This is a genomic window from Leclercia sp. TB492 (genome assembly GCF_049974505.2).
Lineage (GTDB): Bacteria > Pseudomonadota > Gammaproteobacteria > Enterobacterales > Enterobacteriaceae > Enterobacter > Enterobacter adecarboxylatus_C.
Window position 1 is genome coordinate 567,087 of record NZ_CM127572.1, and the last position, 56,360, is coordinate 623,446.

General features: G+C 54.2%; 55 protein-coding genes and 3 tRNA genes (2 of these 58 cut by a window edge). 19 read left to right on the forward strand and 39 right to left on the reverse strand.

Features of this window, described 5'->3' with window-relative positions; all coding sequences use genetic code 11:
* From ACP4QI_RS02665 to hpaB, 15 genes are all read right to left on the reverse strand, one after another.
* Positions 1-20, reverse strand: the start of a protein-coding gene (locus tag ACP4QI_RS02665) for a capsule biosynthesis protein (RefSeq protein ID WP_191221282.1). 1,225 nt of this gene lie to the left of the window's left edge; only the first 20 of its 1,245 coding nucleotides appear in the window; the start codon lies at positions 18-20; its stop codon lies off the left edge, out of view.
* A gap of 89 nt (positions 21-109) precedes the next feature.
* Positions 110-2,113 carry a capsular polysaccharide biosynthesis protein gene (locus tag ACP4QI_RS02670; protein WP_426495501.1) on the reverse strand — a complete coding sequence of 668 codons (2,004 nt, stop codon included), beginning with the start codon at positions 2,111-2,113 and terminating at the stop codon, positions 110-112.
* Positions 2,114-2,139: 26 nt separating this feature from the next.
* On the reverse strand, positions 2,140-3,204 hold the full coding sequence (locus ACP4QI_RS02675; RefSeq protein WP_426495502.1) for a galactosyltransferase-related protein: 1,065 nt from the start codon (positions 3,202-3,204) through the stop codon (positions 2,140-2,142).
* 70 nt (positions 3,205-3,274) lie between these two features.
* Complete coding sequence (locus ACP4QI_RS02680) at positions 3,275-5,227, reverse strand: hypothetical protein (RefSeq protein ID WP_426495503.1); 1,953 nt, start codon at positions 5,225-5,227, stop codon at positions 3,275-3,277.
* Positions 5,228-5,241: 14 nt separating this feature from the next.
* Positions 5,242-8,004 (reverse strand): glycosyltransferase family protein, encoded by a 2,763-nt coding sequence (locus ACP4QI_RS02685; RefSeq protein ID WP_426495504.1) that lies wholly within the window; start codon positions 8,002-8,004, stop codon positions 5,242-5,244.
* A gap of 56 nt (positions 8,005-8,060) precedes the next feature.
* On the reverse strand, positions 8,061-9,317 hold the full coding sequence (gene wecC / locus ACP4QI_RS02690; RefSeq protein ID WP_426495505.1) for a UDP-N-acetyl-D-mannosamine dehydrogenase: 1,257 nt from the start codon (positions 9,315-9,317) through the stop codon (positions 8,061-8,063).
* 69 nt (positions 9,318-9,386) lie between these two features.
* Positions 9,387-10,562 (reverse strand): non-hydrolyzing UDP-N-acetylglucosamine 2-epimerase, encoded by a 1,176-nt coding sequence (gene wecB, locus ACP4QI_RS02695; protein WP_142488114.1) that lies wholly within the window; start codon positions 10,560-10,562, stop codon positions 9,387-9,389.
* A gap of 48 nt (positions 10,563-10,610) precedes the next feature.
* Complete coding sequence (locus tag ACP4QI_RS02700) at positions 10,611-11,603, reverse strand: CgeB family protein (RefSeq protein ID WP_426495506.1); 993 nt, start codon at positions 11,601-11,603, stop codon at positions 10,611-10,613.
* A gap of 144 nt (positions 11,604-11,747) precedes the next feature.
* Complete coding sequence (locus tag ACP4QI_RS02705; RefSeq protein WP_426495507.1) at positions 11,748-12,950, reverse strand: sugar transporter; 1,203 nt, start codon at positions 12,948-12,950, stop codon at positions 11,748-11,750.
* 13 nt (positions 12,951-12,963) lie between these two features.
* Positions 12,964-13,614, reverse strand: a complete 651-nt coding sequence (locus ACP4QI_RS02710; protein WP_426495508.1) for an ABC transporter ATP-binding protein — start codon at positions 13,612-13,614, stop codon at positions 12,964-12,966.
* Between the two features lie 12 nt (positions 13,615-13,626).
* Positions 13,627-14,427, reverse strand: a complete 801-nt coding sequence (locus ACP4QI_RS02715) for an ABC transporter permease (protein WP_426495509.1) — start codon at positions 14,425-14,427, stop codon at positions 13,627-13,629.
* A gap of 54 nt (positions 14,428-14,481) precedes the next feature.
* A complete protein-coding gene (locus ACP4QI_RS02720) occupies positions 14,482-16,245 on the reverse strand; it encodes a polysaccharide biosynthesis/export family protein (protein ID WP_103798363.1) in 1,764 nt (587 codons plus the stop codon).
* A 17-nt stretch (positions 16,246-16,262) separates the two neighbouring features.
* Positions 16,263-16,637, reverse strand: a complete 375-nt coding sequence (locus tag ACP4QI_RS02725; RefSeq protein ID WP_032174571.1) for a hypothetical protein — start codon at positions 16,635-16,637, stop codon at positions 16,263-16,265.
* 484 nt (positions 16,638-17,121) lie between these two features.
* The gene (locus ACP4QI_RS02730) at positions 17,122-17,634 is read right to left on the reverse strand and encodes a 4-hydroxyphenylacetate 3-monooxygenase reductase subunit (protein WP_426495510.1); all 513 of its coding nucleotides are present in this window, start codon (positions 17,632-17,634) and stop codon (positions 17,122-17,124) included.
* Positions 17,635-17,650: 16 nt separating this feature from the next.
* On the reverse strand, positions 17,651-19,213 hold the full coding sequence (hpaB, locus tag ACP4QI_RS02735) for a 4-hydroxyphenylacetate 3-monooxygenase, oxygenase component (RefSeq protein WP_142488119.1): 1,563 nt from the start codon (positions 19,211-19,213) through the stop codon (positions 17,651-17,653).
* Positions 19,214-19,589: 376 nt separating this feature from the next.
* Between hpaB and ACP4QI_RS02740 the strand changes: the two genes are divergently transcribed.
* Entirely contained in the window at positions 19,590-20,045 is a 456-nt protein-coding gene (locus ACP4QI_RS02740) for a hypothetical protein (protein WP_426495511.1), read from the forward strand.
* A 96-nt stretch (positions 20,046-20,141) separates the two neighbouring features.
* Here the strand turns inward: ACP4QI_RS02740 and hpaA are convergent, their stop codons facing one another.
* Genes hpaA through hpaH form a run of 4 tightly spaced genes read right to left on the reverse strand, consistent with a single transcriptional unit; the run spans position 20,142 to position 24,020 of the window.
* Positions 20,142-21,032 (reverse strand): 4-hydroxyphenylacetate catabolism regulatory protein HpaA, encoded by an 891-nt coding sequence (gene hpaA / locus ACP4QI_RS02745; protein WP_142488122.1) that lies wholly within the window; start codon positions 21,030-21,032, stop codon positions 20,142-20,144.
* A 9-nt stretch (positions 21,033-21,041) separates the two neighbouring features.
* Positions 21,042-22,388 carry a 4-hydroxyphenylacetate permease gene (gene hpaX, locus ACP4QI_RS02750; protein ID WP_426495512.1) on the reverse strand — a complete coding sequence of 449 codons (1,347 nt, stop codon included), beginning with the start codon at positions 22,386-22,388 and terminating at the stop codon, positions 21,042-21,044.
* 21 nt (positions 22,389-22,409) lie between these two features.
* Positions 22,410-23,207, reverse strand: a complete 798-nt coding sequence (gene hpaI, locus ACP4QI_RS02755; protein WP_231313126.1) for a 4-hydroxy-2-oxoheptanedioate aldolase — start codon at positions 23,205-23,207, stop codon at positions 22,410-22,412.
* A 9-nt stretch (positions 23,208-23,216) separates the two neighbouring features.
* Complete coding sequence (gene hpaH, locus ACP4QI_RS02760; RefSeq protein ID WP_159340101.1) at positions 23,217-24,020, reverse strand: 2-oxo-hept-4-ene-1,7-dioate hydratase; 804 nt, start codon at positions 24,018-24,020, stop codon at positions 23,217-23,219.
* On the opposite strand from hpaH, the gene ACP4QI_RS02765 reads away from it, so the two are divergent.
* The gene (locus tag ACP4QI_RS02765) at positions 24,000-24,500 is read left to right on the forward strand and encodes a hypothetical protein (RefSeq protein ID WP_445730303.1); all 501 of its coding nucleotides are present in this window, start codon (positions 24,000-24,002) and stop codon (positions 24,498-24,500) included. The two genes, hpaH and ACP4QI_RS02765, sit on opposite strands and share 21 nt — an antisense overlap.
* Positions 24,501-24,545: 45 nt before the next feature.
* Here the strand turns inward: ACP4QI_RS02765 and ACP4QI_RS02770 are convergent, their stop codons facing one another.
* From ACP4QI_RS02770 to hpaG, 4 genes are read right to left on the reverse strand one after another with little or no spacing between them, the layout of a single operon-like run.
* A complete protein-coding gene (locus ACP4QI_RS02770) occupies positions 24,546-24,926 on the reverse strand; it encodes a 5-carboxymethyl-2-hydroxymuconate Delta-isomerase (protein WP_285111101.1) in 381 nt (126 codons plus the stop codon).
* Between the two features lie 9 nt (positions 24,927-24,935).
* Entirely contained in the window at positions 24,936-25,787 is an 852-nt protein-coding gene (gene hpaD, locus ACP4QI_RS02775) for a 3,4-dihydroxyphenylacetate 2,3-dioxygenase (RefSeq protein ID WP_426495514.1), read from the reverse strand.
* A 1-nt stretch (position 25,788) separates the two neighbouring features.
* A complete protein-coding gene (gene hpaE / locus ACP4QI_RS02780; RefSeq protein ID WP_426495515.1) occupies positions 25,789-27,255 on the reverse strand; it encodes a 5-carboxymethyl-2-hydroxymuconate semialdehyde dehydrogenase in 1,467 nt (488 codons plus the stop codon).
* Entirely contained in the window at positions 27,255-28,541 is a 1,287-nt protein-coding gene (gene hpaG / locus ACP4QI_RS02785) for a 4-hydroxyphenylacetate degradation bifunctional isomerase/decarboxylase (RefSeq protein ID WP_426495516.1), read from the reverse strand. The genes hpaE and hpaG overlap by 1 nt, the downstream gene beginning before the upstream one ends.
* Positions 28,542-28,813: 272 nt before the next feature.
* On the opposite strand from hpaG, the gene hpaR reads away from it, so the two are divergent.
* Both hpaR and tsr read left to right on the forward strand, forming a co-directional pair.
* Positions 28,814-29,254, forward strand: coding sequence for a homoprotocatechuate degradation operon regulator HpaR (gene hpaR / locus ACP4QI_RS02790; protein WP_231313120.1), 441 nt, complete (start codon positions 28,814-28,816; stop codon positions 29,252-29,254).
* Between the two features lie 85 nt (positions 29,255-29,339).
* Complete coding sequence (tsr, locus tag ACP4QI_RS02795) at positions 29,340-31,004, forward strand: methyl-accepting chemotaxis protein (RefSeq protein ID WP_142488131.1); 1,665 nt, start codon at positions 29,340-29,342, stop codon at positions 31,002-31,004.
* 116 nt (positions 31,005-31,120) lie between these two features.
* On the opposite strand, the gene opgB is transcribed toward tsr, so the two are convergent.
* The 8 genes from opgB to ACP4QI_RS02835 all read right to left on the reverse strand — a co-directional run bounded on the left by opgB (position 31,121) and on the right by ACP4QI_RS02835 (position 38,009).
* A complete protein-coding gene (gene opgB / locus ACP4QI_RS02800) occupies positions 31,121-33,412 on the reverse strand; it encodes a phosphatidylglycerol--membrane-oligosaccharide glycerophosphotransferase (protein WP_426495517.1) in 2,292 nt (763 codons plus the stop codon).
* 211 nt (positions 33,413-33,623) lie between these two features.
* A complete protein-coding gene (locus ACP4QI_RS02805; RefSeq protein WP_426495518.1) occupies positions 33,624-34,130 on the reverse strand; it encodes a DUF2501 domain-containing protein in 507 nt (168 codons plus the stop codon).
* Positions 34,131-34,214: 84 nt separating this feature from the next.
* A complete protein-coding gene (gene dnaC / locus ACP4QI_RS02810; protein ID WP_039030489.1) occupies positions 34,215-34,952 on the reverse strand; it encodes a DNA replication protein DnaC in 738 nt (245 codons plus the stop codon).
* Positions 34,949-35,494: a primosomal protein DnaT gene (gene dnaT / locus ACP4QI_RS02815; RefSeq protein WP_142488134.1), complete on the reverse strand. Its 546-nt coding sequence runs from the start codon at positions 35,492-35,494 to the stop codon at positions 34,949-34,951. Before dnaT ends, dnaC begins: the two co-directional genes overlap by 4 nt.
* 105 nt (positions 35,495-35,599) lie before the next feature.
* Positions 35,600-36,028: an organic hydroperoxide resistance protein gene (locus tag ACP4QI_RS02820; RefSeq protein ID WP_142488135.1), complete on the reverse strand. Its 429-nt coding sequence runs from the start codon at positions 36,026-36,028 to the stop codon at positions 35,600-35,602.
* 32 nt (positions 36,029-36,060) lie between these two features.
* Entirely contained in the window at positions 36,061-36,702 is a 642-nt protein-coding gene (locus ACP4QI_RS02825; protein WP_142488136.1) for a TetR family transcriptional regulator, read from the reverse strand.
* Between the two features lie 66 nt (positions 36,703-36,768).
* Positions 36,769-37,242 (reverse strand): threonine/serine exporter, encoded by a 474-nt coding sequence (locus ACP4QI_RS02830; protein ID WP_156262865.1) that lies wholly within the window; start codon positions 37,240-37,242, stop codon positions 36,769-36,771.
* Complete coding sequence (locus ACP4QI_RS02835) at positions 37,233-38,009, reverse strand: threonine/serine exporter family protein (protein WP_142488138.1); 777 nt, start codon at positions 38,007-38,009, stop codon at positions 37,233-37,235. The genes ACP4QI_RS02830 and ACP4QI_RS02835 overlap by 10 nt, the downstream gene beginning before the upstream one ends.
* A gap of 436 nt (positions 38,010-38,445) precedes the next feature.
* Between ACP4QI_RS02835 and ACP4QI_RS02840 the strand changes: the two genes are divergently transcribed.
* Together ACP4QI_RS02840 and bglJ are read left to right on the forward strand one after the other, a co-directional pair.
* On the forward strand, positions 38,446-39,177 hold the full coding sequence (locus tag ACP4QI_RS02840; RefSeq protein ID WP_426495588.1) for a helix-turn-helix domain-containing protein: 732 nt from the start codon (positions 38,446-38,448) through the stop codon (positions 39,175-39,177).
* The gene (gene bglJ, locus ACP4QI_RS02845; RefSeq protein ID WP_426495589.1) at positions 39,177-39,812 is read left to right on the forward strand and encodes a DNA-binding transcriptional activator BglJ; all 636 of its coding nucleotides are present in this window, start codon (positions 39,177-39,179) and stop codon (positions 39,810-39,812) included. Before ACP4QI_RS02840 ends, bglJ begins: the two co-directional genes overlap by 1 nt.
* A gap of 44 nt (positions 39,813-39,856) precedes the next feature.
* On the opposite strand, the gene ACP4QI_RS02850 is transcribed toward bglJ, so the two are convergent.
* Positions 39,857-40,315, reverse strand: coding sequence for a YbaK/EbsC family protein (locus ACP4QI_RS02850; protein WP_142488139.1), 459 nt, complete (start codon positions 40,313-40,315; stop codon positions 39,857-39,859).
* A gap of 328 nt (positions 40,316-40,643) precedes the next feature.
* On the opposite strand from ACP4QI_RS02850, the gene ACP4QI_RS02855 reads away from it, so the two are divergent.
* Positions 40,644-41,987 (forward strand): PTS sugar transporter subunit IIC, encoded by a 1,344-nt coding sequence (locus tag ACP4QI_RS02855; protein WP_142488140.1) that lies wholly within the window; start codon positions 40,644-40,646, stop codon positions 41,985-41,987.
* 60 nt (positions 41,988-42,047) lie between these two features.
* On the opposite strand, the gene fhuF is transcribed toward ACP4QI_RS02855, so the two are convergent.
* The gene (gene fhuF, locus ACP4QI_RS02860) at positions 42,048-42,836 is read right to left on the reverse strand and encodes a siderophore-iron reductase FhuF (protein WP_142488141.1); all 789 of its coding nucleotides are present in this window, start codon (positions 42,834-42,836) and stop codon (positions 42,048-42,050) included.
* Positions 42,837-42,992: 156 nt separating this feature from the next.
* On the opposite strand from fhuF, the gene ACP4QI_RS02865 reads away from it, so the two are divergent.
* On the forward strand, positions 42,993-43,223 hold the full coding sequence (locus tag ACP4QI_RS02865; protein WP_156262866.1) for a DUF1435 domain-containing protein: 231 nt from the start codon (positions 42,993-42,995) through the stop codon (positions 43,221-43,223).
* A 39-nt stretch (positions 43,224-43,262) separates the two neighbouring features.
* On the opposite strand, the gene ACP4QI_RS02870 is transcribed toward ACP4QI_RS02865, so the two are convergent.
* The 4 genes from ACP4QI_RS02870 to rsmC form a co-directional block, all read right to left on the reverse strand.
* Positions 43,263-43,348, reverse strand: a tRNA-Leu gene (locus ACP4QI_RS02870).
* A 32-nt stretch (positions 43,349-43,380) separates the two neighbouring features.
* Positions 43,381-43,466 (reverse strand) — tRNA-Leu (locus ACP4QI_RS02875).
* Positions 43,467-43,495: 29 nt separating this feature from the next.
* Positions 43,496-43,581: transfer RNA gene (locus ACP4QI_RS02880), tRNA-Leu, on the reverse strand.
* 140 nt (positions 43,582-43,721) lie between these two features.
* On the reverse strand, positions 43,722-44,750 hold the full coding sequence (gene rsmC / locus ACP4QI_RS02885; protein WP_142488143.1) for a 16S rRNA (guanine(1207)-N(2))-methyltransferase RsmC: 1,029 nt from the start codon (positions 44,748-44,750) through the stop codon (positions 43,722-43,724).
* A gap of 102 nt (positions 44,751-44,852) precedes the next feature.
* Here rsmC and ACP4QI_RS02890 point away from each other — a divergent pair, with 102 nt between their 5' ends.
* From ACP4QI_RS02890 to ACP4QI_RS02925, 8 genes are all read left to right on the forward strand, one after another.
* Positions 44,853-45,266 (forward strand): DNA polymerase III subunit psi, encoded by a 414-nt coding sequence (locus ACP4QI_RS02890; protein WP_142488144.1) that lies wholly within the window; start codon positions 44,853-44,855, stop codon positions 45,264-45,266.
* Positions 45,235-45,678, forward strand: coding sequence for a ribosomal protein S18-alanine N-acetyltransferase (rimI, locus tag ACP4QI_RS02895; protein ID WP_156262867.1), 444 nt, complete (start codon positions 45,235-45,237; stop codon positions 45,676-45,678). The genes ACP4QI_RS02890 and rimI overlap by 32 nt, the downstream gene beginning before the upstream one ends.
* Before the next feature lie 17 nt (positions 45,679-45,695).
* Positions 45,696-46,373, forward strand: coding sequence for a pyrimidine 5'-nucleotidase (gene yjjG / locus ACP4QI_RS02900; protein ID WP_156262868.1), 678 nt, complete (start codon positions 45,696-45,698; stop codon positions 46,371-46,373).
* A gap of 90 nt (positions 46,374-46,463) precedes the next feature.
* Positions 46,464-48,053 carry a peptide chain release factor 3 gene (gene prfC, locus ACP4QI_RS02905; RefSeq protein WP_142488147.1) on the forward strand — a complete coding sequence of 530 codons (1,590 nt, stop codon included), beginning with the start codon at positions 46,464-46,466 and terminating at the stop codon, positions 48,051-48,053.
* Positions 48,054-48,357: 304 nt separating this feature from the next.
* Positions 48,358-48,975 carry a molecular chaperone OsmY gene (osmY, locus tag ACP4QI_RS02910; protein ID WP_426495519.1) on the forward strand — a complete coding sequence of 206 codons (618 nt, stop codon included), beginning with the start codon at positions 48,358-48,360 and terminating at the stop codon, positions 48,973-48,975.
* Positions 48,976-49,099: 124 nt separating this feature from the next.
* Positions 49,100-49,261 carry a DUF1328 domain-containing protein gene (locus ACP4QI_RS02915; protein ID WP_002887716.1) on the forward strand — a complete coding sequence of 54 codons (162 nt, stop codon included), beginning with the start codon at positions 49,100-49,102 and terminating at the stop codon, positions 49,259-49,261.
* A gap of 149 nt (positions 49,262-49,410) precedes the next feature.
* Entirely contained in the window at positions 49,411-50,481 is a 1,071-nt protein-coding gene (locus tag ACP4QI_RS02920) for a patatin-like phospholipase family protein (RefSeq protein ID WP_426495520.1), read from the forward strand.
* Complete coding sequence (locus tag ACP4QI_RS02925; protein WP_426495521.1) at positions 50,478-51,260, forward strand: TatD family hydrolase; 783 nt, start codon at positions 50,478-50,480, stop codon at positions 51,258-51,260. The genes ACP4QI_RS02920 and ACP4QI_RS02925 overlap by 4 nt, the downstream gene beginning before the upstream one ends.
* On the opposite strand, the gene ACP4QI_RS02930 is transcribed toward ACP4QI_RS02925, so the two are convergent.
* Together ACP4QI_RS02930 and ACP4QI_RS02935 are read right to left on the reverse strand one after the other, a co-directional pair.
* On the reverse strand, positions 51,255-52,115 hold the full coding sequence (locus ACP4QI_RS02930; RefSeq protein ID WP_285111109.1) for a YjjW family glycine radical enzyme activase: 861 nt from the start codon (positions 52,113-52,115) through the stop codon (positions 51,255-51,257). The two genes, ACP4QI_RS02925 and ACP4QI_RS02930, sit on opposite strands and share 6 nt — an antisense overlap.
* Positions 52,087-53,637, reverse strand: a complete 1,551-nt coding sequence (locus tag ACP4QI_RS02935) for a YjjI family glycine radical enzyme (protein ID WP_426495522.1) — start codon at positions 53,635-53,637, stop codon at positions 52,087-52,089. Before ACP4QI_RS02935 ends, ACP4QI_RS02930 begins: the two co-directional genes overlap by 29 nt.
* Before the next feature lie 261 nt (positions 53,638-53,898).
* Here ACP4QI_RS02935 and deoC point away from each other — a divergent pair, with 261 nt between their 5' ends.
* The 3 genes in view from deoC to deoB are tightly spaced (at most 55 nt apart) and all read left to right on the forward strand, a layout consistent with a single transcriptional unit that may run on beyond the window.
* Positions 53,899-54,678: a deoxyribose-phosphate aldolase gene (deoC, locus tag ACP4QI_RS02940; RefSeq protein ID WP_426495523.1), complete on the forward strand. Its 780-nt coding sequence runs from the start codon at positions 53,899-53,901 to the stop codon at positions 54,676-54,678.
* 55 nt (positions 54,679-54,733) lie between these two features.
* Positions 54,734-56,056 (forward strand): thymidine phosphorylase, encoded by a 1,323-nt coding sequence (gene deoA / locus ACP4QI_RS02945; protein WP_285127403.1) that lies wholly within the window; start codon positions 54,734-54,736, stop codon positions 56,054-56,056.
* Positions 56,057-56,107: 51 nt separating this feature from the next.
* A protein-coding gene (gene deoB / locus ACP4QI_RS02950; RefSeq protein ID WP_142488155.1) for a phosphopentomutase crosses the window boundary here: on the forward strand, positions 56,108-56,360 show its beginning. The gene runs 971 nt beyond the window's last position; 253 of the gene's 1,224 nt are visible here — the first part of the coding sequence; it begins with the start codon at positions 56,108-56,110; the stop codon falls past the right edge of the window.

The following is a 56,360-nucleotide window of genomic DNA, read 5'->3' on the forward strand; positions in this document are numbered from 1 at the left end:
CGGATAGCTTGCTCTTCCATTTTTTTTCCCAGATCGGTTCCGTTGATGAGACAGGTGAGTTAACGGCTTGATGACCGTTTTTCTTTAATAAATCGGGATAAATAGTGTGCTAACGAAATGTTTGTGCCAGATAGCTCAGCTTGATCTGCCAGCGTTGCCAGCGGCTGGCCTTCTGCGATGAGGAGTTTCCCTGCGCTGCCAGCTGGCGGATCAGTTGTTCCGGGCTCATCCACAGGCCGCTCTGCCAGTCGATATAGCGCGGATAGGCGACCAGCGTCAGGTAAACCAGTGCCGCCAGCGGCAGGGTGCGCTGACGGCGCTCCGCCGGATGAATATCTTCGGTCAGCCCCCAGCCGCTGTAGAACGGCTGGCCCCAGGTGGTGACCTTCACCCCCTGCACCAGCGCTTCGAACCCGCTGAGGGAGGTCATGGTATGCAGCTCATCCACATGGGGATAGAGGCTGGTGAGGCCGAGATCCAGCACCTGGCTGTCAACGCAGCGCGCCAGGCATTCGGCCGAGATGGCACCGGCCCGGTTTCCTGCCACCACGTCCGGATGCGGTTTAAACAGGATATGCGCTTCTGGCCGGGCGGCACGCACGGCCCACAGCAGCTGTTCATTGCTGCGAATGACCGGGCTGCCGGTGAGGATCGAGGCATCGCCATCGACCTGCCCCACCACCAGCACCAGCGTTCGCCCGTCGGCCGGCGGCGTGAACGGCTGCACGGTGCCGACGTTATACTTGCTGACCCCATGCTGGCGGAGCAGATCCACCAGCGCGGCGCCGCGTTCCAGCGCCTGTTCGCTGAGCTGCTGCTGGTTGAGCAACTGCTCCAGCCCGCTCGGACGGCGGCTGTCGAAGTAGATCCCCACCGGGTCGATGGAGAGCGAAGAAGGGCGGCACAGGTTCGAGCCCAGTCCCCGGGAACGGATAAAACCATCCTCCACCCGAATTGCGTTTGCCAGTTCGGGATAACGACTGCCCCACACCAGCACCTGCTCGTCAGCGGCCAGCCGTTTGGGCGGGGTGCGCACAAAGCGCAGCTCCTCAGCCAGCGGCTGACAGAAGGCGCGCATAAAGGCGCGTTTCCACAGCGAGAAGCCCACCATATACAGGCGGCGATAGCGTGGGGCAGGATTCAGCTGATCCGCAATGACCTCAAGCACCTGCTCCACTTCGCAGCGCTGGCCCAGCACCGGATCCAGATAGCGAGGATAGAGGATCAGCGCCGCTGCCACCAGCTGCGGCAGGCTGACCTGCGCCTGGCGACGCGGGCAGGATTTGCTGTCATGGGTCAATCCCCAGCCGGCGTAAAACGGCATGCCGAAGCACCAGACCGCTTTGCCCAGCAGCAGGGCTTCAAACCCCATCTGCGAGGAGACGGTATAGACCGCTTCCACCTCATTCAGCAGGGCATGGGGATGGCAGTGATCGGTGACCCTTTCCACGTCATCCAGCTGCATCTGTGCCAGCACGCCGTGCTTTTTGCCCAGCCGGGTATCCGGATGGGTACGCAGCAGCAGGCGGGCGCCGGGGTGGTTACGCCGCGCAGCGGCAACCATTTCAACAAAATCTGCCTCGCTGGCGAGCGCGCCGGGAATGGAGAGATCCCCCGCCACCTGGTCGATCAGCAGCACCTTAGGACGGGCGTCGCTGTGCAGGCGGGCGGCCAGCGCGTCGGGTAGAGCGCTGCCCGCGGCATAGCAATTGTACTTGGTGATGCCAAGACGCAGCAGTTCGCTGGTCAGCGCTTCAGCCCGCGCCAGCAGCATGGTATCGCACGGGGTGGCGATCAGCTGCTCAAGGCGGCTGGGCTGGCGAGCGTCGTAGTAAATGCCCACAGGATCGGCGATCAGGGAGACGGCCTTGCCCCCTCTGGCGGGATGGCCAATATAACCGATAAAGCCATCTTCCAGCTGCCAGTACGGCAGGCCGAGGTCCTGGGCTTTTTGTTTTATTTGGCGGGTATTGGCTTTTTGGCCCCAGCCGACCAGTACATCGCCGGACTGTACGGCGTCTGCATGAATAAAGCGGGCCAGAGGCTGGTTAAGGCAGGCGCTGATTTGCGCACTGCGGGCCAGGATGCCGCCTGATTGTGTCCATAGGGTCATGCAAATTGCTCAGAGTAAGATGTTTATCAGGATTTTGATTTGACCATGTCTTTAAAAAACGCTTTCGGGTTCAGGTATAACTTACGCATTTTTCGCCACAGCGGGCGTTTCACCGTTACGCCATCCTTCCAGCGCAGTAATCCCGGATATTCACTGACGGGATAACCGGCCTCTTCCTGCAGACGGATCATCCATTCCCGAAAATCTGGAAGCTCGCCATTCAGATCGTTGCAAGGGATGACAGGACCTTTTAAAGGGCCCGGATTTGCCAGCATTTGCTCAAGCAACGCGTCGTTGCCCGCTCTGCGCTTGTGATAAGGGTGAGTCAACGGGCGTGGATGCCACTGGTGAACCAGGAAACGCCCGGCGAACAGATGGGGCAGGGCGTAATAACTGAAGTAACGTCGGAATCCCTGATAGTCCCCCGGATGCTGGGCTTTGATATTCAGACCATAATCCGCAGGACGTGGGCCAATAGGATAGTGCTGGCACAACCGATCTATTAGCTCCAGGTCTTCGCCGCCATGACCGACGAACCGCTCATCAAAGCCACCCAGCTGTAAAAACCACTCGCGGTTGAGTAACAGACAACTGCTGGCAAGGGCAATGCCTTCTACTCTGTGGTTTTCGCCGCGCAGGAAGGATTCAAGACAGCCCTGGAAATCACCGTCGAACCGCTCTGTTTCTTCTTTTGTTAGGTAGAGACAAGGGTACATTTCGAAGGCATTAACGTTGGATTTGCCAATCTTTTCACTGCGAATAATTAATTGCTCAAATAATGTAGGAGAACATTGCAGATCCGCATCCATAAAAAAAATTGAGCGGGCGCTGCTAAATTGGATGGCATTGCTTCGGGCAATTCCTGGCGAGTAGACCGAAAAAGGCTGAATATCATTAATTAATTGAATATCAGTTTTATTCGATAGTAAGGATATTTTATTGGTTGGGATTGTTATAAAAAGACTATCATTTTTAGGAATAGACTGGAGGCAAGCCTCCAGTCTATTAATCGCGACGTCCTGTTTCCCTCTTCCATCCTGCTGAAAGTAAAATGGAGTGATGATGTTTAATTCGCGCGATGGAGTTTTCATAATTACAATTCATCACTTAATTAAGTTAAGTGTTGGTTTTTACAGGGCTCATATATTGACTATTTTTAAACTATTGAATATTATTATAAGTCCCTGCCGGATGAGTGCCTGAGAAATTGTAATTTTCAATGGGTGATGTTGTTGGTGTATACGAAATGTTATTTATTTTTAGAGCGGTAGAACGTCCCCAATTCCATGCCTCACAGTCTTTTGTAGCGACTACCGAAATAGTTAAGATAGTGTTTTTGGATTTTGGTATTTTTAACTCAAAACTTTCGCTCCCAGCCCAAATCGCTGCATCAGTTTCAAATATTACTGTGCCATTTAATTCAAAAACATAAGATATTCTATCTTTGTTGCTTGGGTTAAAATATTGATTTGTGATTTTAAATCCAAGTATAGCCTTGTTCTTTTGGGCTGGTATTTTAAAAGTTATTGTTGCTCTTGACTTGTCTAAAGGACCGCTATCCAAAATACCGAAAGTTATTTCATGATTATTATTTTCATAAGTTAGATTACATAATTCACATTCTGTTGATATTGTTAGGTCTGAGGGTATTTTCTTTGGTAATAGAATGTTTTCTATAAATTTAGAGATTTCTAATTGAGGTTGCTCTTCAATTATATTTTCATTATGAGTTGTGTCAATAGAGTATAGGTCATTGCCATATAATATATCTATCTTTTTTGAATCCGAAATTTTTCCGGTTTTCTTCAGTTCATTAATGTATAACTCTTTATTTGGGGGTGCTAATTGTTCGATCATCTCCAAATGAATATTTTCAATGTCATCATATTGGGTGCCACCATACGCGTCTTTTATCTTATTTAATAAAATAAAGCTATCGGCATTTAAAACAGACTTTGAAAACTGTAAGTCTATTTTATTAATTACGTGTTTGAATGATTGGTAATGTAGAACAAAAGATAAACCATTAAACCATTTATGAACAGTTGTGCTATCTATTTTATCAATGATGTTCTTTATATAAGGAGAGTTTTGAAAAAAGAAGTTGTAATCAAAATCTTTTGGGTTTTTATTTAATGATAAATTATATAAGGCATACTCAGCACATTTTGTACATGTCATACAGTATTTTTTGTCTGGCGCAGTAATAGCCTCGCACATAGTTAAGGCATTCATGGTATGAGTATAGGTTTCTGACACAGCTTTGAATGCGAAGTATTCAGAAATTGGATAGTTGAAATTATATAGTTGGAAGGGTCTGCCTAATATTTTTGATATTTTTTCTGAAATGTATTTATTGGGCTCGGTTCTGGAGCCATAAAAATATGGGCGGCAATTTCCATTGCTATCATGTGTATAATAATGGGTGTATTCATAACTAAAAGTTGCAAAACTAATTTCATGATAGATGCATGCTGGAAGCATAGTTCCTGAATACAAACCGATATGAAATGAATTGAGATATAATGTGCTTACAACTGAACGTATATTAGTCGATATTACTTGTTGTTTAATATCCCCTATCGATTCTTTCAATGGCTTTAGCATTAATGAATCACGACGCTTTTTCAGATCATTAATTTTGGACTCATCAGCAGGGAAAATATACGATAAAATCACAACATCATTAAAACCATACATGTTTGTTAGTGCATTTAAAGCGAAAAGCGAATCCTTTCCACCTCCATAAAGAACACCATGGCGATTGTTTTTTATTTTTTCATGCTCAATGGCGTTACTGCTATTATGCTTGTATATGGGAGTGAAATTTATATTTTTTGCTTTATGATAGGTTGCCCAGTAGGTTAGTAGATCATAATTAATCGGAGCCTTGAAAACAATATCGCTATCATCATGAGCATCTCTTAAAACAGGAATGAAGCATGATAGGAATATACTCCAAATCACATCTTCGCTCATTTCAGTAAGCGAAATGCCTGGATACTCAAAGTAGAAATTATTTTTCTTAAAGGCAATGCTTGGTTCTGATGTATACCAAGAAAAATTAACACGATCTTCGATAATTTCATATTTATCAACTAAATAAACTGTCATTTTTTTTCTCTTAATTATATTTCAGCTAGTTCTTTTTTAAGTTCGTGCTGGAGATTATGGCAATTTGATAAATATTCATCATCTGCAATAGTCCATGTATGGGCAGCAGTATTAGCATAGCGCATCTGGATAAAATTGTACTTGTCTGAAGAATAGATTATGAAATTGTTTTTCTTGCAATCGCTAAGAAAGTTCGTGTCTTCACCTCGATTACGGCTTTGGAATTTAACTTTGTCAAATACGCTTTTGCGAATAACAAGCGTGCCACCTGAAATAAAATCAGAATAACGGTTATCTTTTCCAGGCTGCTTTATAGCCATTACGTTTTGAGACTCAATATAGCAAAAATAAGAATCTTTACCAATAATGTCGGCACCGCTGAAATCGAATGCTAATAATGTATCGACTAGATAGTTTCTACCATAGATATCATCATCGTCCATCTTAGCTATATAATCACCAGTGGCATGAGTCACGCCATAATTAAGACAATCTCCTAAAGTTTTATCCTGAGAAAGTTGCAATATTTGTACGTTAGGTATTTCTTTGGTTTTTTCTTTAACAACACGAATATCGAAGGAGTCATTATTTAGGATTATAAGCAATTCTTTATTAGTATGAGCCTGACGTTGATAGTTACTAATCATAATATCAATATTTTTAGGGCGATTAGTGCACATTATGACTGAGACTTTTTTCCCTTCATTCTTGATACTTTCAATACCGAGTGTACTGAGTATTTGCTCTAAGCGCTGTTGATAAGAATGATTTTGCAGACAATGGCGTGCGGCTAAATGCCCTAATTGCTCTCGCTCAAATGGTGATTCCAATAATTGTTGGACAGCTTTCTTTGCTTCATTCTTATCATTAACAATACGAACATGTTCACCCAACATGGCTGCCATGCCATCAGAGTGAGTGGATATTACAGGAGTGCCGCATGCTAGAATCTCAAATACACGCCGTGAAAACATAGTTGGAGAATCTTGTACGGTGTTAATATTCAAGAATAACTTATATTGGCGATAAGCTGTAATCATTTGATCATAGTTTAATGAGCCAACTATAAATGGTTGATATTTCCCAGGGAAAATTCGTGATTCTCGATGTTGTTTTGCATAAAGCATGCGATCATAAACATGCAATTCACGGTGCATAGCTCCGTCCAGTACAATTTCAGTTTGTATGCGACGGGTATCATGACCATTGTTATACCAACTACCTGCGAAGCAAACTTCATAGGTCGGTAATTTTTTACTCTTGTCTCGGATAGGATTATGAATAGCAGGTTGAGCTGCGAATGCTAAAGGATAAACTCTGTTATGACCAACTCGGGTTTTGTATTTTTCTATAATCCCGCCATCAGTCGTAAAAATATAATCACAATCAGCCGCTACATCAATAAAAACATCATAATTTGTAGGGTCTTCTTTGTTCCAGAAGACTACTGGGATATTTTTTGATTTACAATATTGAATCGCTTCCCGTAGAGGGTCGCCTAAATGTTTTTTGTAGCTAGCCATAGTATAGGTCCATTCTCCATCATTGCCATTCCAAGCGGATTCGACAAAAAATAGAGACGGGTTAGCTGCGTCAATTTCCTCTTTCCAGTTTTTCTTAGTCAGTTGAACAAAGTTCGCCTCGTATCGGAAGCATTCATATGTAAACTTATCGCTGATAGATACAATATTTATATGCTGATTTCTCAATCGTGCTTTTGGTATAAAACTAGGCCACGAAATTTCATTTTTCAGGTTTGTATCATTGAAAACACCAGCCTGTTCAAGGAGGGTTTGCTTGATCATATTATTTAAAGGTGGATGTTCAAACTTCCCTTTACGCTTCGCTGCACGAATTTTTATTAATTTCTGAGGAAGCGACAATAAGCCAGCTAACTTATTTTGTTTAGCTTGTGAAATTGTTTTGCCAAGGCGATAGTATAATGATTTTTCAATCTTCTGCTTTTCATAGAGTGCTACCGCTAATTTACTTTTCAATTCTTCCAGATTATTTTTTTGTACAAGATTAGAGTCGGGAAGAGAACGAATACGCTTTTCAAATGAAGTTGTTAAGGCTTTAGCTTTAAGTTCAAAAATTCGAGAGACTTCTTCTTCATTTTGAGCGCCTTCAAATTTAATAGAGCTAATTGGAAGCATTTCCTCTGCAGTTATTTGCAAAGGTTTAATAGTTAGAGAACCTTTTCCTTTTAATCTGAATGCAATGCTAAAATAACAGGCCTTTTCGGGAGTTTCGAATTCAATTTTATTAAGCCCGTTGTATATCTGCTGAAATTTATGAGTGATGCGTTTATCTTCATCATACTGAATAATAAAAACTGCACAATCGGGGCGATTTTCACCGTATTCAGCGTTAAGATTTATACGATATTTATGGTTGCCATTAATACGCCATGCATTTCTGTCCAGCGGTATATTATCGATGTGCATACTGCCGGTCTGAAGATAGAAGGAATCACCGTCTGTTAGAGATATTGTTAGTGAGAGCACACCCGCGGTATCAACCGTGATGCTTTTATTCCGGTTATTATCAGCAGGTAATAACCAAGCATCGGCAACTTCTATATTGCTTATCTTATTAAACGAAAGGAGCGGATAATACTGCTCAACCCACTCGATTTGGTTAGTCTTGCGGGCTAATTGACGGTAAATTAAATCAAGGTGTTGATCATAAATTGAGAAAATAGTGTTTAGTTGATTTTCTTGCTGTGATGGTCGTTGGGTTTTTTGGGCGTTTTTTTTAGTAAGTCGATTTGACATAATAAAAGTTCTTATCACAAAATGGCCGGTGGCAACCGGCCGGAAATTAAAAGGGATTAATGAATGGCGTTAACGAAATCAAAGATCTTGCTATTAGGGATATCGCTTTTGCACAATCCTATGAATTCTTTGTGCTTTACAAGAACGACTACAACATCAGCCTCATTTAAAACATCTGATAGATTTTTCAACCTGACGTTACCATTATTCCCCAGCGTTCCAGGAAGTGATTCAATATTGGGTTCAACAGCCAGAATTTGGTAATTAGGATTGGCTGAAAGTTTTTTAGTAATATCCAAAGCCGGGCTTTCACGCAGGTCATCAATGTCTGGCTTAAATGCGAGACCCAGGCAGGCAATTTTCGGATTATTAATTCCAGCTACGGCTTTTTCAACTTGCTCTACTACATAACGGGGTTTGTAATCATTGACCAGGCGAGCCTGACGGATCATTTTTGCCTTCTCTGGATTCTGGTTAACGATAAACCATGGATCCACTGCGATGCAATGACCACCAACGCCACAACCCGGTTGCAAAATATTCACGCGTGGGTGGCGGTTAGCCAGAGAGATCAATTCCCACACATTGATACCCTGCTGATCGCAGATAAGAGATAATTCGTTGGCGAAAGCAATGTTAACGTCACGGAAAGCATTTTCGGTCAGCTTGCTCATTTCGGCAGTACGTGCGCTGGTCGCAATGCACTCACCTTTTTTAACGAACATCTTATAAACCTGCGTCGCCGCTGCGGTACTGGCTTCGTCCATACCGCCAATGATGCGATCGTTTTCGACCAGCTCGCGGATCACCTGGCCCGGCAATACGCGCTCTGGGCAGTGTGCAACAAAGATATCAGGGGTTTGGCCTTCAACTACCGTATGCGGGAAGGTCAAATCACTGCGTTCCTCGGCAAGCCATTTGGCCATCTGCTCCGTTGCACCTACCGGGGAGGTGGATTCCAGAACCACCAGATTGCCTTTTTCCAGCATTGGGGCCAGGGCACGGGAGGCACTTTCAATGTATTTCAGGTCCGGCTCGTGCTCTTCACCCTTAAATGGGGTCGGTACCGCAATCAGGAAGGCATCAGCTTTCTGCGGGCTGGTATGGGCAGTCAGATGACCATCATTGACGGCCCGTTTAACCAGGTCTTCCAGACCCGGCTCGACGATGTGAATCATGCCCTGATTGATGGTATCAACGGCGTGCTGATTAACATCCACGCCAACGACACGGATGCCGTTGCTGGCAATCACCGCTGCTGTTGGTAAACCAATATATCCCAGCCCAACAACAGAGATGGTTTCGAATTTCATTTTTATGCTCTCGACGGTTATAGAAAGGTATTTATCTTTGTCCCTAAAGACAATCGTGAAATGTGTAGATCAGGCAACCTGCAGGCTGCTATTGATCTGTTGTGCTAAAGCACCATCCAGACCCAGTACTGCCTCAACAATGCGTTGGCTGGTTTTGCCGTCCCCGTAAGGGTTATTCGCCTGGCTCATCATCTTATAGGCCAGCTCATCGTCCAGTAAGCGCACGGTTTCACTTACGATGGCCTCGTCACTGGTACCCACCAGACGCACAGTGCCAGCTTTTACCGCTGCTGGGCGTTCTGTTGTGTCGCGCATACACAGCACAGGTTTACCCAGCGTTGGTGCTTCTTCCTGGATGCCACCGGAATCGGTCAGGATCAGGTAGCTCTGTTTCATCAGATAGACAAACGGCAGATAATCCTGCGGCTCGATCAGATGCACATTGTTCAGACCCTTAAGGTTGCGATTAACCGGCTCCTGCACGTTAGGGTTAAGGTGAACCGGATACACAATCTGTACGTCATCACGCTGGGCCAGGGTTGCCAGGGCTTTACAGATACGCTCAAAACCGTCGCCATGGTTTTCACGGCGGTGGCCGGTTACCAGGATCAATTTTTTGCTTTGATCAAGGAACGGGAAGCGCCCGGCGAGATCGGCATTCATGTTTACGTTGCTGTCGATTCGCTGAGAAACCTCAAGCAGAGCATCGATGACCGAGTTGCCCGTCACGAAGATGGTTTCCGGAGCAATGTTTTCCATAATCAGGTTCTTCAACGAACTGATGGTCGGGGTGTAGTGCTGGTCAGCAATCCCGCCGGTCAGGCGACGCATTCCCTCCTCTGGCCATGGGGAGTAAATGTTGCCTGTGCGCAGGCCCGCTTCGACGTGACCGACAGCAATGCGATGATAGTAAGCTGCGAGGGTAGCGGCAAAAGAGGTTGCCGTGTCGCCATGCACCAGAATGCGATCGGGTTGGAAATCGGCAAATACCGGTTTCAGTCCTTGCAGGATGGCGGTAGTGACATCGGTCAGATCTTGGCCTGGTTTCATGATGTTGAGGTCATATTCTGGCGTGATTTCAAACAGATTAAGCACCTGATCCAGCATCTCTCTGTGTTGGCCGGTCACGCAGACTCTGACATCAATATCACGGGTAGCCTGGAAAGCCTTGACGATTGGCGCCATCTTAATCGCCTCTGGTCTGGTACCAAATACGATCAGCACCCGCTGCACTTTTATAGGCATAGAAATATTCCTTTATGAGTTAATTGGTTTTATTAATTGGCTGTGTTTTTAATTGAGGCCAATATCACTTTTTATTTGCTTCAACCGATGCTGCCATGTGTGCTGATCAAGCACGATATCTCTGGCCTGTTGGCCCAGTTGATTTCGTTGCTGGCTGTTGTTTTGTAAGTCATTACACCAGTCGCGTGCTTCGGTACCGTCTTTGACAGAGATAATACTGTCGCCGAACATATTATCCATCGCCATCGAGGGTGTGCTGATAATAGGGCAGCCTGCTGCCGCTAACTCAAAGACTCTGCGGGATAACATGGTTGGTGAATGGCTGATTGTATTAAAATTAAGGTAAATCTGATATTGCTGATAGGCCTTTGCTACCAATAATGGTGATATGGCGGGCTTGCAATAAGGCTGTAACTTATCAGGAAAACTACAGGCTTTGCTCTTTTGCCAGAACCTGTCAAAAATGATCAATCCATGGCTGCGGAGTGCGTATAGTATCTCTTCCTGCGCCTTGCTCCGTTCCACCAGTTCATTGCCGTAATAGCCTCCTAAAAAGACCACCCCTGATTTGCGTTCATCCCTGACGGGTTGATGGAACCAACGGGGTTGGGCAGCGAACATTAAGACCCCAACATGCTGGAATGAATGGTGGGGCAGGGCACGATAGCGATCTAAAGAATTTGCATCCGTGGTATACACCACATCGAACATGGCGGCTGCGTCTGCAAACCGATCAAAATGGAAAGGATCTTCTTTATTCCAGAATATGGTCGTTATTTTTCGTTTATGGCAAAAATCCAGTAACTTACTGAGTTCGGGTTTAGTGGGAGATGTATGCCCATAGCTGGCAATTTTACCTTGCCAGCTATTTTTATATCCTCGCCAGGCAGACTCTACAAGCAGAAAGTCGGGTTTGAAAAATCTCAGCTTCCATTGCCAGTCAGTCGGTGTTATCTGAATAAGATCTGCATCTGGTGACAAACTAAATGTTGTGAAAATATCCGCCACTATTGCGATGCGTGGCCGTTTTTTATTATTCAAAACAATTTACTCACAGTGAGATTCGATTGTAGTGGATATTCGATTCTGCATTGACACACCGTTATATTCCTTGAGCCAGGTGGGGGATAAACCCCACCTTTGTCAGCGCAGAAACCTTTGTTTTATTTCAACACAATCTTGCTATCAGTCCTGATGCTCACGCAGGGTCGCCAGGCCCATCACAATCAGGCCATAGAACAGGCAAAGCAGTACGCCAATGGTTGCGAGGTTATAGAGACGACGCGGGTATTCAGCATCCTGAGCCTGAGTAGGCTGTGTAATAACTAGCAGGTGTTTAAGTTTGCGATACGCCTCGACGCGAGCTTGTTCCAGACTGATAAGACCGGTTTTATAGATATCCGCTGCCAGGGTGGCCTGGGTCTGCACATCCATATAGCGTGCGGTGACTTCGTTCATTGCATCTTTATCTGTACCGGTCAGCCTTCTTTGTTCCTGAGCCAGTTGCTCCGTTAAGGCATCAACCCGGGTTTGCACAGAAATGACGGCGGGTGCTGTGGCTTTCATATAACTCTGCAGCTGTTTTAACTGCGCCTGTTGCTGTGCCAGTTCGCCTTCAATCTGGCTGACTACGCCCAACCGCGCTGTGCTGGTTGTTTCAGGGCTAATCAAATGATGGGTATTTTGAAAATCCAGCACCTTCGCCTTTTCATCCTGCACCCGCTGATAGGCACGATTCACCTCTTTTTCAACGAATGCCAGTTGTTCCAGTGCCACCTGGTGGCTCAGTTTGTTGATAAAGCTTTCAGATTCCTTCAGCATCACGCCAACCACGCGCTGACCGTAGGCAGGGTCAAAGGCTTGTAATTCTATTGTCAGCACGCCGGAAAGGTCGTCCAAGTGTATTGTCAGGTGATTCCGATAATATTGAATAAACTGTTCCTGACTGACGTTGTCTGGCAGACGGGAAAAATAATCCACGTCATGGCTTTGATAATGGGTTTTCAAGCCCAATTCTTTATCAAGTTTGCCAAGGAGATCAGGTGACTTAAGATAATCTTGGACTAATAATACATCCTGATGGTTGCTACCCCCAAGACCTAGCATCGACAATGCGTCGGGCAACATTTTGATCTGGTCGGCTTGTTTAATGACTATCTCCGCTCGGCTTACATAGCGGTCTGAAGCAATGAAACCAAAATAGACCACGGCAATAGCAAAACAACCTAACACCCACATAAAGCTACCCATTTTTAAGCTCTGTTTCCATGAGCGATGGGCTAGACGATATCCGCTGGAATCGATTATAAAATGTTTCGGCTTGGTTTTTAATTTATGGAGCTTACGCATCAAGCCAGAAGATTTGTTGGAACGAATTGGCTGGGTCATAATTTAGTGGCTTTTATAAATTTTCATAAATACGGATGGCGTCGTCAATGTTATCGAATAACTCAAGAGTGCCGTTGCGTAGCAAAATTCCCATATCGCATTGTTGACGTAAATTTTTCATATCGTGCGACACCATAATCAGGCTGGCGGTTTCACGTTTTTGATTGAAGGTATCAATGCATTTCTGCTTAAAACGGGCATCCCCCACCGACATAATTTCGTCTGTAAGGTAGATATCAAAATCGAAGGCCATACTGACGGCAAAGGAAAATTTCGATCTCATACCGCTGGAGTAGCCTTTAATCGGCAGTTCAAAATGCTGATCAATTTCCGAGAACTCTTTTACCCACTCTTCAATTGCTCTCGTGTCTCGCACGCCATGTATTCGGCAGACAAAACGGGTATTTTCCCTTCCGGTCATACTCCCTTGAAACCCCCCCCCCAGCGCCAAAGGCCAAGAGACGCGACAGTGACGGCTAACTTTGCCCTTGCTAGGCATATCCATTCCACCTAGCAGTCGCAGCAGTGTAGATTTACCCGCCCCGTTGGCACCCAAAATGCCAATATTACGATCGCGCGGCAGTGTGATACTCACATCGCGCAATACATAGTTGCGGCCAAATTTGGTTGGATAATATTTTGATACGTTATCGAGAATAATCATACGAATTCTGCTTTAGCTGGCAATCAGGCGACGATGGCTCAAGCGATAGCAACTCATGGCAAACGTCAGTAGCACTAATGTTACCCCGGATAAATAGCTCCAACTGGCATTAGGGCTAGCATAACCGCTTATCCATCCTGAACGAATCAACTCAAGGGCATGTACCAAGGGATTCCATAAAAACCAGTGCTGGTATTGTGCAGGTATGGTTGCAAGTGGAAACATGACACACGAAATAAACATCAGCGGCATCATTAACAGACCAAGAAATTTATCTGCTTCTGGAACCAAAGTACTCATCACGCAAAAGACAATACCAAGGGAAAAAGAAAATACCATGAGCAATACATAGCCGAAGATAACCCTTAAAGGATCTGCGGGGATGGCCTCGAATCCAAACCACAGCAGACCCAGTACCAAAATTCCACCCACCACCATCCCAACCATAGCCTCTAGCATGAATCGGGCAATAAAAGTGGAAAAGGGTGTTACTTGGCGATAACAAAACAAACCCATATTAGCTTTTACTGCGGACTTAAGCTGGTTTACAACTTTGTTAAAAAACAGAAAAGGAAGATAACCTGCTGTAATAAAAACCTGCGCAGGGACTCCACCAAAACCGCTGTGCCCGCGCATCCCGAAAATCGCACTAAACAGACCAATCATCAATAACGGATCCAACAGCGCCCAGGCATACCCCAGTCGGTAACTCCCAAATCGTGTTTTCAGTTCACGTATAAGCAGGCCAAACGTTACATCACGCAGCACCTGGAACGAGCTGCGGGGCGTTTGATTGAGAACAGGTTTAAGCATGAGAAGGCCGATATAACAGAACGGGCCCGCGATGAGGCGAGCCCGCTATAAGGGTTAATTCAGGACCACGTTGGCCGCCACGGCAACCTGATAGATGACCTGGGTAATATCTTTGATGGACTGCATCATTTTGCTGTCCACTTTCGGCATGACCAGAATCTGATCGCCTGCCATCACATCACCGCCGTCTTTAAACTCCATCAGCCCGTTGGCATGTACCACGGCAATACGCTGGTCGTTCGCACGATCGGTAAAGCCGCCCGCCCAGGCCACATAGTCTTCCAGGGTGGCGCTTTTGTTGTAGACCACTGCCTGCGGCATCATCACTTCGCCACCCACCTGAATCAGGTCGGTCTTGTTCGGGATCACAATCTGGTCGCCCTGTTCCAGTAGGATGTTGGCAATCACGCCCTTATCCGACACCACCACTTTCCCCAGCGGCTGGATCTTGCGGGCTTTTTCCACGAAGCGCATCACCAGCTCGGCTTCTTTGGTACGAATGGAAGCCTCACCGTCGGAATTTGCTGGCGCGGTAAACACGCTGCGCTCCAGGCGATTCAGGGAGTCTTCCAGCATCTCTTTCTGCCGTGCGGCCACGCTCTTACGCATGATGTAGATCGAGCCGTAATCTGCCATGTTCGGGTCAATCGGAATATGGTTCAGCAGATCGTGCAGTCGGGTCTCTTTACGCACGGTGAAGTAAGATGGCCCACGGTAGCTGCCCATCACCTGCACGTCGTAAACCTGGGCATGCATATCGTCGTTGAACAGCACTTTGTCGCCGTCGCTCAGCTGAATACGGTCAAAATCTTTATACGGCATATAGACCGAGAACGGGCCGCTGGCGCGATCGCCAATCACGCCCACGTGGCTCACCTTCGCGAGCGGCAGGGCGTAATCGATAAGCTCGGAGCCCAGCGCGCTGCTGTTCTTTAACTCGAAGCGGAACGGGTTGCGCACTTTACCGGCCACGTTGATCATCGGCCCCTGCGGTTCAACCAGGATCACGTCCTGATCCTTCAGCGCCAGCTTCGGCATTTTGCCCTGCTGCATAAACTCGTACAGGTCGATCTGCTGAATGACCCGGTTCTGACGCAACACCTTAATATGACGGTAGCTGCCGCGATCGGAGTCGATACCGCCGGCGCGTTTCAGGAAATAGAGCACGCTGTCGGAAGACTGGCCGGCATATTGCCCCGGACGGATCACCGGGCCGGTCACAAATACGCTGACCGGCGTTGCCGTAAGTAAATTTACGTAAACATTAACGTTATTGGTAAATACTTCACTGATGTGGCTGGTAACTAAGTTATTGACTTTACTTGCCGCTACGTTTTTTACATTAATCGGCCCGACATCAGGGATGAAAATATTACCCTGATTATCAACGGTGACGACGTTGGAGAAATTGACTGCGCCCCAGATCCAGATATTCAGCTTATCGCCGGGAGCGATCAGGTAATTATCAGTCAGACCGTCGCTGCGCTCGGTTTCATAGCCACCGGCAAACAGGTTGGCACCATAAGGAGGGGGCAGGCCGGACTCGGACTGCGGGAGTAATTTACGCACGTCGGACTCGCCCGGCAGTAACATGCCCTGGCGGTTTTGCTGCGTAAAAGTCCCGGTGGTAGAGGAGGTGTTCGCCTGACCGCTCATCGCCTGGTCACCGCCGAGTTGCAGTCGGCCGTCGCCGGTATCTGCCGGGGTGTTCATTCCAAAGGCCTGAGCATCTTCCTTAGAAGGGGCGGCAATGGCAGCGCAAGAGGCGCAGGCCAGCAGCAGAATGGCACTCAATTGCCGAAATTTCGTTATCTTCACAACATTTCTCTTCAAAATTATTGAACGGCAAGCAAGTTGCTGGCAGATGCCTGTTCCAGTTGCGGTATCAGATACCAGGTATCACCATTCTTGCAGGTCACGCCGCGCTGCGACTGGTTGTAATTACGGTTACGCAGCAGTTCAATGCATTCCAGCCCCAGGGCAGAGACATAGCGCTGACCCAGGGTAAAGGTGGTGCCATTGGCGCTAAGAGTAGCGCCCTGCGGCAGGGTGTTCAGAGGTTGTTGCAGGTTAGCTGCCATAGCGTGGAGATCGGTCGAAGCGGCTTGATTTACAAGCGGTCTTGAGGCTTCAACCTGCTTCGGGGAATATGCACAGCCACTCAGGATGAGGGCGAGCGAAATCACCAGAAGGCGAGTTGCGTTCTTCATTTGTAAATATTTTCCATGTATTCGGAACCTGGCGTGTAAATATAAAAATTCGTAGGTACCCGACTGTTTATATTGCCCAAAAAGTTGACCCGAAGGCCAGGGAGCAGAGGCGCATAGCTGAGGAAGTGAAGCAATAAAGGGCAAAAAAAAGGTAGGCTACCGCACGGAAAATGACGATTCCGGTTAGAAAGTGTTCAATTTGCTTTAGGGTGCTGCCATAAAAAAACTATTCAGTAAACAACTAAATCGTTTTTTATTATTCATGAAAGTGTTTTTGTGAGGCGAAGATTACATAAATTTGCAGATTGTGTCATTTCAAATTTCAGAAATCAGCTCTGAAAAAGGGGAAAAGTCCGAAAGACTATTAACTCTGGTGGGGGTCGCAAAAGCTTATATTGGACATTAGTTTCTGATAGTGATTGTTTCAATTTAAGAGAGTGGAAAACAAATAAGCGCCAGCCGAAATTCGACTGGCGAAGGGGTATTAAACGGTTATTTCTTGTTCAATTAACACCGGATGAAATCTGCGCTTAAAGTAAATCAGGCCGTGTCCCTCCTGGCTCAGGATGATATTTTTGATCGCCACCAGGTAAACCAGATGGGTGCCGATGGTCTGCACCTGGGTTATCTCACCTTCCAGGCTGGCCAGCACCTCTTTTAATACCGGCTGGGCCAGCTGGCCTTTTTGCCAGCAGGAGAGCGTAAACCGCTCCTCCATTGCCATACCGGTCATCCCGGCAAAATGACGCGCCATTATCTCCTGCTCGTGGTTGAGCACATTAATACACAGCTTGCCGTTGCCCTGAAATACCGGGTTCATGGCGCTGTTAGCATTCAGGCACACCATCACCGACGGCGGGGTATCCGTCACCGAGCAGACCGCGGTGGCGGTGATGCCGCAGCGTCCGGCTTCGCCGTCAGTGGTAATCACATTGACCGCCGCAGAGAGGCTGGCCATCGCGTCGCGAAAACGCAGGCGTTGTTCATCATGTTGCATATTGACCTCCGCCGCGTTATTTCAGCAGCTTGTCGAGCAGGTTGATATCGGTGTTGTTGTGCAGGTGTGGAACCGTCCAGCCGTTCTGGTCGTACTCAGACAGGCAGCGGTCGACCATCGCCATCATCTTGTCCATGTTGCCGGAGGTCTGCGCCTGGCGCAGACACTGCAGGCGGATTTCGTCCTGGCTGCCGGAGTAGTTGATCTCATACAGCTCGTGGCGGCCGCCGAACTCGCTGCCGATGGCATCCCACATCAGTTTCAGGATCTTGATGCGCTCCACGTGGTCCATGCCGTTGGAGCCGCGCACGTATTTCGCCAGGTATTTATCGATCTGCGGGTTGTTGAGATCCCGGGCGCTGGACGGCAGGTAGATCAGGCCGCTGGTGACGTTGCGCTCGATGATATTTTTGATCTTCGCGTAGGCCATCGGCGCCATGACGCGGTAGGTTTGCAGCGCCGCGTGATCCGGCAGGTACGCGCCGTTCACCCACGGGGTCGCTTCCGAGCACATGGAGTCGCTCAGCGCCCAGAACATATTGCGCCAGGCCACCACTTCACCCAGATCGGCCTGTACGCCGCGGAACTCGGCCGTACCGGTGCACTCCAGCGATTTTTTCAGCAGGGCGGTGATGAAGTCGAGCTTCACCGCCAGACGTACGCAGGCCTGGAGAGGGTACATTCGCGCGAAGCCGCCCTCCATGGTCCAGCGGCGGCAGCGGTCGAAATCGCGGTAGATCAGCACGTTCTCCCACGGGATCAGCACGTTATCCATCACCAGGATCGCATCGTTCTCGTCGAAGCGGCTGGTGAGCGGGTAGTCGTAAGGGGAGCCGGTCGCGCCGGCCACCAGCTCGTAGGAGGCGCGGGAGATCAGCTTCACGCCTTCGGCATCCATCGGGGCGACAAACATCAGGGCGAAGTCCGGGTTGTCGCCCATCACCTGCGCCGAGCCAAAGCCAATCATGTTGTAGTGGGTCAGCGCCGAGTTGGTAGCGACCACTTTCGCGCCGCTGACGATGATCCCGGCGTCGGTCTCTTTTTCCAGTTTGATATAGACATCTTTCACTTCGTCGGCCGGCTTGTGGCGATCGATCGGCGGGTTGACAATAGCGTGGTTAAAGTACAGGCCGGTTTCCTGAATGCGGGTATACCAGTTGCGGGCGTTCTGCTCGAACTGACCATAAAAGGCCGGGTTAGCGCCCAGCGCACAGCCAAAGGCCGCTTTGTAGTCCGGGGTGCGTCCCATCCAGCCGTAGCTCAGGCGTGACCACTCGGCGATGGCATCGCGCTGCTGACGCAGGTCGTTGGCACTTTTCGCGACGCGGAAGAACTTATGGGTGTAACCGCCGCTGCCGGTATCGGTGTTCCAGCACAGCGTGTCCTGCATGTCGGGTTTGTGCAGCGCATCGTACAGCTGCGCGACCGAGGCCGCCGCATTGCGAAACGCCGGATGGGTGGTCACATCTTTTACACGTTCGCCGTAGATGTAGATCTCCCGGCCATCCTGCAGGCTCTTCAGGTACTCTTCGCCGGTTAACGGGCGGGTAGTGCTAGCGCGGAAATCTTCAGGTTTCATGGCGACCTCTTCAGTATTTATCGGATATTAAATGTTAAATTTATGTGTTGTTTTTGTTGTTTAATTGAAGCGTGAGAGAGGCGGGACGTGAAGGGACGAATGGGTCAACGACGGGTACTTTTCAGGCGGAGGTGAGAATTGTGATCGGGGTGGGTTTTGCCGGGTGGCGGCTTCGCCTTACCCGGCCTACGTTCTGTAGCCACCTGCTTCTGGAAGCATGCTCGCAAAGTTCAAAGTAACCCTATTAAACACAAGGTTTTGGCTTTTTTTTGTGTTCGTTGAGTCGTAAGGTGCCTGTGTTGCGGCGATAACCGCAGCCGGGCGTGAGAACCTGAAAACACGAGGTAACTTCCATTCATAATGTAAGGAGTGCCTTATGGCTACTATCCCAACCCCGTCTTGCTCCCACTTCGAAGAAGACGTTCTCCACCAAATCATTACCCAACCCCTCCCGGCTTCGGCAGATCTCTTCGACGTCGCGGACGCGTGCGCCGCATTTGTTTGCGTCCTCATCGACACTCACGACGATGAAGCAAGCCATGCCCTGTGCGGGCGTTTATTGCAGGCGTTAAACCAGTTTCGCCATCTTTGTGATGAGGATTTACCGCCGCATCTCATTGAGCAGCTGATCGCGGGTGAAAGCGTAACCTCGTGCATTCCCGATTGCTGGCAGGAAACCGCCACGCTGGTGGAGTATGCCCAGGCGCTTACCCAGGCATTGTTGAGCAATACGCTGCCGCCACCGGTGGCAAAATCCTTAAAGGGGTTGCTGCATGACGTGGTGTATCTGTTGGCGGAATTCGTGAAGGAGCCGTATCTGACCGTGCATTGATCCTGTGCGGCCTGTTTGCCGGGTGGCGCTAACGCTTACCCGGCCTACGATCCGTAGCCCCGGTAAGCGCAGCGCCACCGGGGGAAGCGTGCGCCGTCACGACACCGGCACTTTCTGCGCCCGATACATACTCGGCGAGCATCCCACCAGCCGGTTAAAAAACCGGGCAAAATAGGCCGGGTCTTTAAACCCCAGCTGCCAGGCAATTTCGCTGACCGTGTTGTCGGAGAAGAGCAATAGCCGCCTGGCCTCGCGCAGCTGGCGGTCGAAGATGAGGCGTTTTGGTGGCCGGTTGGCGAAGCGGCGACAGATGTCGGTCAGCCGCGACTCGGTGAGGTGCAATTCGCGGGCAAAATCCGGCACCGTCCAGTGCTGGTGGTAGTGACCGTCAACCATCTGGTTGAAACGCTGGAACAGTTTCAGCTCGCCGCGCATGCCGTTGGCGGCGTGATCGTCCAGAGGGGCGTTGCGCAGCAGTAGGGTAAATACCGCCTGCGCCAGCAGCGCCAGAGTATGTTCCCGCCCGGCAAGCTGGGCGGTGGACTCCCGTTCAATCAGCCGCCAGTAATGAGAGAGCGCCGCCAGCTCATCCGGTTTATCCGCTAACGACAGGCAGATCCCCGGCAGCCCGAAGGTCTCCCGGGTGCCGGGATAGAGCACCTCGAGCAGCGGCCAGATCAGATCCTCGTGCACCGTCAGCACGTGGCCGTCGCTGTCCGATTCGGTAAAGAACGCGTGCGGCACCGACGGCGGGGTGAGGACAAACAGCGGCGCCTGCACCGAATAGCGATGATCGTCCAGCTGCAGCTCAATCTGCCCGGTATCGAGAAAGTGCATCTGAAAATAGTGGTCGTGGCGATGGGCCTGCATATCGCGGCCAAAAAAGGCCGCCATACGGCCAAAGGACTGATAATGCACATCGTCCGTCCCCAGACTCTCGTCGTACTCTTTGCTGATGTCGATATTGGCAATCGGGCTCTGGCACATAATCGCTCCTTAATGGATCTTCTGCGCCGCCATCCCCGGCGCGCTTTCACGGCTCTCCTGGCGGGTCATCGGGATCCGCGTCAGTACCAGCGCCCCCACCACCAGCAGCCCGGCCACGAACCACAGCCCGGAGCTGAAGCTGCCGGTGGCGTCGCGCAGAATGCCGATCAGCAGCGGGCTGACGGCGGAACCGACGTTGCCGATGGCGTTGATCACCGCCAGCGCCACCGCCCGGGACTGGAGGCTAATAACCTGATCCGGGGTGGTCCAGAAGATCGCCATGGCGGTAAACGACCCGGTTGAGGCCATGATGATGCCAAGCAGCTGGATCAGGCTGTGATTGGTCGCCGACGCCAGCAGCCATCCCGCCGCCGCAAACAGATACGGCAGGATGGTGTGCTTTTTTCGCTCTTTCAGCCTGTCCGAGCGGCGGCTCCACCACAGCATGCCAAGGATGGTACAAAACTGCGGGATCGCCGCCAGCAGGCCAATCACGATATTGCTGCTGCCGGTGTTAAAGCTCTGCAGGATCTGCGGCGTCCAGATGTTGATGGCGCTCAGGGTGTTGGTCAGACAGAAATAGGCCAGAGTGTAGAGCAGCACCGCCGGAGTCAGCACTTCACGTAGCGTCGAACGCGGCGTAGCGGCATGCGCCACGGCGTTCTCCTGCTCGCGGGCGATCATCGTTTTCAGGGTCTGCTTCTCTTCGTCGTCCAGCCAGGTGGCCTGATCCGGCGTGTCGTTCAGGAAGAACCAGGTCACCACGCCAAGCACCACCGACGGCAGTCCCTCCAGCAGGAACAACCACTGCCAGCCCTTCAGGTTCCACAGCCCGTCCAGCGCCAGAATATAGCCCGAGAGGATCGAGCCCAGCATCATGGTCACCGGCATGGCGATCATAAACAGCGCGTTGGCGCGGGCGCGATGATAGGCGGGGAACCACCAGGTCAGATAGACCAGGATCCCCGGCAGGAAGCCGGCTTCGGCAATGCCCACCAGCATACGCAGAACGTAGAGCGTCTGTGGGCTGGTGGCGAACATGGTGCAGGTCGAGGCGATGCCCCACACCACCATGATCCCGGCGATCCAGCGGCGCGCACCGATCTTCGCCAGCATGATGTTGCTGGGGATCCCGCACAATACATAGGTGACGTAAAACAGCGTCGCCGCCAGGCCAAACATGGTTGAAGTCAGGCCCAGATCTTTCCCCATCGTCAGCCCGGCAAAGCCGATGTTGATGCGATCGAGGAACGAGAAGACGAACAGAATAAAGAGAAACACGATCAAACGACGGAACAGCTTATTAATGACGCGATGTTCAACGGCTTTATTATCTTGCAGGGTAGAGGTCGTCATGGTGCGCTCCAGATCTTACGTTTAGTAGACGGATTTATTGTTATTAACTGACGTAACCGGTTTATCGATAAAGCGTGCCGCCAGCGCCTCGGCGCTGCGGGCGAGCAGGGTGGTATCCACGCCGACGGCAACAAACAGCGCCCCGAGTTCGAGGTAGCGACGGGCCAGCTGTTCGTTGGCCATCAGGATGCCGGGGGCTTTACCCGCGGCACGGATCTGCGCGATCGCCTGCTCAATGGCGGCCTGCACCTCCGGGTGCTGGGGGTTACCGGCAAAGCCCATGTCGGCGCTGAGATCCGCCGGGCCGATAAAGACGCCGTCCACCCCGTCCACGTCCAGGATTTGCGGCAGGTTCTTCAGCGCCTCGCGGGTTTCAATTTGCACCAGCACGCACATGGCCTCATTGGCCTGATGCAGGTAATCGGGAATGCGGTTCCAGCGTGACGCTCGCGCCAGCGCGCTGCCGACGCCGCGAATGCCCGCAGGCGGATAACGTGTCGAGCGCACCGCCAGACGCGCTTCGTCGGCATTCTGTACCATCGGCACCAGCAGGGTTTGCGCGCCCACGTCCAGCAGCTGTTTGATCTGTACCGGATCGTTCCACGACGGGCGCACCACCGGCTGGCTGGGGTAGGGGGCCACGGCCTGCAACTGGGTCAGGACGGTTTGCACGTTGTTGGGGGCGTGCTCGCCGTCGATCAGCAGCCAGTCGAAGCCTGCTCCGGCCAGCAGCTCGGCGCTGTAGCTGCTGGTCAGCCCCAGCCATAAGCCGATTTGCGGTGTTCCGGCTTTCAGGGCGTCTTTAAAGGCGTTATTCATGCTCTTTCCTTATACAAAGCGGCAGCTGATGGAGCCCATGTTGCCGTAATCGACATGGAAGGTGTCGCCCTTGCTGGCGGTGACCGGGCGGGTGAAGGAGCCGCCGAGGATGATCTGTCCCGGCTCCAGCTGCACGTCATACGGCGCCAGCTTGTTCGCCAGCCAGGCCACGCCGTTGGCCGGGTGGTTGAGCACCCCCGCGGCGACGCCGGTCTCTTCGATCACCCCGTTGCGGTAGAGCAGGGCGGAGATCCAGCGCAGATCCAGCTCGTCCGGGCGGATCGGGCGGCCACCGAGGATCACCCCGGCGTTGGCGGCGTTGTCGGAGATGGTGTCGAACACTTTGCGCGGGCGCTGGGTTTCAGGATCGATGTTGTGGCAGCGGGCATCGATCAGCTCCAGCGCCGGGATCACGTAATCCGTGGCGTTATAGACGTCGAACATCGTGCAGTTCGGGCCGCGCAGCGGTTTCGCCAGCACGAAGGCCAGCTCCACTTCGATGCGCGGGACGATAAAGCGGTCGGTGGGGATATCGCTGCCGTCGTGGAAAAACATGTCGTCGAGCAGGGCGCCGTAGTCCGGCTCGCTGATCTGCGAGCTGGCCTGCATCGCTTTTGAAGTCAGGCCGATCTTGTGGCCCTTCAGGGTGCGGCCTTCGGCGATTTTCAGGCTCACCCATTCGCGCTGCACGGCGTAGGCGTCTTCAATGGTGATCGCCGGGTAATCCAGCGAGATCGCGCGGATCTGCTCCCGGGTCTGTTCCGCCTGATGCAGGCGATGGGCAATCAGGGTATGGGTCTGTTTGTCGAGCATGGCGGTTTCCTGTGGCATTGCCGGGTGGCGCTGGGCTTACCCGGCCTGCGGTTCGGTGCTGCTGTGCCGGGTGGCGCTTCGCTTACCCGGCCTACGGTTCGGTGCTGCTGTTGCCGGGTGGCGCTGCGCTTACCCGGCCTACGGTTTGGTGCTGCTGTGCCGGGTGGCGCTACGCTTACCCGGCCTACGGTTCGGTGCCGCTGTGCCGGGTGGCGCTGGGCTTACCCGGCCTACGGTTCGGTGCTGCTGTGCCGGGTGGCGCTACGCTTACCCGGCCTACGGTTCGGTGCTGCTGTGCCGGGTGGCGCTGGGCTTACCCGGCCTACGGTTCGGTGCTGCTGTGCCGGGTGGCGCTTCGCTTACCCGGCCTACGGTTCGGTGCTGCTGTGCCGGGTGGCGCTGGGCTTACCCGGCCTGCGGTTTGGTGCTGCTGTGCCGGGTGGCGCTTTGCTTACCCGGCCTACGGTTCGGGGTCGTTGACGTTGTAGGCCCGGTAAGCGAAGCGCCACCGGGCATCAGGGCGCGCTACTTAAATAAGGCGTGCACGTTGTTCTGTTTGAAGTTCAGCGTCGGGTGCAGCTCTTCGATTTCAAACGACAGCGCCAGGTAACGGGCGTCCATCAGCCCGGCGAAATGGTCTTTAATCAGCGCAAACAGCATCTCACCCACCTGCTGACGGCTCTCAAGGCTGCGCCCGGCACCGATTTTCAGCGTCATGTGCACAAAGGCGTAATCGTGCCTGCCGTCGGCCATCTGCCAGGTGTCCACCCAGTGCGCGCGGCTGCGGATCCCACCGAGGGGGAAGATCCCGGTGGCGGCCAGCGCCTCGTTGACGCGGGCAAACAGGCCCGGCAGATCGGCCTGCTCACGGATGTTCTCAGTACATTCGACAATAAAGTGCGGCATGGGGCGTCCTTAAGCGGGCAGAGGGAAGACGGCGTTAACCTGGCCGGTGCCGGAGCTGGGGAACAGCTCGGTGAGAAACTCTACCTTGCCGTCGTATTTGTCCCAGCCGAGCATGCCGAGTAGCATCACCGTGTCGTGCATATTGCCTTCGCCGTAGCAGTAGTCGGCATACTCCGGCAGCATGCTGCAAAACTCCCTGAACTGGCCTTCGCGCCACAGCTTCACCACCCGCTCGTCCATCTGGCGATCGAACTCGCGGGTGTAGCTGTTCATCCCTTCCTCTGCGCGCTGGTCGTCGATAAAGCGGTGCGACAGCGAGCCGCTGGCCAGCACCGCCACGGTGCCGTCATATTTTTCAATCGCGCTGACGATGGCCTCGCCCAGCCTGCGGCTGTCGGCAAAGTCATGCACGGTGCAGAACGCCGAGATGGAGACCACTTTGAAGTGCTTATCGGCATTCATGTAGCGCATCGGCACCAGGGTGCCGTACTCCAGCTTCAGGCTCGGGATGTTGTGCGCTTTGGCGCGCACGCCCATCGCTACCGCTTCGTCGGCAATCAGCTGGCCCAGCTCGGGGTTGCCGTCGTAGTCGTAGGTCATGTCGCGGATAAAGTGCGGCAGCTCGTTGCTGGTGTAGATGCCTTTAAAATGGTCCGCACAGTTGATGTGGTAGGCGCTGTTTACCAGCCAGTGGGTGTCGAAGACGATGATGGTATCGACCCCCAGCTCACGGCAGCGTCTGCTGATCTCTTTATGTCCGTCGATGGCCCCCTGACGGCAGCCAAAATTTTTACCCGGTATCTCAGAGAGATACATCGACGGCACGTGAGTAATTTTTGCGGCCAACGCTAACTTGCCCATCTCATACCCCCCATTTTGGGATCGGATGATCGCCCATGGAGATACAGACGTTTTTCATCTCCGCGAACACCTCAAAGCTGTATTCCCCGCCTTCGCGCCCGGTGCCGGAGGCCTTCACGCCGCCAAACGGCTGGCGTAGATCGCGCACGTTCTGGGTGTTCACAAACACCATGCCCGCTTCGATGTTGCGGGCCAGGCGCAGCACCTTGCTGACGTCCTGGGTCCAGATGTAGGAGGCCAGGCCGTACTCCACGTCGTTGGCCAGCCGCAGCCCTTCGGCTTCATCTTTAAATGGCAGCAGGCAGGCCACCGGGCCGAAGATCTCCTCCTGGGCCACGCGCATGCGGTTGTCGACATCCGCCAGCACCGTCGGGCGCAGGAAGTTGCCGCCGCGCAGGTGTGCAGGCAGATCGGTCGGTTTGTCCGGGCCGCCCGCCAGCAGGGTGGCACCCTCTTCAATGCCGAGGCGGATATAGCCGGAAACTTTCTCCCAGTGCTGCTGGCTGATCAGCGCCCCGATCTGGGTATTCGGATCGGTCGGGTCGCCCACGCGCAGGCGGTTGGCGCGCTCGGCAAAGCGTTTGACGAATTCCGGGTAGATGCTCTGCTGGATGAAGATCCGCGAGCCGGCGGTGCAGCGCTCGCCGTTGATGGAGAAGATGGTGAACAGGGCGGCATCCAGCGCGCGTTCGATATCGGCATCCTCAAACACCAGCACCGGGGATTTTCCGCCCAGCTCCATCGAGTATTTTTTCAGTCCGGCGGTCTGCATGATGCGGCGTCCGGTGGCGGTGCCGCCGGTGAAGGAGACGGCGCGTACATCGTGATGACGCACCAGCGCGTCGCCTGCCGTTGCGCCATAGCCCTGCACCACGTTCAGCACGCCTGCCGGAATACCGGCTTCCAGCGCCAGCTCGCCCAGCCGGTCGGCGGTCAGCGGGGAGAGTTCAGACATCTTCAGCACCGCGGTATTGCCCAAGGCCAGGCAGGGCGCCACCTTCCAGGTGGCGGTCATGAACGGCACGTTCCACGGTGACACCAGGGCACAAACGCCTACCGGCTGCACCAGGGTGTAGTTGAGCATCTTGTCGTCGACCGGGTAGGTCTTGCCGTTCATCTGCTGGCACACTTCGGCGAAGAACTCGAAGTTGTGCGACGCCCGGGGGATCAGCACGTTTTTAGTCTGGTGGATCGGCAGGCCGGTATCGGCGGTCTCCATGGCGGCGATCTCCGGCACGTTCTGGTCGATGAGATCGCCCAGACGGCGCATCAGGCGCGCGCGCTCTTTCATCGGCAGGTTGGCCCATTTTGGGAACGCCGCTTTCGCCGCCTCTACCGCCTGGTTAATTTCGGCTTCACCGCCCGAGGCCACTTCCGCCAGCACCTCGCCGGTAGCCGGGTTGGTGGTGTGGAAAGTCTCGCTACCCGCCACGTTTTTGCCGTTGATCCAGTGGTTTATCTTTTTCATTACTTTACCTCCTCGCTGACAATCCGGTTGACCAGACGGCCAACGCCTTCCACTTCCACTACCACTTCATCGCCCGGGCGCACGTCGGCCAGCCCTTTTGGCGTGCCGGTAGCGATCATGTCGCCCGGCTGCAGGGTCATAAACTCACTCAAATACGCGATCAGGAACGGGATGCTGAAGATCAGATCCGCGGTGCTGCCCTGCTGACGCAGCTCGCCGTTGATCCAGGTGCGCAGGGTGAGGTTGTGCGGATCGGCAATCGCCGATTTATCGACGATCTGCGGGCCGATGGGCGTCAGGCCGTCGCGGCTTTTCACCCGCAGGTTCGGACGGTAGTAGTTTTCCAGGTAATCGCGGATCGCGTAGTCGTTGCAGACCGTGTACCCCGCCACGTACTCCATGGCGTCGGCTTCGGTGACGTTACGCGCGGTTTTGCCGATCACCACCACCAGCTCGGCTTCATAGTGCATGTACTCGACGTTGTCCGGGCGCATGGAAGTCTGGTTGTGCTCGTTAAAGGTGTTCGGCGCTTTGATAAATACCAGCGGCTCGGTGGGCGGTTTAAAGTCCAGCTCGCTGGCGTGATCGGCGTAGTTCAGCCCCAGGGCAAACAGCGTGCCGCTGGTGGAGAGCGGCCAGGCGAAGGTGCGTTCTTTTGCCAGCTCGCGGGCGTTGACCACGCTGTTTTCCAGCGTCGGCAGCCCTTCAGCCCGCACGCGCACGCGGTCGCCCGGGTGCAGGGCCACGCGGGACTGCGGGGTGCCCAGCAGAATGGCGTCGCCCGGATTGAGGGTGGCGAAGGCGCTCAGCTCGCTCAACAGGGTGGCGGCGTTGCGCTGCAGATCGGCAGTGCTCCAGCGATCCACTTCCCGGCCGTTGATCTCGGTGACGATCGTCAGGTTATCGACGTTATTAATCGACGCGCTTTCACCCACGGGGCAGAACCCGTCCCGGCATTTGGCTTTGATCGCCGGGCGGTAGAAGCTCTCCTCCGGCAGGCTTACCTCGTTCGCCAGCGCGTACCCCGTAATGTAGTCGGCGGCCTCTTCCGGGCTGATTTTGCTCGCGGTTTTACCGACAATCAGCGCCACCGTCGCGCCGCTCAGCACCTGTTCGCCTTCGGGATGCGGGATGACATCGCCGGAGCGGATCAGGGTATTGCGCGGTTTGATAAACCAGACGGCGGTTTTCGGCGGCGTGTTGTAAGGGGGCTGGTTAAATGCGTCGCGCCAGGCGTCGAGCTGGCTGCGGTGATTGAGTGCCACCGCGAAAACAGTTCCTTTCATTCCTTTCTCCTCAGGCCCGGTTAACGGGTTTTGAGTTCATTAATATGTTAATGATTAGGTTTTAGCCCCTCGCTTTGCATTTGGCAAACAGAAGTAAATAATTTGTGATATCAATAACAATAAATTTACATGTGTTTTAATTTTCTGTTATAAATCAGTGGCATAATATTTTTATGTGATATCTGTTAGACTTTTCGTCCGCGCCGCGGGTGCCGGAAAGCCGCGCGAGGCATTGATTGTTTCGTTATTAATGATGTTGAGGTGGGAGCGCCATGCACGATTCGTTAACTATCGCACTACTCCAGGCGCGGGAAACCGCGATGACCTTTTTTCGCCCGATTATCAAGCAGCACAATCTGACGGAGCAGCAGTGGCGGATCGTACGCGTGCTGGCGGAACACCCGTCGATGGATTTTCACGATCTGGCTTTTCGCACCTGCATTCTGCGTCCGAGCCTGACCGGCATCCTCACGCGCATGGAGCGCGACGGGCTGGTGCTGCGCTTAAAGCCGCTCAACGACCAGCGCAAGCTGTACGTCTCCCTGACGCAGACCGGGCAGAAGCTGTATGAAAACGCGCAGGCGCAGGTGGAAGAGGTTTACCGGCAACTCGAGGCGCAATATTCGCCAGAGAAGATGCAACAGCTGACCGCGCTGCTGCGGGAGTTTATTGCACTGGGCGATCGGCAGAATGCCAGACAGGAAGATGAGTAGGGCCGTTCACTCATCAGCACGATTTCCGTAAAGTTTTCGCTTCCCAGGCCGAAAATTCTGTACCTGTCTGGTGGAATGAGAAATCATGTTAAATCGTATCAAGATTGTTACCAGCTTATTGCTGGTTTTGGTTATTTTTGGCCTTTTACAACTCACATCCGGTGGTCTTTTCTTTAATGCCTTAAAGCATGACAAAGAAAACTTCACCGTCCTGCAAACCATTCGTCAGCAACAATCCACGCTTAACAGCAGCTGGGTCGCGTTGCTGCAAACCCGTAACACCCTGAACCGCGCGGGTATCCGCTACATGATGGATCAGAACAACATCGGTAGCGGTGCGACCGTAAACGATCTGATGCAGATTGCTTCTGCTTCCCTGAAGCAGGCGGAAAAAAGCTGGGCGGAATACGAAGCCCTGCCGCGTGACCCGCGTCAGAGCGAAGGCGCCGCGCTGGAAATCAAACGTAACTACGACATCTATCACGGCGCGCTGGCCGAGCTGATCCAGCTCCTGGGCGCAGGCAAGATTAACGAGTTCTTCGATCAGCCGACCCAGAGCTACCAGGACGGTTTTGAGAAGCAGTACGTTAACTATCTGCAGCAGAACGACCATCTGTACCAGACTGCCGTCGATGACAGCAACAGCTCCTACAGCCAGGCCATCTGGATCCTGCTCAGCGTGCTGATCCTGGTGCTGGTGGTGATCGTTGCCGTCTGGGGGGGCATCCGTCACGCCCTGATCGTGCCGCTGAACCGCCTGACCGACAGCATTCGCCATATCGCCAGCGGCGACCTGGTGAAGCGCATCGAGGTGGAAGGCTCTAACGAGATGGGGCAGTTGGCCGATACGCTGCGTCATATGCAGGCTGAACTGATGCGTACCGTGGGCGACGTGCGTAATGGTGCCAATGCCATTTACAGCGGTGCGAGCGAAATCTCCATGGGCAACAACGATCTCTCCTCCCGTACCGAGCAGCAGGCCGCTTCCCTGGAAGAGACCGCTGCCAGCATGGAAGAGCTGACCGCTACCGTGAAGCAGAATGCCGAGAACGCCCGTCAGGCAAGCCATCTGGCGCTGAGCGCGTCCGAAACCGCGCAGAAAGGCGGTAAAGTGGTGGATAACGTGGTGCAGACCATGCGTGACATCGCCGGCAGTTCGCAGAAGATTGCCGACATCATCAGCGTGATCGACGGTATTGCTTTCCAGACCAACATCCTGGCGCTGAACGCCGCGGTTGAAGCGGCGCGTGCCGGTGAGCAGGGTCGTGGTTTTGCGGTGGTGGCCGGGGAAGTGCGTAACCTGGCGCAGCGCAGCGCCCAGGCAGCCCGCGAGATCAAGAGCCTGATTGAAGACTCCGTGGGTCGCGTTGAGCTGGGTTCTACCCTGGTTGAGAGCGCCGGTGAAACCATGGGCGAGATCGTCAGCGCGGTAACCCGCGTGACTGACATCATGGGCGAAATCGCCTCTGCTTCTGACGAGCAGAGCCGCGGTATCGACCAGGTGGGTCTGGCGGTCGCCGAAATGGATCGCGTGACGCAGCAGAACGCCTCGCTGGTGCAGGAATCTGCGGCAGCGGCGGCGGCACTGGAAGAGCAGGCGAGCCGCCTGACTCAGGCGGTGGCGGTGTTCCGTATTCAGCAGGAGCAACAGAAAGCCCGCGCGCACGCGGCGGTAAAAACCGTCGCAACGCCGTTAACGACGCGTAAAGCGGCCGTTTCCGACAGCGGTGATAACTGGGAAACCTTCTGATGTAAAAAAGCGCCCTGTTCAGGCAGGGCGCGTTTAGTTGCCGGGTGGCGGCTTCGCCTTACCCGGCCTACAAGACCGTAGGCCCGCGCAAGCGCAGCGCCGCCGGGCAATGCTCGTTACCCTTCGGCGTTCACCACTTTGATCTCCACCATGCCGATCCCCAGCTGGCGCGGAGAGTGACCCAGGATATTCCCCTCGTTGGTAGATTCCGGTGCCGGAGGCACAATTACCAGCGTATTGCTGCGCGACGGGTTGTCGAAATGCAGCGTGGTAGTGGTGACCTCATTACCGAGGGTCAGGGTTTGCTCTTTATCGCCTATCCGCACCGGGATAGGTTTATTGGCGTTTGGCCCCCAGGCTTTGGCGGTGATCACCAGGTCGAATTTCGTCGGCAGCGGCTGGTTGTATTCGATTTTCACCTCATCCCCCAGCTGGGCGTTAGACCAGCGTCCCCAGGATTCCGGGCGGGAAATGCCGCTGAACTGCTTCACCTCTTCTGGCGCACCGGCGACGTTAAAGACGAAGCTGTCAGCCTTGTAGCGAATATCGTTGTCGGAGACTTTCAGCATATCGACGTTGCGCTTGTAGCGATCGGTGTTGATAACGGTATCTTTAAAGGCCGTTTTGCCCTTCCACTGCGCTTTATCAACGTGCTGAACGGTCTGCTCGCCACCCAGTTGACCCTGAGAAACACACCAGTCGGTGGAGAGCGCCAGCGGCTGCGACCACAGTTGACCCATCTTGTAGCAGCGATCGACCCAGACGAAGTTATCCCGCGGGGCGAAGTCGGCCAGCTGGTAGCGCAGCGGGGCGGAGTATTCGCTTTCCGGCAGCGGTTCAACGCGCTTATCGGAGACGCGCAGCAGCAGCGGCAGACGGAAGTGGCTCCCGGAGAACGCCATCATGCTTTTCTGGCTGTCGATGGTGAAATCTTTCAGCTCTTTCGGGAAATTCCACAGGCGGATAACGTCCGGTTTCCACGCCAGCACTTTTTCCTTCATGTTGAGGAATACCTCTGACAGCGACTGCCCGGAGAGGCTGCTGCGGCCGAGGCCGATAAAGTTATCCCCGCCGAGAATATCCAGCACCGTTGCGCCGTTATCCATAGTGTTGCGCTTAACGGCCATGACCTCCTGCTGAGGTTTGTCGCCACGCAGGATAAAGAACAGGTTGCTGCGATCCTGCTTGTTCAGCGCATCCCAGGCGGTGTTCTTCATCGCCAGATGGTCGGAAGAGACCACAATGACCGTATTTTTAAAGTACGGCGAGGCTTTGATTTTTTCGATCAGCGCCGAGATATGCTCCTGGCTACAGCCCACCGCGCTGAACGACTGATTCGGTTTACCGTCAATCGCGTAGCTCTTGCGCTGGCAGGTGCGGGAGATAAAGCCATCCGGGTGGTGAGTATCTACCGTCAGGGCAAACAGCGAGAAGCGTTTGCCGGACTGCGACAGCTCCTCGAATTTTTTCCAGGTTTCATCCAGCACCGTGTCGTCGTAGAAGCCCCAGTCGTTGCGGTATGCCGGGTCCGCGACGGTGGTTTTTAACTCCTCTGCGCCGTACAGGTGGTCAAAGCCGTGGGACTGCAGGAAGACGTCTTTCCCGGCGAAGCGCAGGTTGGCACCCTGCATGAAATAGTTCTCGTATCCGGAATTTTTCAGGATGTCGCCAAGGCAGATGTTCTGCGGGAAGAAGCTGGAGACCGAGGCCGAGGCGTTGCCTTCAAAGGGCGCGAACAGCGGGATGCCGCACTGAGACGCGACCATCCCGGCGATGGTGTAATCGGTGCCTGGTAGCTGTGCGGTGTGGCTGAAATCGATCCCTTCGTTCTTAATGGCACCCAGTTCCGGGGCGAGGTCCGGGAAGGCATTATTATCGAAATAGGTGCGCTCAAGGCTCTCGCCGTAGATATAGACGAGGTTGAGTTTCGGGTTGGGGATCGTTTTGCCCGGCTCTTTGTAATACGCCGCGAAGTCGGGATCGCCGTCGCGCGACTGCGATTTCACCAGCTCGGTGATCTGATGAAACGCCGGGCTGGCATCCACCGAGGCGAGCGCCAGCACCAGCGCCAGCAGGCTGTAGCCGAGGTGATGCGGATGATGACGGCGGCGGCGCAGGATCCAGCCCAGCAGGGCAAACACGCCCACCAGCGCAACCACCACGCCAACACCCGGAAGTATGTACTTACTAACCCCAGCGCCGGTTAGACTGTTGGTCAGGGTATAGAGGACGGCATCGTTAATACCATCCCCGGTAAAATAGTCGCTGGCGTAGAGAGTAATGTTTAAAACGACAAAAAGCCCCAGCACCAGAAGGGTGACGGCAAACCACCAGGTATTACGGCCCGCCTTGCGGGAATAAATCACCACCGAGGCGAGAAACAGGGCAACAGAAATGAATTCTGACAACAACTTATCCTCAATAAGGGCAGTCGCTGGTTAGCGGACTAACTGTATAATTTTTGGGTTATACAATGTAATGGCGATGCCATTTAGCTGCAATTGTAGTGTCACGGAATTGTGCTGTTGTTAGGATTTGGTTTAGAAAACGCAATGTTTGACGGGCGTCGCTTTATGCAGAAGGGATAAAGGCCGCGACTCTCGCCGCGGCGCAGGGGGATCAGGAGATAAAGCTGAGTCCCTGTTTCAGGACAAAATCACAGGCCTGGGCTTTGACCTTTTTCGCCAGCGGCGTGTTGCCGATGGTTTCCAGATTAAGCTGCTCGCCGTTATTCGCATTCAGCAGACCCTGGATCCCTTCCAGATAGTTAGTGTCCTGCTGCTGCTCCTCCTGGGTCTCCAGCCCCAGTTTCCCCAGTACCTGATTTTTAATATTGGTGGCATCGGTCATCGAGGCCAGCTTCTCTTTGGCGCAGTATTCAAGGATCCCGGCCGCATTATTCATGTTGCTGGCGCTGAGCGACTCGGTGCCGCTGTTGAGCAGGCCGGTCAGCGAGGAGAGGGAGAGGCCGCCGTTCTGGGATGTGGTAGTACTGGTGCTGTTGTTGCCCGCGCTAAGCTGGCTGGCGGCGCTGTTGAGCGTATCTTGCCAGGAGGAGGCCGCCTGTGCCGCGCCGGTGACCAGCAGGGCGCTTACTGCGGCGCTGAGAAGAAAATGTGTTTTCATAAAGGCTACTCTGTCGATGGCCCGCCGGGGCGGAATGGCTGGCAGTATAAACCCCCGCGGCACCCGACTTCCCGGGAAAATATCCTAATACTCTTTACCGGTAACGCGGCTGCGATAGCTTTCCCAGTCAAAAATCACATACAGGCTGTTGCCGAGCTTCATGCGATCCATCACCCGTTCACCCAGCAGGCGGGTCATCTCATCCACGTTGTGGTTGGTGAGCATGCCGGTAGGGCGCTTGGAGGAGGAGCGACGGTCAACGATCTGGTTGATGATCACTTTTTCATAGCGTGATTCGGTCTGTACGCCGATCTCATCGATCACCAGCAGATCCACGTTACTCAGATCGTTCAGCAGCTGCTCTTCGCTGGTTTCCCGGTTGCTGAAGGTATCTTTCATCGCCGACATGATATCGGCCACGGTGATAATCAGTACCGATTTGCCCCGCAGCAGGAGTTCATTGCAGATCGCCGCCGCAAGGTGGTTTTTGCCGGTGCCCGGCTTGCCGCTGAAGATAAAGCTGGCGATATTGCCGTCAAACTCCTCGACATACTGGCGCGCCTGTTGCAGGGCTTTTAGCTGTCCCTGGCTCTCGACTTTATAGTTATCGAAGGAACAGTTTTGATGCAGGGGGCGAATACCGGAGCGGTTAAAGGTGCGCTGCATTTTCATGGCGCGGTTCTCACGCGCCAGCGCTGCGGCGCGGATCTCACCCTGCTCCTTCTGCCACGCCAGCAGCTCTTCGCCGGTGGTAAAGGCCGGTTTGACGTTGGCGGGCATCATCTTTTGCAGACGCTTCATCAGTTCGCCGAACTCTTTCATTTGGCACCTCGGAATCCGTGGGGGATCTGTTTATCCGGTTCTGAAAAGGCATTCACGTCGCGTTTAGCCTGCCCGCCGCTACTGGCCCGGTTGATCTGCACGCTGCGCGCCAGCTTTTGCTGCCACTGGATATGATGGAAGACTTTTCCTTCCGCCTGCCAGTAAGCGGTGAAGGCGGCCAGCTCTTCCGGGGCAACAGGCTGGGTAAGGGCGATGCCCCACAGCGCCGCCTGGCGTTGAAAATCGGGGTCGGGCTGCCAGCCGTTATACATGGCGAATTTGCCCATCGGCACCGCAACCGGCGCGCTGGTGGGTTCGTCGAAGAATTGTGTATCCAGAGTGACATCGCTGGTCGGGCGCGACAGGCGCGCTTCCAGCTCCAGCAGCTGGGCCAGACGCTGGGGCGTGATCGCATAAAAAGCCGGTGTGTTATCGGCAAAAACGGCGACAGTACCGCCTTCAGCATTGGCCAGCACGCCGCGGGGATCGTGCATAAAGGCATCAATGCCAGTGACGCTGGTGGTCAGGATTCTGGAGGACATAATACTTCTCTACTGGATTACTGCGGACGTGATATGGGCTTATGGTAGCACAGAGAGGAGGGGGCAGGCAGGGGTCTGACAACCGCTCTCTGCCCCCCTGAAAAATCAGGAGATAATGTTCAGCGTCACATCAATATTGTTGCGGGTGGCGTTGGAGTACGGGCAGACAATATGCGCCGCATCGACCAGCTTTTTCGCCTCGGCGGCGTCCATCCCCGGCAGGTGGATATTCAGTTTCGCTTCAATACCAAACCCGGTTGGCAGCGGACCGATCCCCACCTCCCCTTCGATAAAGGCATCCTGCGGCAGGGTGATTTTGTCGCGGTTAGCCACAAATTTCATCGCGCCGAGGAAACAGGCTGAATAGCCTGCGGCAAAGAGCTGTTCCGGGTTGGTCACTTCACCGCCCGCGCCGCCCATCTCTTTGGGGACACCCAGTTTGACATCCAGAACGCCATCGGACGATGTCGCGCGGCCATCACGGCCCCCGGTGGCTTTGGCTTTGGCGGTATAGACAACTTTATCTAAAGACATGGCAGGTTCCTTATTTCAGGGTTGTGTGCAAGCTATGGACAGGTATAACGCAAGGCAACCTGAACCGCCATCTTTCGGTAGTGCTGACGCTGGGCCAGCTCATCGGCCCCGTCTTCAAACAGCAGGGTGAAGGTGTAGCTGTTGGCCACATAGTGAAAGCTGAAGCTGCTGATCAGGCGGTGCAAATCGCGGGCGTTCACCGTCTGGTTAAACAGCTGCTTCGCTTTGCCACGCTCAAGGATCGTTTCCAGCAGATCCAGCGCGCTGCGATTCACCTGGCGCAGTAGCGCCGACTGCTGCATAAACCGCCCGCGCTGCATGTTCTCCATGCAGATAATACGGATGTAGTCCGGGTGGTCAGCATGATAATCAAAGGTGGTTTCGACCAGATGTACCAGGGCTTCAACCGGCGGCAGCGCATCCAGACTGAGCTGCTTTTCACTGGCGCGGATCTGGGTATAGACATACTCCAGCACCAGCAAATAGAGGTTTTCTTTGGTTTTAAAGTGATACACCACCATGCGTTTGGTGGTGCCTGCCTTCTCGGCAATCTGCTCCATGCGCGCGCCGTTCAGTCCGTACTCGGCAAACAGCGAGAGGGCGCTGAGAAAAATTTTATCTTTCAGGCGGGATCCGTCGCTGTTTTCTGCGTGTTCGCTGTCAGGGGTAGACACATCCGTTCCTTACTTAGCCACATGAGAACTCAGGATTATCGCCACGGCAGACGGATAACACAACTCTCAGACCCGGGGGCGCTTGCGGTAGAGCCAGAGCCCGGGGATCGACAGCCCGATGGAGAGCGCGCCGACAATCGACGAGGCCTTCAGGAAGTTGGTTAACAGCATGATCATCTGCGCTTCGCTGTAGCCAAAATGGCTGATTTTTACCGCCGAGATCATCGCGGTATAGGCCGAAATGCCCGGAAACATCGGAATGACCGCTGCGACGGTAAAGACCTTGGGGTGGGCCAGATACCAGCGCGACCACTGGATCCCGATGCTGCCGACCAGCATTGAGGCCATAAAGGTCGACCATTCGATATTCAGCCCGGCGGTCATCATCGCCATGCGCGAGCCATGCCCTATCGCCCCCAACAGTGCACACCACGGCAGCGCGCGGCGGGGGACGTTAAACACCATGGCAAACCCCACTGCCGGGATGGCCGACAGCATCATGTCCTGGGCCAGCGCCCACAGAAAATCGATCACGCCCATCCGCGGAGCCCCCATAAGGTCATGGCCATCACCACCCCGATACAGGTGGCGAGCGTCAGTAAACTGGCAATCGCCCAGCGCGCCAGGCCAGTATTGATGTGCCCTTTAAACATATCGGCCACGGCATTAATCAGCGGAAATCCCGGCACCAGCAGCAGCACGCTGGCGGCCATGGCGATGGTCGGCGTGCTGGTGAAGGCGGGTATCCGCAGCAACAAACCGGAAACCGTCGTCGCGACAAAGGCGGTAATGCAGAAATTAATTTGCGGGTGCAAATGCCGGTGCGTCAGTAGCTGGCGCACATACATGGCGAGGAAGCTGGCGATAAAGGTAATAAAGGCGCCGTCCCAGCCGCCATTATTGAGTTTGCAGAAGCAGGCGCAGGAGAGACCGACCATCAGCACGACCAGCCAGCGCGGATAGCGTAGCGGCTTGATTTGGCTGAAGCGTTTTTCGATCCCCTGCGCATCCAGCAGCTTATGTTCCGCCATAATCACGATGTGCTGCACTTCGGTCACCACGTGCATGTTGATCCCGCGATCGTGGTTTTTGCGCGTTGAGGTCAGACACTGGCCCGCTTTAATGGTGGTCAGCACGATGGCATTGGATGAGATTGAACTCTCCACGCTGTCCATGCCCAGCGCCAGCCCCAGACGGGTGGAGAGCTCCTCGACCAGGGCGCTTTCTGCGCCGTGCTGCAATAAAAAAAGGCCGCACTGAATACACAGTCGCGTGGCGGCGCGTTGTGATGATTGATCTGCCTGCATCTGTTGCCCTGAGGAGAGAGTGACGATTGGATGATCCTGATGTCTACTTTTAGCACACAACCCGGTGTCGCTTGCTCTGGGTCAGATCAAGGTTTAAGCAGATTCGTGCTCGCTGTATTAGTGAAAAACGGCCTCAATAATTATTAATCTCTATGCTTTTTATATTAATATATTTATTTATTTTATATTTAGAATATCTAATTTGCTGTTTTTGAAAATATCACGGGGTAGGGGTTAACATTTAATGCTAATTTTGCAATATTAATGCCGTTTTTGGCGGTGTATAAATTTGTGATGCTGGTTCTTATCGCACTCTCATTTCGCTCAGTTAATGAAAAAGGAAAACATTACATTTTTACGTCGCCCTGTTAAACAAACAGGTATTTCAATTGGATGAATGACGTGGAATGGCCGTATGAATGGATTCGGAGCGAAAATGCCGTCAATAAGTTGTAAAAGCGTAATAATAATCAGTAAATCACCCATAATGCAAACCGGTCTCGGCAGCATTATGTCACGCTATTTTCCGGATTATGAGCGCGCATTTTGCCGGTCTCAGGAAGAGCTGACGCTTCTTCAGTTACGCCGCGCCATCGTGGTCATCGTGGATATCTCAGGCGACCAGCGTAATCCGCGTAGCCACTGCGATCAATATTACACATTACAGAACCAGTATCGGGATATTCACTGGATTTATCTGGTTCCGCGCGCCATTTATCCCCTCGCCGTCGAACTCTTAATGCGCCCGGAAAGTTCCTTGCTTTCCGATATAGAGCCCATTGAAAGTTTAGTGAAAGCCATTCAATCCGGGAGCGAGCACGCGGAGCGTATTAGCCAGACATTATTAAAACCCGAGCCGGAAGAGTTTAATGACAATCAGGATGATGTCATGTTGACCTTTTCGGAACGAAAAGTACTGCGCCTGCTTGGCAAAGGATGGGGGATTAATCAGATCGCTGCATTACTGAAAAAAAGTAATAAAACAGTGAGTGCGCAAAAAAATAGCGCGATGAGAAGACTCTCCTTAACCAGTAATGCCGAAATGTATGCGTGGATTAATAGCACCAAGGGAATGAAAGAGCTGAGTTTATTCTCAGCCTATGGAGAGCAAGACGAATGGAAAAGAGCGCTACAAAAAGACATATCGCTATCGTCGAAAAGTGCATGATGAGTGCTATGGGGTTGAAGCATCTTTTTGCCAACCCATCACTTAATGGCTACGAAATACATCTGTTTAGTAACATCGCCAGTTTTCAGTCCACACTTAATTTTGTCCCGTATTCATCGCTGATTTATTCACTCTCTGATGAGCGAGAAGAGCGGCGCAACTGTCTGGTGTGTCTCAAGGAGGTGGCTACCACCCACGGTATGATTCAGCGAATTGTACTGGCCTCAGACGCGCGAGAAGCGAGCCTGATGAATCAGCTTTCCCCTTCACGTCTGCACGGGATCGTTCTCAAATCCGATCCGCTGGCCGCTCTACAGGAGCAGCTGGGTAAATTGTTGAATGAGACCCGACGGGTGAATGACAGCATAAGCAATCACTGGAACATTCATCGCGGACGGTTATTAAGCCCGACCGAACGCGCCATTTTGCAATTTATGTCGTGTGGCTTTTCCATCCAGGAAATTGCCACCCGACTGGAACGCAACATCAAAACTATTCGTGCGCATAAATTTAATGCCATGATGAAACTTGGCGTGCACTCCGACGTGGGGTTACTGGATGCGGCAGATATTCTGACGCACTTCCCGGTACCGGATCACCGGACACCACGCTTCCTCTCTGCACTTCAGTCCTGATCCAGGATCTCCCGCCCGCGCCAGATCTGGATCTGGCTCGGATTTTACTGACAAACGTCCACCCAGGTTGCTTTAGTGAGCTCGGCCATTCTCTGTGGGGAGATGCGCACCGCGCTGTGAATGGCACCTGCGGCGGGCAGGACTTCGGCGTACTCCCTGAGCGAAACATCGCAGTAGATCGCCAGCGGATTTTCCAGCCCGAAAGGGCATACGCCGCCAACGGGATGTCCGGTAATCGTCACCACTTCATCGCTGCTCAGCATGCGGGCTTTCGCCCCAAACGTCTGCTTCAGCTTTTTGTTATCCAGGCGCGCGTCACCTTTGGCAACAACCAGAATCACCTCATCTTTAATTTTTAGCGACAGCGTTTTCGCTATCTGACCCGGCGCGACATTATGCGCCTCGGCAGCCAGCGCAACGGTAGCGGTACTTTGACCCAGCTCGATGACTTCAACGTCAGGGGCATGGTCAGCAAAAAACTGGCGCACAGACTGCAAACTCATTGTTTCCTCCAGAAAAATACTCTGCGTAATCTGTCATAAGAAATTATGCTCTGTAAATATTCCCTAAGTAACAAAACTCCAACATCAGCGATTTCTGGATCCTCTTCACATTCACGGAAACCGGTTACAGTAACCGGTTGCAGACCGTGAAGCAGAGATTAATACTGATTACGTCATTTCCCCTGTATCCAATAATAAGAGTCGATTATGAAACCTATCCGTTTGAGCAGTACCGCTGGTATACGAACCAGCAAGGTGGTGAAAGTGGTATATGGAACACCGTGCGGCGTAATCGCGCCCGAAACGATCGTCTGACAGGAGAGCCGTTATGTCTGCCAACCATGCTGCGTTTAACCTGATATTCCGCTTTGTTGAAAACTATGTCAGCCCCATTGCCGGACGCATCTCGTCCCAGCGTCACGTGATGGCGATCCGCGACGGTTTTATCTCCGCCATGCCGTTTATGATCGTCGGCTCGTTCTTATTAGTTTTTGCCTACCCGCCATTTTCACCGGACACCACCTGGGGCTTTGCCCGCGCCTGGCTGGATATGGCGAAACAGTTTGAAGGCCAGATCCTGACCCCCTTCGATATGACGATGGGGGTGATGTCACTCTATATATGTGCTGCTATCGCCTACAACCTCGGCAAACACTACGTTAAGTCGCACCAGCTCGATCCCTTCATGTGCGCCATGCTGTCGCTGATGGCCTTCCTGCTGATTGCTGCGCCAAAAACCAAAGGTGCATTGCCGGTAGACAGCCTCGGTGGGACGGGGATCTTCACCGCCATTCTGGTGGCGATCTATTGTGTGGAGATGATGCGTTTTCTGAAGGCGCACAATATCGGTATCCGCCTGCCCGATCAGGTGCCGCCGATGATCAAAAACTCCTTCGATCTGCTGATTCCGGTGCTGGTAGTGGTGTTAACCCTTTATCCGCTGAGCCTCTTCATCCAGTCTGAGTTTGGCATGCTGATCCCGCAGGCGATTATGGCCATCTTTAAGCCGCTGGTCTCCGCGGCGGACTCCCTGCCGGCGATCCTGCTGGCGGTGCTGATTGGTCATCTGCTGTGGTTTGCAGGCATTCACGGGGCGGCGATTGTCTCCGGGATGCTGCAGATGTTCTGGCTGACTAACCTCGGGATGAACCAGACCGCGCTGGCGCAGAGCGCGCCGCTGCCGCACATCTTTATGGAGGCGTTCTGGACCTTCTTCATTGTGATTGGCGGCTCCGGAGCAACAATGGGGCTGGTGTTCTGCTACCTGCGTAGCCGCTCGGCGCACCTGCGTTCGATTGGCCGTCTGAGCGTGGTGCCGAGTATTTTCAACATTAACGAGCCGGTGATCTTTGGTACGCCGATCGTGATGAACCCGGTGTTCTTCATTCCGTTCCTGCTGGCTCCGATGGTGAATGCGGTGCTGGCGTGGGCCGCGATGAAGCTGGATTTGATTGGTCGCGTGATCTCCGTGGTGCCGTGGACGGCGCCTGCACCGGTGGGTGCGGCATGGGCGTTGGGCTGGGATTTCCGCGCGGCGGTACTGGTGGTACTGTTAGCCCTGGTCTCCGCCATCATCTACTACCCGTTCTTTAAAGTGTACGAGAAGCAGCTGCTGGCGCAGGAGGCTGAAGAGGCCCAGCGTGCCGAAGAGGAAAGTCAGCAGGTGGCGTAATAAAAGCGAAACGGCAACGCAGGTTGCCGTTTTAGTGTGTGCCCTCAAGCCCGCACGGAACTATTTAAGCGTGCAGTCGCCGCATTGCTGAACATCCGGCAGGCGATAGCGCTGACAGCAGGTGCGGCGCACCAGCAGCCCGTCGCGCGGAACCACAGTGCGGTAAAGCGGGTTATCACGTCCATCCGACAGCTGACGAGCGAAGAAAATGGCCTGGCGCAGCGCGTCGACCTTCTCATCACCCAGCAGGGTTTTCATTTCGTTCAGATACCAGTGAATTAAATACCCGGTATTGCTCCAGATAAGTTTGCCGTTGATCTCACCCGTCTCTTCCAGCGCCTCAACCACCGGGATCAGTGCCCGGGTAATCAGCACTTCTATTCTTTGCTGCGCAGAAAGCGAGGTTGTGTGGCTGTCTTCCTGGACGTCGATCCAGAAGCAGGCGGCGCGCCCGGTTTCGTGAAACTCAACGTGGAAATGTTCAGGGGAGAGATCCAGCGCCACATCCTGGGTAAGCAGGGCCAGCATCATCGGCGGCACCATCAGCCCGATATACCATTGCGCCCACAGCGACAGCAGCGGCTTATTCTCGCGCGCCAGCGTCGGTTGATTGCGGTAGATATGATCGGAGTAGGTCGCCAGCAACGACTGCAGTTCAGCAGGGCGTTGCCACTGCGCCAGCGTCAGGGCGTGATGCGGAGGGGGCTCATCCAGCTTGATGACATCCAGCATATGCGCACGCGTCTCGGCAATGGCGTCACGCACCGCATCCGCAAGCCCGGAAGGCCCGGTCGGAAGGCGGGTTTGCCAGATAACATTCTCAATGACGTGTGCAGAGCGTATGGCCATAATTGGGCTGGATAAAAATCTAAATGATAATGATTGCCAATCCTAACTATAGATAAAACCGTGCGCAAGATTTTTTACACAATTACGTCCTACGCTGACAAATGAGAAATTATATCATATGATATTGGTTATCATTATCGAAGTGAGAGACGGATCATGTTGAGCAGAGCGTTAGGGAGTGGATGGGGAGTGATACTGCCGGGGGCGATGATTGCCGGGCTGGCCTTTACCGATCTGTCGCTGGCGGTCTGGAAACTGATTATCGTGTCGGGATTGCTGATGTCATCCGCCATGATCTGGCATAAACAACTGCGGCACTTTGTGCTGCTGCCATCATGTGTAGCGCTTATTGCGGGAATGTGGGTTCTGGCGATGAATCTGAACTGAAGGGATAACAAGAGAGAACGTCAGGAGAGATAAGATAATTGGTGCGAGGGGGGGGACTCGAACCCCCACATCCTAAGGACACTAACACCTGAAGCTAGCGCGTCTACCAATTCCGCCACCTTCGCACAGTCATCTTATTTTGTTGATATCGCCTCGTTGGTGCGAGGGGGGGGACTCGAACCCCCACATCCTAAGGACACTAACACCTGAAGCTAGCGCGTCTACCAATTCCGCCACCTTCGCCCAGTGCGAGCAATATCAATCATGGTTGTTGGTGCGAGGGGGGGGACTCGAACCCCCACATCCAAAGGACACTAACACCTGAAGCTAGCGCGTCTACCAATTCCGCCACCTTCGCATACCAACGATACAAAAAAGTATCGCAACCACGGAGGCGCATTCTAGATGTTTTCAGCTGTTCGTCAACTGATAATTGTGCTGGATGTTTTTTTTGTTGCAAAAATGGCCTGATCGGGCAGATCAGGCCGGAGGGAGACGTTATTTCTTCGCCTGACGGGTCATGATCGCGCGGTAGATCTTAAAGCGGCCGGTCTGGGCCAGCACTTCGTGGAAGCCGAAGACTTCATCCAGCACTTTCGGATACGGCAGGAAGGCGTTCGCCACGATACGCAGCTCGCCGCCGCTGTTCAGATGGCGCACCGCGGTGCGGATCAGCGTCTGTGCCGCTTCGAGGCTGGTTTCCATCCCGTCATGGAACGGCGGGTTGGAGATGATCATATCGAAACGGCCGGTCACGTCGGAGAGCACGTTGGAGGCAAATACTTCGCCCTCAATGCCGTTTGCGGCAAGCGTCGCGCGGCTGGCTTCAATGGCGGACGCGCCGACATCGGTGAGGGTTAAACGCACTTTCGGTGAGTGGCTGGCGAGTACGGCCGAGAGCACGCCCGCACCACAGCCGACATCCAGCACTTTACCTTTGGTATGCGGCGTGAAGGTGGAAAGCAGCAGCTGGCTGCCGACGTCCAGACCGTCACGGCTGAAGACGCCCGGCAGCGTTTTGATGGTCAGGCCATCCAGCTGGTACTCGCCCCAGTATTTTTCCGCGTCGAAGGTCGGTTTTTTGTCCAGCCGGCCATGGTACAGGCCACAGCGACGGGCGCTGTCAACTTTGTTCAGCGTGGCGTACTCCGCCAGCATCTGCTCGGCGCTGCGCACGCCGCTGCGGTTTTCACCGATTACGAAGATGTCGCAGCCCACCGGCAGCAGGGAGAGCAGGTTCATCAGCTGGAACTGGGCTTCAGGCTTGTTCTTCGGCCAGTAGTAGATCAGCGTATCGCAGTCCGCCACGTCGCTCTGTTCCGCTACCAGGCTATAACGGACGCGCTCGCCCATCTGGCGGCTCAGCACCTGCCAGTGGTGATACTGCTGGGTGTGCGCGCGGCTTTCGGCGCACTCGAAACGGGCAGGCAGGTCATCCTGCATATCTCCGGCAAACAGAATACGGCTTTGTTCGAAATCATCACTGTGACGCAGCAAGACTTCACTTGCCGGGGTAAATGCAGACATGAATTGTTCCTCAATAAACTCAGGCGGGGATTATAGTAGGTAGATGGCGCAGATTCGACACATTTGCTATATTTGCGCGCCTGACAGACAGGAGTTTTCGCAATGGCATCCCGACGAGACAGGCAATTACAGCAACTGGGCATCACCCAGTGGGCGTTGCGCCGCCCGGCGGCCTTGCAGGGCGAAATCGCCATCTCGCTTCCGGCGCACGTTCGTCTGGTGATGGTGGCGCAGAGCCTGCCCGCGCTGAGCGAGCCGCTGATTGCCGACGTGCTGCGCGCACTTAAGCTGAGTGCCGATCAGGTGCTACAGCTGACGCCCGAGCGCGTAGCCATGCTGCCCCCTGAGGGACGCTGTAACAGCTGGCAGCTGGGCGTGATGGAAGAGATAACGCTGGAGGGCGGCAACCTGGCCACCCCGGTACTGGACGAACTTAACGCTAACCCGGCGGCACGTCGCGCGCTGTGGCAACAAATCTGCGAACATGAACACAATTTCTTCCCTCACGACGACTGATTTAGCGCAGGCTTTTGACATCGAAAAACGCGCCCACGCCTTTCCGTGGAGTGAAAAAACGTTTGCCAGCAACCAGGGCGAGCGCTACCTCAACTATCGGCTGGATGTCGATAATACCCTGGCGGCTTTCGCCATTACGCAGGTCGTTCTGGATGAGGCGACGCTGTTTAACATCGCCGTGGATCCTGCCTTTCAGCGCCGTGGGCTGGGCAGAGAGCTGCTGGAACATTTAATTCGCGAGCTGGAAGCACGAGACGTTTTCACGCTGTGGCTGGAAGTACGGGCCTCGAACGCCGCCGCCATCGCACTCTATGAAAGCCTGGGCTTCAATGAGGCGACGATCCGCCGTAACTATTACCCCACCGCAGAAGGACGTGAAGACGCCATCATCATGGCTCTGCCGCTTGGATAACTAAAAAGGTTGTAACGATGAACTGGGACTGGATTTTCTTTGATGCTGACGAAACGCTGTTTACCTTCGATGCGTTTGGCGGCTTACAGCGGATGTTTCTCGACTACAGCGTGACCTTTACCGCTGAAGATTTCCAGGATTACCAGATGGTGAACAAACCGCTGTGGGTGGATTACCAGAACGGGGCGATCACCGCGTTACAGCTGCAGCATCAACGTTTTCAGGGCTGGTCCGAGCGCCTTAACGTTCCGCCTGGCGATTTGAACCATGCTTTCCTTAACGCGATGGCTGAAATCTGCGCCCCGCTGCCGGGCGCCGCGTCGCTGCTTGCCTCCCTTAAAGGAAAGGCGAAGCTCGGGATCATCACCAACGGCTTTACCGCGCTGCAGCAGATCCGCCTGGAACGCACCGGTTTTCGTGACTATTTTGATTTATTAGTGATCTCCGAACAGGTAGGCGTGGCCAAACCGGCAGCGAAAATCTTTGATTATGCGCTGGCCCAGGCGGGCAATCCTGACCGATCAAAAGTCCTGATGGTGGGCGATACGGCAGAGTCCGATATCCTTGGCGGGATGAATGCCGGGCTGTCTACCTGCTGGCTGAATGCGCACAACCGCCCCCTGCCGGAGGGAATCAAACCGACCTGGACCGTGGCCTCCCTGAGCGAACTGGAGCAACTCCTGTGTAAACATTGATTGCCTGCCCCCCATTGATGGGTAAAATAGCCGCATTTTCGTATTCATGATGCGTGGCCTGCTGCCGCGCTTTTTATAGAAGATTCTATTATGACGTTGTCTCCTTATCTGCAAGAGGTGGCGAAGCGCCGTACTTTTGCCATTATCTCTCACCCGGATGCCGGTAAAACCACCATCACCGAAAAGGTGCTGCTGTTCGGACAGGCGATCCAGACCGCCGGTACGGTAAAAGGCCGTGGCTCCAGCCAGCATGCAAAATCTGACTGGATGGAGATGGAAAAGCAGCGTGGTATCTCAATCACCACCTCCGTGATGCAGTTCCCGTATCACGACTGCCTGGTGAACCTGCTCGATACCCCGGGGCACGAAGACTTCTCCGAAGATACCTACCGTACCCTGACGGCGGTGGACTGCTGTCTGATGGTTATCGATGCCGCAAAAGGCGTTGAAGATCGTACCCGCAAGCTGATGGAAGTGACCCGTCTGCGCGATACGCCGATCCTCACCTTTATGAACAAACTCGACCGCGACATCCGCGATCCGATGGAGGTGATGGACGAAGTGGAGCGCGAGCTGAAGATTGCCTGTGCCCCGATCACCTGGCCAATCGGCTGCGGCAAGCTGTTTAAAGGCGTCTACCACCTCTATAAAGACGAAACCTACCTGTATCAGACCGGTAAAGGTCACACCATCCAGGAAGTACGCGTCGTTAAAGGGCTGGATAACCCGGAGCTGAACGCGGCGGTCGGCGATGAGCTGGCAGAGCAGCTGCGTGACGAGCTGGAGCTGGTAAAAGGCGCATCTCACGAGTTTGACCAGGATCTGTTCCTCGCGGGTGAAATCACCCCGGTCTTCTTCGGTACCGCGCTGGGTAACTTCGGCGTCGACCATATGCTGGACGGTCTGGTGGAGTGGGCGCCGCAGCCGATGCCGCGTAACACCGACACCCGTGAAGTGGTCGCCAGCGAAGAGAAGTTCACCGGCTTCGTGTTTAAGATCCAGGCCAACATGGACCCGAAACACCGTGACCGCGTGGCCTTTATGCGCGTGGTGTCCGGTAAGTACGAAAAGGGCATGAAGCTGCGCCAGGTGCGTACCGGTAAAGACGTGGTGATCTCCGATGCGCTGACCTTTATGGCCGGCGACCGTTCCCATGTGGAAGAGGCCTACCCGGGCGACATCATTGGTCTGCATAACCACGGTACCATCCAGATTGGTGACACCTTCACCCAGGGCGAGATGATGAAGTTCACCGGTATTCCGAACTTCGCGCCGGAACTGTTCCGTCGTATCCGTCTGCGGGATCCGCTGAAGCAGAAACAGCTGCTGAAAGGGCTGGTTCAGCTGTCGGAAGAGGGTGCGGTGCAGGTGTTCCGTCCAATTTCCAATAACGATCTGATTGTCGGCGCCGTTGGGGTGCTGCAGTTCGACGTGGTCGTAGCCCGCCTGAAGAGCGAATACAACGTTGAAGCGATTTACGAATCGGTCAACGTGGCGACGGCGCGCTGGGTTGAGTGTTCTGACGTGAAGAAATTCGAAGAATTTAAGCGCAAGAACGAGATCCAACTGGCGCTGGATGGCGGTGATAACCTCACCTATATCGCCCCAACCATGGTTAACCTGAACCTGGCACACGATCGTTACCCGGACGTTCAGTTCCGTAAAACCCGCGAGCACTAATCCCTTCTCAGAGCACGGCAGCCGCCGTGCTCTGCTTAAATCCCTGCCTTTTTAATCCCTTGCGGAATGTTCTTAATTCATCATCTTTTGTTACTTGTTGGTCATTTTTTAGCCAATTCTGAAAGCAGCGCGCCGAGAGTGATCTATATTTAACTCAGTGTTTAACACCGGGCGCAGATGAAAGCTCCACTCAATGCGTGTTGATAAGGTTCTCATCTCGCCCGAGTGTTGATTGGTAGTATGAAAGACTACTTACACGTGATGTTTGACGCTCGAATTCGGAGCAAACCACAGGAATACATCGATGAATACTAAAAAACTGACGATTTCGAAAACTCTGCTGGCGGTGATGATGGGTAGCGCTCTGGTATGCGGTTCTGCAATGGCGGAAACCACGACCACGGATAAAGCGCAATCCGCAGCGAACACCGCAGGGGAAAAAATCGATAACTCTATGAATAAAGTCGGTAACTTCATGGACGACAGCTCTATCACAGCAAAAGTAAAAGCTGCACTGGTAGACGCTGATGATATCAAGAGCACCGATATTTCCGTAGAAACCGAGAAAAACGTGGTCACGCTGAGTGGCTTTGTCGAAAGCCAGGCGCAGGCTGAAAAAGCCGTTGCCGTGGCGAAAAAGGTAGAGGGTGTGACCTCCGTCAGCGACAAACTGCACGTGCGTGACGGCAAAGAGCAGTCCGCCAAAGGCTATGCCGGCGATACTGCAACCACCAGCGAAATCAAAGCTAAACTGTTAGCTGATGACATCGTGCCATCACGTAAAGTGAAGGTTGAAACCACCGACGGTGTGGTTCAGCTGAGCGGTACGGTGGATTCCAGGGCACAAAGTGACCGTGCCGAGAGCATCGCAAAAGCCATTGATGGCGTGAAAAGCGTTAAAAACGATCTGAAAGTTAAATAAAACACGACAATCGTCCTTCTGGCTGAGGCCAGAAGGCGAGATAAGAATTACACCTTAGATATCGCCGTGAGCAACCTGAGCGCTCACCATGCGGTCGACATTAACTATGGTTAAGGAGAGTCTTATGTTTCGTTGGGGCATTATTTTTCTGGTTATCGCGTTAATTGCCGCCGCTCTGGGTTTTGGTGGTCTGGCAGGTACAGCGGCGGGCGCGGCGAAAATTGTCTTCGTCGTCGGTATTATCCTGTTCCTGGTTAGCCTGTTCACCGGACGCCGTCGTCCATAGCTCAGGTTATGGGTACGTTGACGAAAAAGGCTCATGCACAGCATGAGCCTTTTTTTATGGCTGACGTTTGCCCGCATCCGATTTGAGTAAAACACCGGGTGTACGCTACTGTGTAGGGACAGAACAAATAAAAAAACAGGAAAGCAGAGGTGGGGCAGCGAATTCCGGTAACGCTCGGCAACATTGCGCCGCTGGCGCTTAAACCTTTTCGACCAGGCCAGATTGCCCTGGTGTGTGAGGGCGGCGGACAGCGAGGGATCTTCACGGCTGGCGTGCTGGACGAATTTATGCGCGCGCAGTTTAATCCATTCGACCTCTATTTCGGCACCTCCGCCGGGGCGCAGAATCTCTCGGCCTACGTCTGCAATCAGCCGGGTTACGCCCGCAAAGTGATCATGCGCTACACCACTTCCCGCGATTTCTTCGATCCGCTGCGCTTTGTGCGCGGCGGGAATCTTATCGATCTCGACTGGCTGCTGGATGCTACCGCCAGTCAAATGCCGCTGGCGATGGACACCGCCTCGCGCCTGTTCGATACCGGAAAAGCTCTCTGGATGTGCGCCTGTCGCGGCGACGATTACTCGGCCAGCTATTTCTCCCCACAAAAAGAGAACTGGCTGGACATCCTTCGCGCCTCCAGCGCCATCCCCGGTTTCTACCGCACCGGCGCGGCGCTGGACGGCATCGCCTATCTGGACGGCGGGGTGAGCGACGCGATCCCGGTGCAGGAGGCGGCCCGACGCGGGGCCCAGACCATCGTGGTGATCCGCACCGTGCCATCGCAAATGTACTATACGCCGCAGTGGTTCAAGCGGATGGAGCGCTGGCTGGGCGACAGCAGCCTGCAACCGATGCTGAACCTGGTTGCACACCATGAGGCCAGCTACCACACCATCCAGCGCTTTATCGAGAAGCCGCCGGGCAAGCTCAGGATCTTTGAAATTTATCCCCCACGCCCGCTCAACAGCATGGCGCTGGGCAGCCGCATACCCGCCCTGCGGGACGACTACAAAACCGGGCGCCTGTGCGGGCGCTATTTCCTGGCCACGGTGGGCAAGCTGCTGGCTGAACGCCCGCCGCTGCGCCGCCATCAGCAGCTCATCACTCCCGCCCCGCTGGTGGTTCCCCCGGCGAGCGTGGCCAACGACGTGGTCACTACGCCGCTGGTGATTGCGCCTGAGGCCAATGACACCCTGTTTGATAACGAGGATCTGGCGTGACTTACCGCTTTATCGATACCCATTGCCACTTTGATTTTCCTCCTTTTACCGACGATGAACCCGCCAGCATTCAGCGTGCCGCCGACGCGGGGATAACGGCGATTGTGGTGCCGGCCATTGATGTGGCGAGCATCGATCGCGTTCTGCGTCTCGGTGCGCGCTTTCCTGCGCTCTATATGGCGCTGGGCCTGCATCCGATTGTGATCGAATCTCATCGCGACGAGCATCTTGGCCAGCTGGAAGCGATACTGGCGGCGCGACCGGAGAGGCTGGTGGCGGTAGGGGAGATCGGCCTCGATCTTTATCGGGAGGATCCCCACTTCGAACGTCAGGAGGCGATCCTCGACGCGCAGCTGAAGCTGGCGAAACGCTACGATCTGCCGGTGATCCTCCATTCCCGACGCACCCATGACAAACTGGCGATGCACCTTAAGCGCCAGGATCTGCCGCGCACCGGGGTGGTACACGGCTTTGCCGGCAGCCTGCAGCAGGCGCAGCGCTTCGTGGAGATGGGGTATAAAATTGGCGTTGGCGGCACCATCACCTATCCCCGGGCCAGTAAAACCCGGGATGTGATGGCGCAATTACCGCTTTCCGCCCTGCTGCTTGAAACGGATGCCCCCGACATGCCCCTCAACGGTTTTCAGGGCCAGCCTAACCGTCCTGAACAGGCGGCGCGGGTGTTTGCCACCTTGTGTGAACTGCGTGACGAGCCCGCGGATGAGATCGCGGAGGCGTTGTTGAACAACACCCGCACGCTGTTCGATCTGCCGTTATAAGTAGAGCGCCGGGCGGATCACCCTGATCCGCTCCCGCTCAAGCACCCCGGCCAGCGGTTCGACATCCTCTGCCGTGGCGCTCCGCCAGTGCCGGGCTTCGCCATAGACGCCGTGCGCATGAAAGGCGTTGATCCGGACGGGCACGTCCCCTAACCGGCGGATAAAAGCGACCAGTTCCCGGCGGTGCGTCAGATAATCGCTGTGCTCCGGGATCGCCAGTAGACGCAGCTCGCTAAGCCGGTTGTGGGCGGCCAGCCAGCGGATGCTGTGCTTGATGACGGTGTTGTCGCGCCCGGTCAGATAGCGGTGATGTTCATTGTCCCAGGCCTTGAGATCCAGCATCGCCCCGTCAAATACCGGGAGCAGTTTTTGCCAGCCGGTTTCGCTTAACAGGCCGTTGCTGTCTACCAGACAGGACAAATGCTGTAGCTGCGGATCGGCTTTCAGGGCAGTAAACAGCGCCACCAGAAACGGCAGCTGGGTGGTGGCTTCCCCGCCGCTGACGGTGATGCCGGAGATAAAGGGCGACACCTTGCGGACCTGCTCCATCACCTCCTCCACGCTTAAACGCAGCGCCATGGGCGTCGCCTGCTGCGGGCACATCTGCAGGCAGGTGTCGCACTGCTGGCAATGCGCGTCATCCCACCAGACCCGTCCGGCCTGAATGTTCAGCGCGTCATGCGGGCAGTGCGGCACGCAGGCGGCGCAGTCGTTGCATCGTCCTATCGTCCACGGATTGTGGCAGGTTTTGCAGCGCAGGTTACAGCCCTGCAGAAACAGGGCCAGGCGACTGCCGGGCCCGTCGACGCAGGAGAACGGGATAACCTTACTGACTAAAGCGCATCTGTTGTTCATGGCTTATCACGCGCGGCTGGCGCTCCAGGATACGGGTGTTGCGGGCGGCCTCTTCACCCAGCCAGGTGGTGTTGGTGCGTGAACCTTCGGCGCGGTATTTCTCCAGATCGGAGAGACGCACCATATAGCCGGTGACGCGCACCAGATCGTTACCCGAGATATTGGCGCTGAACTCGCGCATCCCGGCGCGGAAGGCGCCCAGGCAGAGCTCCACCACCGCCTGCGGATTGCGCTTGATGGTTTCGTCCAGGGTCAGGATGTCGCTGATCCCGGCGTGATAGTGCCGATGGTGCGGCGCCACCGCCAGCAAATGGCTGATGGGGTCGGGCTCCTCGCCATAGGGTAGGCGCGCCCCGGGCGTGGTGCCGACGTCAGAGCTGATCCCCGACTGGGCATGCAGCAGGGCGCGCTGCTTCCAGCCATGTCTTACCGGGGTATTTTCCACAAAGGCCGCCAGCTGCTCGCTGATGCGGTACCCCAGCGCGTTGGCCCGGTCGTCCTTGCCGTAGCGCCCCTTCATCCCGGCTTTTTCGCACAGCACGTTCACCGCCTCGGCCAGGCCATACATGCCAAACATCGGCACGAAACGGTCGGGATCGATCAACCCTTCCTTAACCAGGAAGCTATTCTCAAAGAAGCCGGATTGTTGGTACAGGACGTCACAGCGGGCATTGATGATGGCGATCTGCTGCTGGCAGTAGTGCGGTAGCGTGCGGGTGAAGAAATCCTCCAGGGTATCGCTCTGTTCGGCAATGGCTTTCAGGTTGAGGCGCACCAGAGTGCTGCCTCCGCCCGCCAGCGGCAGGGCGTTGTAACAGCTGACCAAGCCAAAGCCATTTTTTGTGAAAATTTTATCATTTATCGGCCCGTTGGCGATATGGGGCTTGCTGCATTCGCAGATGTTGCTGACTACCTCCAGCAGCAGATCGTCCGGGGTGATCGCCGGGTCATAAATAAAGGTCAGATTGGGGGAAACCTGCTTAAGCTCTGCATCGGCGCGCAAAATGGCGCGCGTCACCGGGCCGTCGGCCGGGCCAATATTGGCATGCACGAAGGCATCCGGCAAGGTGCGGTCGAGATAGCGCCAGAAACGTTTTATTCGAATATCGATTTCTTCTTGTGTTAGAATTCTAACATACGGCTGCAACAGCGAATCGAGATGGCCGAGGAATACCGGCATGCCGGTCACGGACGGAACATGGTGGTAGAGGATGGTTAATAGCGACAGGGCATCGTCCAGATCCTGCGCCCCTTCCAGCTCCAGCCACTCCGAGCCCTGTTTCAGGAACAGCGCATAGTCGGGTAACACATAGCGCGGCTTGTACGGTGCGTGGCCCTCAAACATATCGCAGATAAATCCCGCCTCCAGCGCCTGACGCGCTTCAGGGGGAAGCGTCGGATAAGGCAGGTTGTTTTCCGCCTCCAGCGCCAGAAAGTGGCGTTTTTGTTCGGGGCTTAACAACGGGCTTGTCACAATTTTCTGGCAACGTTGTTGCAGGGCATCGGGGCTGGATGGGGACATGGTCGCTTCCTTATTCGTCTGCAGTGATGGGGAAGGATTGTAGAAAGAGTCCCGTCGGCCGCCTTTGATCCTGCGCGTGTGCCTGACGCTTTAATCAGCAGTTGTAGCGAAATTATTTGAAGTTGATCTCATTATGGTTATGCAAATTTGTACGCATATTTCATTAACTGTGATGAATGTCGAAGTGAGAATGCGGGTGGATGTTAGAATACTCACAGACCCGCAAGGTAAAATTTTACGGCTATACGCCGGGAGAATGTTATGACCGATTTAACCGCAAGCAGCCTGCGCGCCCTGAAACTGATGGATCTGACCACCCTGAATGACGACGACACCAACGAGAAAGTGATCGCCCTGTGTCATCAGGCGAAAACCGCAGTGGGTAACACCGCCGCTGTCTGTATCTACCCGCGCTTCATTCCGATCGCGCGTAAGACCCTGAAAGAGCAGGGGACACCGGACGTGCGCATCGCGACCGTCACTAACTTCCCGCACGGTAACGACGATATCGAGATCGCGCTGGCAGAGACCCGCGCCGCTATCGCTTACGGTGCTGACGAAGTGGACGTGGTCTTCCCGTACCGCGCGCTGATCGAGGGCAACGAGCAGGTAGGCTTCGATCTGGTGAAAGCCTGTAAAGAGGCTTGCGCTGCGGCAAATGTGCTGCTGAAAGTGATCATCGAAACCGGCGAGCTGAAAGAAGAAGCGCTGATTCGTAAAGCGTCTGAAATCTCCATCAAAGCGGGTGCTGATTTTATCAAAACCTCTACCGGTAAAGTGCCGGTCAACGCCACCCCGGAAAGCGCACGCATCATGATGGAAGTGATCCGCGATATGGGCGTGGAAAAAACCGTAGGTTTCAAACCGGCGGGCGGCGTGCGTACCGCTGAAGATGCGCAGCAGTTCCTGGCGATTGCCGACGAGCTATTCGGTGCCGACTGGGCTGACTCCCGTCACTACCGCTTTGGTGCCTCCAGCCTGCTGGCTAGCCTGCTGAAAGCGCTGGGTCACGGCGACGGTAAGAGCGCAAGCAGCTACTAAGATTTGAATTGCCGGGTGGCGCGACGCCCACCCGGCCTACTTTCGGGAGGTTACCGTGTTTCTCGCACAAGAAATTATTCGTAAAAAACGTGATGGTCATGCTTTAAGCGACGAAGAGATCCGTTTCTTTATCAACGGCATTCGCGACAATACCATCTCTGAAGGGCAGATTGCGGCCCTGGCGATGACCATTTTCTTCCACGATATGGCGATGCCGGAGCGCGTGTCGCTGACCATGGCGATGCGGGATTCAGGAACCGTTCTGGACTGGAAGAGCCTTAACCTCAATGGCCCAATCGTGGATAAACACTCCACCGGCGGCGTGGGGGATGTCACCTCGCTGATGCTGGGGCCAATGGTCGCTGCCTGCGGCGGCTATATTCCGATGATCTCCGGGCGCGGCCTTGGCCATACCGGCGGCACGCTCGACAAACTGGAAGCCATTCCGGGCTTCGATATCTTCCCGGATGACAATCGCTTCCGCGAAATTATTAAGGACGTTGGTGTGGCAATTATCGGCCAGACCAGCTCCCTCGCCCCGGCGGATAAGCGTTTTTACGCCACGCGTGACATTACCGCGACCGTCGACTCCATCCCGCTGATCACCGCCTCTATCCTCGCTAAGAAGCTGGCTGAAGGGCTGGATGCGCTGGTAATGGACGTGAAAGTGGGCAGCGGCGCCTTTATGCCGACCTATGAACTCTCTGCCGCACTGGCCGAAGCGATCGTTGGCGTCTCCAACGGTGCAGGCGTGCGCACCACCGCGCTGCTCACCGACATGAACCAGGTGCTGGCCTCCAGCGCCGGTAACGCCGTCGAAGTGCGCGAAGCGGTGCAGTTCCTGACCGGCGAATACCGTAACCCGCGTCTGTTCGACGTGACCATGGCGCTGTGCGTCGAGATGCTGATCTCAGGCAACCTGGCGAAAGATGACGCCGAAGCACGCGCCAAACTGCAGGCGGTGCTGGATAACGGCAAAGCGGCCGATATCTTTGGCCGGATGGTCGCCGCGCAGAAAGGCCCAACCGACTTCGTGGAAAACTACGCCAAATACCTGCCGACCGCGATGCTCAGCAAAGCGGTGTACGCGGACACCGAAGGCTTTGTCTCGGCGATGGACACCCGCGCGCTGGGTATGGCGGTCGTTTCGATGGGCGGCGGTCGTCGTCAGGCCTCCGACACCATTGATTACAGTGTCGGCTTCACCGAGATGGCCCGTCTGGGCGACAGCGTTGACGGTCAACGTCCGCTGGCGGTGATCCACGCGAAAGATGAAAACAGCTGGCAGGATGCGGCGAAAGCCGTGAAAGCGGCCATCACCCTGGCAGATAAAGCGCCAGAAAGCACACCGACCGTCTATCGTCGCATTACCGAATAGCGGTATACTGATCTGATCGCTTTTTTATGAAGCACTGAGTACGGAGAACATATGAAACGTGCATTTATTATGGTGCTGGACTCATTCGGCATCGGCGCTACAGAAGACGCAGATCGCTTTGGTGACACGGGTGCAGACACCATGGGTCACATCGCAGAAGCCTGTGCAAAAGGCGAAGCGAACAACGGCCGTCAAGGCCCGCTGAATCTGCCAAACCTGACCCGTCTGGGCCTGGTGAAAGCCCACGAAGGCTCCACCGGCAAGGTTGCCGCGGGTATGGATGGCAACGCGGAAGTGGTGGGCG

What these genes read in the sequence shown, in the direction of transcription:
- ACP4QI_RS02670 (WP_426495501.1), bottom strand. Translation starts at nt 2,113, where the DNA reads ATGACCCTATGGACACAATCAGGCGGCATCCTGGCCCGCAGTGCGCAA.
- ACP4QI_RS02675 (WP_426495502.1), bottom strand. Translation starts at nt 3,204, where the DNA reads ATGAAAACTCCATCGCGCGAATTAAACATCATCACTCCATTTTACTTT.
- ACP4QI_RS02680 (WP_426495503.1), bottom strand. Translation starts at nt 5,227, where the DNA reads ATGACAGTTTATTTAGTTGATAAATATGAAATTATCGAAGATCGTGTT.
- ACP4QI_RS02685 (WP_426495504.1), bottom strand. Translation starts at nt 8,004, where the DNA reads ATGTCAAATCGACTTACTAAAAAAAACGCCCAAAAAACCCAACGACCA.
- wecC (WP_426495505.1), bottom strand. Translation starts at nt 9,317, where the DNA reads ATGAAATTCGAAACCATCTCTGTTGTTGGGCTGGGATATATTGGTTTA.
- wecB (WP_142488114.1), bottom strand. Translation starts at nt 10,562, where the DNA reads ATGCCTATAAAAGTGCAGCGGGTGCTGATCGTATTTGGTACCAGACCA.
- ACP4QI_RS02705 (WP_426495507.1), bottom strand. Translation starts at nt 12,950, where the DNA reads ATGACCCAGCCAATTCGTTCCAACAAATCTTCTGGCTTGATGCGTAAG.
- ACP4QI_RS02710 (WP_426495508.1), bottom strand. Translation starts at nt 13,614, where the DNA reads ATGATTATTCTCGATAACGTATCAAAATATTATCCAACCAAATTTGGC.
- ACP4QI_RS02715 (WP_426495509.1), bottom strand. Translation starts at nt 14,427, where the DNA reads ATGCTTAAACCTGTTCTCAATCAAACGCCCCGCAGCTCGTTCCAGGTG.
- ACP4QI_RS02725 (WP_032174571.1), bottom strand. Translation starts at nt 16,637, where the DNA reads ATGAAGAACGCAACTCGCCTTCTGGTGATTTCGCTCGCCCTCATCCTG.
- ACP4QI_RS02730 (WP_426495510.1), bottom strand. Translation starts at nt 17,634, where the DNA reads ATGCAACATGATGAACAACGCCTGCGTTTTCGCGACGCGATGGCCAGC.
- hpaB (WP_142488119.1), bottom strand. Translation starts at nt 19,213, where the DNA reads ATGAAACCTGAAGATTTCCGCGCTAGCACTACCCGCCCGTTAACCGGC.
- ACP4QI_RS02740 (WP_426495511.1), top strand. Translation starts at nt 19,590, where the DNA reads ATGGCTACTATCCCAACCCCGTCTTGCTCCCACTTCGAAGAAGACGTT.
- hpaA (WP_142488122.1), bottom strand. Translation starts at nt 21,032, where the DNA reads ATGTGCCAGAGCCCGATTGCCAATATCGACATCAGCAAAGAGTACGAC.
- hpaX (WP_426495512.1), bottom strand. Translation starts at nt 22,388, where the DNA reads ATGACGACCTCTACCCTGCAAGATAATAAAGCCGTTGAACATCGCGTC.
- hpaI (WP_231313126.1), bottom strand. Translation starts at nt 23,207, where the DNA reads ATGAATAACGCCTTTAAAGACGCCCTGAAAGCCGGAACACCGCAAATC.
- ACP4QI_RS02765 (WP_445730303.1), top strand. Translation starts at nt 24,000, where the DNA reads ATGGGTCTGTTTGTCGAGCATGGCGGTTTCCTGTGGCATTGCCGGGTG.
- hpaH (WP_159340101.1), bottom strand. Translation starts at nt 24,020, where the DNA reads ATGCTCGACAAACAGACCCATACCCTGATTGCCCATCGCCTGCATCAG.
- ACP4QI_RS02770 (WP_285111101.1), bottom strand. Translation starts at nt 24,926, where the DNA reads ATGCCGCACTTTATTGTCGAATGTACTGAGAACATCCGTGAGCAGGCC.
- hpaD (WP_426495514.1), bottom strand. Translation starts at nt 25,787, where the DNA reads ATGGGCAAGTTAGCGTTGGCCGCAAAAATTACTCACGTGCCGTCGATG.
- hpaE (WP_426495515.1), bottom strand. Translation starts at nt 27,255, where the DNA reads ATGAAAAAGATAAACCACTGGATCAACGGCAAAAACGTGGCGGGTAGC.
- hpaG (WP_426495516.1), bottom strand. Translation starts at nt 28,541, where the DNA reads ATGAAAGGAACTGTTTTCGCGGTGGCACTCAATCACCGCAGCCAGCTC.
- hpaR (WP_231313120.1), top strand. Translation starts at nt 28,814, where the DNA reads ATGCACGATTCGTTAACTATCGCACTACTCCAGGCGCGGGAAACCGCG.
- tsr (WP_142488131.1), top strand. Translation starts at nt 29,340, where the DNA reads ATGTTAAATCGTATCAAGATTGTTACCAGCTTATTGCTGGTTTTGGTT.
- ACP4QI_RS02805 (WP_426495518.1), bottom strand. Translation starts at nt 34,130, where the DNA reads ATGAAAACACATTTTCTTCTCAGCGCCGCAGTAAGCGCCCTGCTGGTC.
- dnaC (WP_039030489.1), bottom strand. Translation starts at nt 34,952, where the DNA reads ATGAAAGAGTTCGGCGAACTGATGAAGCGTCTGCAAAAGATGATGCCC.
- dnaT (WP_142488134.1), bottom strand. Translation starts at nt 35,494, where the DNA reads ATGTCCTCCAGAATCCTGACCACCAGCGTCACTGGCATTGATGCCTTT.
- ACP4QI_RS02820 (WP_142488135.1), bottom strand. Translation starts at nt 36,028, where the DNA reads ATGTCTTTAGATAAAGTTGTCTATACCGCCAAAGCCAAAGCCACCGGG.
- ACP4QI_RS02830 (WP_156262865.1), bottom strand. Translation starts at nt 37,242, where the DNA reads ATGGGCGTGATCGATTTTCTGTGGGCGCTGGCCCAGGACATGATGCTG.
- ACP4QI_RS02835 (WP_142488138.1), bottom strand. Translation starts at nt 38,009, where the DNA reads ATGCAGGCAGATCAATCATCACAACGCGCCGCCACGCGACTGTGTATT.
- ACP4QI_RS02840 (WP_426495588.1), top strand. Translation starts at nt 38,446, where the DNA reads ATGCCGTCAATAAGTTGTAAAAGCGTAATAATAATCAGTAAATCACCC.
- bglJ (WP_426495589.1), top strand. Translation starts at nt 39,177, where the DNA reads ATGAGTGCTATGGGGTTGAAGCATCTTTTTGCCAACCCATCACTTAAT.
- ACP4QI_RS02850 (WP_142488139.1), bottom strand. Translation starts at nt 40,315, where the DNA reads ATGAGTTTGCAGTCTGTGCGCCAGTTTTTTGCTGACCATGCCCCTGAC.
- ACP4QI_RS02855 (WP_142488140.1), top strand. Translation starts at nt 40,644, where the DNA reads ATGTCTGCCAACCATGCTGCGTTTAACCTGATATTCCGCTTTGTTGAA.
- fhuF (WP_142488141.1), bottom strand. Translation starts at nt 42,836, where the DNA reads ATGGCCATACGCTCTGCACACGTCATTGAGAATGTTATCTGGCAAACC.
- ACP4QI_RS02865 (WP_156262866.1), top strand. Translation starts at nt 42,993, where the DNA reads ATGTTGAGCAGAGCGTTAGGGAGTGGATGGGGAGTGATACTGCCGGGG.
- rsmC (WP_142488143.1), bottom strand. Translation starts at nt 44,750, where the DNA reads ATGTCTGCATTTACCCCGGCAAGTGAAGTCTTGCTGCGTCACAGTGAT.
- ACP4QI_RS02890 (WP_142488144.1), top strand. Translation starts at nt 44,853, where the DNA reads ATGGCATCCCGACGAGACAGGCAATTACAGCAACTGGGCATCACCCAG.
- rimI (WP_156262867.1), top strand. Translation starts at nt 45,235, where the DNA reads ATGAACACAATTTCTTCCCTCACGACGACTGATTTAGCGCAGGCTTTT.
- yjjG (WP_156262868.1), top strand. Translation starts at nt 45,696, where the DNA reads ATGAACTGGGACTGGATTTTCTTTGATGCTGACGAAACGCTGTTTACC.
- prfC (WP_142488147.1), top strand. Translation starts at nt 46,464, where the DNA reads ATGACGTTGTCTCCTTATCTGCAAGAGGTGGCGAAGCGCCGTACTTTT.
- osmY (WP_426495519.1), top strand. Translation starts at nt 48,358, where the DNA reads ATGAATACTAAAAAACTGACGATTTCGAAAACTCTGCTGGCGGTGATG.
- ACP4QI_RS02915 (WP_002887716.1), top strand. Translation starts at nt 49,100, where the DNA reads ATGTTTCGTTGGGGCATTATTTTTCTGGTTATCGCGTTAATTGCCGCC.
- ACP4QI_RS02930 (WP_285111109.1), bottom strand. Translation starts at nt 52,115, where the DNA reads ATGAACAACAGATGCGCTTTAGTCAGTAAGGTTATCCCGTTCTCCTGC.
- ACP4QI_RS02935 (WP_426495522.1), bottom strand. Translation starts at nt 53,637, where the DNA reads ATGTCCCCATCCAGCCCCGATGCCCTGCAACAACGTTGCCAGAAAATT.
- deoC (WP_426495523.1), top strand. Translation starts at nt 53,899, where the DNA reads ATGACCGATTTAACCGCAAGCAGCCTGCGCGCCCTGAAACTGATGGAT.